General features: G+C 61.0%; 53 protein-coding genes, 1 tRNA gene and 1 pseudogene (2 of these 55 cut by a window edge). 28 read left to right on the plus strand and 27 right to left on the minus strand.

What is annotated here, in order from left to right; genetic code table 11:
• Positions 1–1,955, plus strand: the 3' portion of a protein-coding gene (gene htpG / locus ACILRC_RS03530; RefSeq protein WP_395667967.1) for a molecular chaperone HtpG. Its footprint begins 43 nt before the window's first position; 1,955 of the gene's 1,998 nt are visible here — the last part of the coding sequence; its start codon lies off the left edge, out of view; it ends in the stop codon at positions 1,953–1,955.
• A gap of 105 nt (positions 1,956–2,060) precedes the next feature.
• Here the strand turns inward: htpG and ACILRC_RS03535 are convergent, their stop codons facing one another.
• A complete protein-coding gene (locus tag ACILRC_RS03535; protein ID WP_395667968.1) occupies positions 2,061–3,200 on the minus strand; it encodes a M14-type cytosolic carboxypeptidase in 1,140 nt (379 codons plus the stop codon).
• Positions 3,197–4,720 carry a M48 family metalloprotease gene (locus ACILRC_RS03540; protein ID WP_395667969.1) on the minus strand — a complete coding sequence of 508 codons (1,524 nt, stop codon included), beginning with the start codon at positions 4,718–4,720 and terminating at the stop codon, positions 3,197–3,199. The genes ACILRC_RS03535 and ACILRC_RS03540 overlap by 4 nt, the downstream gene beginning before the upstream one ends.
• 83 nt (positions 4,721–4,803) lie before the next feature.
• Between ACILRC_RS03540 and dbpA the strand changes: the two genes are divergently transcribed.
• The 5 genes from dbpA to ACILRC_RS03565 all read left to right on the plus strand — a co-directional run bounded on the left by dbpA (position 4,804) and on the right by ACILRC_RS03565 (position 9,667).
• Positions 4,804–6,222 (plus strand): ATP-dependent RNA helicase DbpA, encoded by a 1,419-nt coding sequence (gene dbpA / locus ACILRC_RS03545; protein ID WP_395667970.1) that lies wholly within the window; start codon positions 4,804–4,806, stop codon positions 6,220–6,222.
• A 119-nt stretch (positions 6,223–6,341) separates the two neighbouring features.
• Positions 6,342–6,578, plus strand: coding sequence for a hypothetical protein (locus ACILRC_RS03550; RefSeq protein ID WP_395667971.1), 237 nt, complete (start codon positions 6,342–6,344; stop codon positions 6,576–6,578).
• Between the two features lie 169 nt (positions 6,579–6,747).
• Positions 6,748–7,620 carry an alpha/beta hydrolase gene (locus tag ACILRC_RS03555; RefSeq protein ID WP_395667972.1) on the plus strand — a complete coding sequence of 291 codons (873 nt, stop codon included), beginning with the start codon at positions 6,748–6,750 and terminating at the stop codon, positions 7,618–7,620.
• 93 nt (positions 7,621–7,713) lie between these two features.
• Complete coding sequence (locus ACILRC_RS03560; RefSeq protein ID WP_395667973.1) at positions 7,714–8,895, plus strand: alkane 1-monooxygenase; 1,182 nt, start codon at positions 7,714–7,716, stop codon at positions 8,893–8,895.
• Positions 8,896–9,028: 133 nt separating this feature from the next.
• Positions 9,029–9,667 (plus strand): hemolysin III family protein, encoded by a 639-nt coding sequence (locus ACILRC_RS03565; RefSeq protein ID WP_395667974.1) that lies wholly within the window; start codon positions 9,029–9,031, stop codon positions 9,665–9,667.
• Positions 9,668–9,745: 78 nt separating this feature from the next.
• Here ACILRC_RS03565 and icmF read toward each other — a convergent pair whose 3' ends face one another.
• A complete protein-coding gene (icmF, locus tag ACILRC_RS03570) occupies positions 9,746–13,108 on the minus strand; it encodes a fused isobutyryl-CoA mutase/GTPase IcmF (protein ID WP_395667975.1) in 3,363 nt (1,120 codons plus the stop codon).
• A 226-nt stretch (positions 13,109–13,334) separates the two neighbouring features.
• Between icmF and ACILRC_RS03575 the strand changes: the two are divergent.
• The 3 genes and pseudogenes from ACILRC_RS03575 to ACILRC_RS03585 all read left to right on the plus strand — a co-directional run.
• Positions 13,335–13,835, plus strand: a pseudogene (locus ACILRC_RS03575) (MBL fold metallo-hydrolase); the annotation flags it as partial.
• A 174-nt stretch (positions 13,836–14,009) separates the two neighbouring features.
• Positions 14,010–14,447, plus strand: coding sequence for a rhodanese-like domain-containing protein (locus ACILRC_RS03580; RefSeq protein ID WP_395668089.1), 438 nt, complete (start codon positions 14,010–14,012; stop codon positions 14,445–14,447).
• 8 nt (positions 14,448–14,455) lie between these two features.
• A complete protein-coding gene (locus ACILRC_RS03585) occupies positions 14,456–15,223 on the plus strand; it encodes a type III pantothenate kinase (RefSeq protein WP_395667976.1) in 768 nt (255 codons plus the stop codon).
• On the opposite strand, the gene ACILRC_RS03590 is transcribed toward ACILRC_RS03585, so the two are convergent.
• A complete protein-coding gene (locus ACILRC_RS03590; RefSeq protein WP_395667977.1) occupies positions 15,215–16,414 on the minus strand; it encodes a M20 aminoacylase family protein in 1,200 nt (399 codons plus the stop codon). The genes ACILRC_RS03585 and ACILRC_RS03590 overlap by 9 nt on opposite strands.
• A 172-nt stretch (positions 16,415–16,586) precedes the next feature.
• On the opposite strand from ACILRC_RS03590, the gene ACILRC_RS03595 reads away from it, so the two are divergent.
• Positions 16,587–18,641 (plus strand): molybdopterin-dependent oxidoreductase, encoded by a 2,055-nt coding sequence (locus tag ACILRC_RS03595; protein WP_395667978.1) that lies wholly within the window; start codon positions 16,587–16,589, stop codon positions 18,639–18,641.
• On the opposite strand, the gene ACILRC_RS03600 is transcribed toward ACILRC_RS03595, so the two are convergent.
• From ACILRC_RS03600 to ACILRC_RS03695, 20 genes are all read right to left on the minus strand, one after another.
• A complete protein-coding gene (locus ACILRC_RS03600) occupies positions 18,638–19,105 on the minus strand; it encodes a DUF2721 domain-containing protein (protein WP_395667979.1) in 468 nt (155 codons plus the stop codon). The genes ACILRC_RS03595 and ACILRC_RS03600 overlap by 4 nt on opposite strands.
• Positions 19,106–19,185: 80 nt before the next feature.
• Positions 19,186–19,262, minus strand: a tRNA-Met gene (locus tag ACILRC_RS03605).
• Between the two features lie 18 nt (positions 19,263–19,280).
• The gene (rplQ, locus tag ACILRC_RS03610) at positions 19,281–19,679 is read right to left on the minus strand and encodes a 50S ribosomal protein L17 (protein WP_395667980.1); all 399 of its coding nucleotides are present in this window, start codon (positions 19,677–19,679) and stop codon (positions 19,281–19,283) included.
• An 87-nt stretch (positions 19,680–19,766) separates the two neighbouring features.
• A complete protein-coding gene (locus ACILRC_RS03615) occupies positions 19,767–20,750 on the minus strand; it encodes a DNA-directed RNA polymerase subunit alpha (protein ID WP_395667981.1) in 984 nt (327 codons plus the stop codon).
• Between the two features lie 105 nt (positions 20,751–20,855).
• Positions 20,856–21,479, minus strand: a complete 624-nt coding sequence (gene rpsD, locus ACILRC_RS03620; protein WP_395667982.1) for a 30S ribosomal protein S4 — start codon at positions 21,477–21,479, stop codon at positions 20,856–20,858.
• Between the two features lie 83 nt (positions 21,480–21,562).
• On the minus strand, positions 21,563–21,967 hold the full coding sequence (gene rpsK / locus ACILRC_RS03625) for a 30S ribosomal protein S11 (protein ID WP_395667983.1): 405 nt from the start codon (positions 21,965–21,967) through the stop codon (positions 21,563–21,565).
• Between the two features lie 14 nt (positions 21,968–21,981).
• Complete coding sequence (gene rpsM / locus ACILRC_RS03630; protein WP_395667984.1) at positions 21,982–22,347, minus strand: 30S ribosomal protein S13; 366 nt, start codon at positions 22,345–22,347, stop codon at positions 21,982–21,984.
• 24 nt (positions 22,348–22,371) lie between these two features.
• On the minus strand, positions 22,372–22,485 hold the full coding sequence (rpmJ, locus tag ACILRC_RS03635; RefSeq protein WP_012348927.1) for a 50S ribosomal protein L36: 114 nt from the start codon (positions 22,483–22,485) through the stop codon (positions 22,372–22,374).
• 123 nt (positions 22,486–22,608) lie between these two features.
• Positions 22,609–23,916: a preprotein translocase subunit SecY gene (gene secY, locus ACILRC_RS03640; protein WP_395667985.1), complete on the minus strand. Its 1,308-nt coding sequence runs from the start codon at positions 23,914–23,916 to the stop codon at positions 22,609–22,611.
• A 29-nt stretch (positions 23,917–23,945) separates the two neighbouring features.
• The gene (rplO, locus tag ACILRC_RS03645) at positions 23,946–24,377 is read right to left on the minus strand and encodes a 50S ribosomal protein L15 (RefSeq protein WP_395667986.1); all 432 of its coding nucleotides are present in this window, start codon (positions 24,375–24,377) and stop codon (positions 23,946–23,948) included.
• A gap of 10 nt (positions 24,378–24,387) precedes the next feature.
• Entirely contained in the window at positions 24,388–24,570 is a 183-nt protein-coding gene (gene rpmD, locus ACILRC_RS03650; protein WP_395667987.1) for a 50S ribosomal protein L30, read from the minus strand.
• 10 nt (positions 24,571–24,580) lie between these two features.
• Positions 24,581–25,105, minus strand: a complete 525-nt coding sequence (gene rpsE, locus ACILRC_RS03655; RefSeq protein ID WP_395667988.1) for a 30S ribosomal protein S5 — start codon at positions 25,103–25,105, stop codon at positions 24,581–24,583.
• A 17-nt stretch (positions 25,106–25,122) separates the two neighbouring features.
• Positions 25,123–25,488 (minus strand): 50S ribosomal protein L18, encoded by a 366-nt coding sequence (rplR, locus tag ACILRC_RS03660; RefSeq protein WP_395667989.1) that lies wholly within the window; start codon positions 25,486–25,488, stop codon positions 25,123–25,125.
• Positions 25,489–25,499: 11 nt separating this feature from the next.
• The gene (rplF, locus tag ACILRC_RS03665) at positions 25,500–26,033 is read right to left on the minus strand and encodes a 50S ribosomal protein L6 (RefSeq protein ID WP_395667990.1); all 534 of its coding nucleotides are present in this window, start codon (positions 26,031–26,033) and stop codon (positions 25,500–25,502) included.
• 20 nt (positions 26,034–26,053) lie between these two features.
• Entirely contained in the window at positions 26,054–26,449 is a 396-nt protein-coding gene (gene rpsH, locus ACILRC_RS03670) for a 30S ribosomal protein S8 (protein ID WP_395667991.1), read from the minus strand.
• A gap of 18 nt (positions 26,450–26,467) precedes the next feature.
• The gene (gene rpsN / locus ACILRC_RS03675; protein ID WP_395667992.1) at positions 26,468–26,773 is read right to left on the minus strand and encodes a 30S ribosomal protein S14; all 306 of its coding nucleotides are present in this window, start codon (positions 26,771–26,773) and stop codon (positions 26,468–26,470) included.
• Positions 26,774–26,781: 8 nt separating this feature from the next.
• Positions 26,782–27,321 carry a 50S ribosomal protein L5 gene (gene rplE / locus ACILRC_RS03680; RefSeq protein ID WP_395667993.1) on the minus strand — a complete coding sequence of 180 codons (540 nt, stop codon included), beginning with the start codon at positions 27,319–27,321 and terminating at the stop codon, positions 26,782–26,784.
• A gap of 2 nt (positions 27,322–27,323) precedes the next feature.
• Entirely contained in the window at positions 27,324–27,644 is a 321-nt protein-coding gene (gene rplX / locus ACILRC_RS03685) for a 50S ribosomal protein L24 (protein WP_395667994.1), read from the minus strand.
• Between the two features lie 9 nt (positions 27,645–27,653).
• Complete coding sequence (gene rplN, locus ACILRC_RS03690) at positions 27,654–28,022, minus strand: 50S ribosomal protein L14 (protein ID WP_395668090.1); 369 nt, start codon at positions 28,020–28,022, stop codon at positions 27,654–27,656.
• A 199-nt stretch (positions 28,023–28,221) separates the two neighbouring features.
• The gene (locus ACILRC_RS03695; protein ID WP_395667995.1) at positions 28,222–29,829 is read right to left on the minus strand and encodes an FAD-dependent oxidoreductase; all 1,608 of its coding nucleotides are present in this window, start codon (positions 29,827–29,829) and stop codon (positions 28,222–28,224) included.
• Between the two features lie 165 nt (positions 29,830–29,994).
• Between ACILRC_RS03695 and glpK the strand changes: the two genes are divergently transcribed.
• A complete protein-coding gene (glpK, locus tag ACILRC_RS03700; protein WP_395667996.1) occupies positions 29,995–31,485 on the plus strand; it encodes a glycerol kinase GlpK in 1,491 nt (496 codons plus the stop codon).
• Between the two features lie 88 nt (positions 31,486–31,573).
• Positions 31,574–32,386, plus strand: a complete 813-nt coding sequence (gene proC / locus ACILRC_RS03705) for a pyrroline-5-carboxylate reductase (protein WP_395667997.1) — start codon at positions 31,574–31,576, stop codon at positions 32,384–32,386.
• 25 nt (positions 32,387–32,411) lie between these two features.
• Here the strand turns inward: proC and ACILRC_RS03710 are convergent, their stop codons facing one another.
• On the minus strand, positions 32,412–33,341 hold the full coding sequence (locus ACILRC_RS03710) for a LysR family transcriptional regulator (RefSeq protein WP_395667998.1): 930 nt from the start codon (positions 33,339–33,341) through the stop codon (positions 32,412–32,414).
• Positions 33,338–34,582, minus strand: coding sequence for a CaiB/BaiF CoA transferase family protein (locus ACILRC_RS03715; protein ID WP_395667999.1), 1,245 nt, complete (start codon positions 34,580–34,582; stop codon positions 33,338–33,340). Before ACILRC_RS03715 ends, ACILRC_RS03710 begins: the two co-directional genes overlap by 4 nt.
• Before the next feature lie 108 nt (positions 34,583–34,690).
• On the opposite strand from ACILRC_RS03715, the gene ACILRC_RS03720 reads away from it, so the two are divergent.
• The 16 genes from ACILRC_RS03720 (at position 34,691) to ACILRC_RS03795 (ending at position 55,043) form a co-directional block, all read left to right on the plus strand.
• The gene (locus tag ACILRC_RS03720; protein ID WP_395668000.1) at positions 34,691–36,928 is read left to right on the plus strand and encodes a malate synthase G; all 2,238 of its coding nucleotides are present in this window, start codon (positions 34,691–34,693) and stop codon (positions 36,926–36,928) included.
• 123 nt (positions 36,929–37,051) lie between these two features.
• Positions 37,052–39,766: an N-6 DNA methylase gene (locus tag ACILRC_RS03725; RefSeq protein ID WP_395668001.1), complete on the plus strand. Its 2,715-nt coding sequence runs from the start codon at positions 37,052–37,054 to the stop codon at positions 39,764–39,766.
• The gene (locus ACILRC_RS03730; RefSeq protein WP_395668002.1) at positions 39,759–40,955 is read left to right on the plus strand and encodes a restriction endonuclease subunit S; all 1,197 of its coding nucleotides are present in this window, start codon (positions 39,759–39,761) and stop codon (positions 40,953–40,955) included. Before ACILRC_RS03725 ends, ACILRC_RS03730 begins: the two co-directional genes overlap by 8 nt.
• 15 nt (positions 40,956–40,970) lie before the next feature.
• The gene (locus tag ACILRC_RS03735; RefSeq protein ID WP_395668003.1) at positions 40,971–41,543 is read left to right on the plus strand and encodes a DarT ssDNA thymidine ADP-ribosyltransferase family protein; all 573 of its coding nucleotides are present in this window, start codon (positions 40,971–40,973) and stop codon (positions 41,541–41,543) included.
• Positions 41,540–42,184: a DUF4433 domain-containing protein gene (locus tag ACILRC_RS03740; RefSeq protein ID WP_395668004.1), complete on the plus strand. Its 645-nt coding sequence runs from the start codon at positions 41,540–41,542 to the stop codon at positions 42,182–42,184. The genes ACILRC_RS03735 and ACILRC_RS03740 overlap by 4 nt, the downstream gene beginning before the upstream one ends.
• Positions 42,184–43,263 carry a macro domain-containing protein gene (locus ACILRC_RS03745; RefSeq protein WP_395668005.1) on the plus strand — a complete coding sequence of 360 codons (1,080 nt, stop codon included), beginning with the start codon at positions 42,184–42,186 and terminating at the stop codon, positions 43,261–43,263. Before ACILRC_RS03740 ends, ACILRC_RS03745 begins: the two co-directional genes overlap by 1 nt.
• Before the next feature lie 196 nt (positions 43,264–43,459).
• On the plus strand, positions 43,460–43,690 hold the full coding sequence (locus ACILRC_RS03750; RefSeq protein ID WP_395668006.1) for a hypothetical protein: 231 nt from the start codon (positions 43,460–43,462) through the stop codon (positions 43,688–43,690).
• Positions 43,687–46,953 carry a type I restriction endonuclease subunit R gene (locus ACILRC_RS03755; RefSeq protein ID WP_395668007.1) on the plus strand — a complete coding sequence of 1,089 codons (3,267 nt, stop codon included), beginning with the start codon at positions 43,687–43,689 and terminating at the stop codon, positions 46,951–46,953. The genes ACILRC_RS03750 and ACILRC_RS03755 overlap by 4 nt, the downstream gene beginning before the upstream one ends.
• Positions 46,954–47,661 carry a M48 family metallopeptidase gene (locus tag ACILRC_RS03760; protein ID WP_395668008.1) on the plus strand — a complete coding sequence of 236 codons (708 nt, stop codon included), beginning with the start codon at positions 46,954–46,956 and terminating at the stop codon, positions 47,659–47,661.
• 75 nt (positions 47,662–47,736) lie between these two features.
• Positions 47,737–49,230, plus strand: coding sequence for an AMP nucleosidase (locus ACILRC_RS03765; RefSeq protein WP_395668009.1), 1,494 nt, complete (start codon positions 47,737–47,739; stop codon positions 49,228–49,230).
• Positions 49,231–50,181, plus strand: a complete 951-nt coding sequence (locus ACILRC_RS03770; RefSeq protein ID WP_395668010.1) for an ATP-binding cassette domain-containing protein — start codon at positions 49,231–49,233, stop codon at positions 50,179–50,181.
• Positions 50,181–50,999: an ABC transporter permease gene (locus tag ACILRC_RS03775; protein WP_395668011.1), complete on the plus strand. Its 819-nt coding sequence runs from the start codon at positions 50,181–50,183 to the stop codon at positions 50,997–50,999. The genes ACILRC_RS03770 and ACILRC_RS03775 overlap by 1 nt, the downstream gene beginning before the upstream one ends.
• Before the next feature lie 119 nt (positions 51,000–51,118).
• The gene (locus ACILRC_RS03780) at positions 51,119–51,544 is read left to right on the plus strand and encodes an organic hydroperoxide resistance protein (RefSeq protein WP_395668012.1); all 426 of its coding nucleotides are present in this window, start codon (positions 51,119–51,121) and stop codon (positions 51,542–51,544) included.
• 93 nt (positions 51,545–51,637) lie between these two features.
• Positions 51,638–52,390 (plus strand): metallophosphoesterase family protein, encoded by a 753-nt coding sequence (locus ACILRC_RS03785; RefSeq protein ID WP_395668013.1) that lies wholly within the window; start codon positions 51,638–51,640, stop codon positions 52,388–52,390.
• Positions 52,387–53,901: a serine/threonine protein kinase gene (locus ACILRC_RS03790; protein WP_395668014.1), complete on the plus strand. Its 1,515-nt coding sequence runs from the start codon at positions 52,387–52,389 to the stop codon at positions 53,899–53,901. The genes ACILRC_RS03785 and ACILRC_RS03790 overlap by 4 nt, the downstream gene beginning before the upstream one ends.
• A gap of 113 nt (positions 53,902–54,014) precedes the next feature.
• On the plus strand, positions 54,015–55,043 hold the full coding sequence (locus tag ACILRC_RS03795; RefSeq protein WP_395668015.1) for a serine/threonine protein kinase: 1,029 nt from the start codon (positions 54,015–54,017) through the stop codon (positions 55,041–55,043).
• A 349-nt stretch (positions 55,044–55,392) separates the two neighbouring features.
• Here ACILRC_RS03795 and ACILRC_RS03800 read toward each other — a convergent pair whose 3' ends face one another.
• Positions 55,393–57,139: the 3' portion of a PKD domain-containing protein gene (locus ACILRC_RS03800; RefSeq protein ID WP_395668016.1), read on the minus strand. The gene runs 1,115 nt beyond the window's last position; only the last 1,747 of its 2,862 coding nucleotides appear in the window; its start codon lies beyond the right edge, outside the window — the gene reads right to left on this strand; its stop codon occupies positions 55,393–55,395.

The raw sequence follows: 57,139 nt of genomic DNA on the forward strand, positions 1-57,139 counted from the left end.
TGCTGCATCTGGTCACCCACTCGCTGTACTCCAACAAAGAGATTTTTCTGCGCGAGCTGATCTCCAACGCATCGGACGCTTGCGACAAGCTGCGCTTTGAAGCGATCAACGACAGCACGCTCTATGCTGGCGACACTGACCTTAAAGTCCGCGTTACGCTGGACCAAGACGCCAAGACCCTGACCATCACCGACAACGGCATCGGCCTGTCGCAGCAAGAAGCCATTGACAACTTGGGCACCATCGCCAAGAGCGGCACCAAAGACTTTGTGAGCAAGCTCAGCGGCGACCAAAAGGCCGACTCGCAGCTCATCGGCCAATTTGGCGTGGGCTTTTACTCGGGCTTCATCGTCGCCGACAAGATCACCGTGGAGTCGCGCCGCGCGGGCTTGCCGGCAAGTGAAGGCGTGCGCTGGGTGAGCGACGGCGGCGCCAGCGGCGGCGGAGCGTTCGAGGTGGAAACCATCGAGCGCGAGGCGCGCGGCACCAGCGTGATCTTGCACCTGCGCGACGACGCGCTGGACTACACCCAGACCTGGAAGGTCAAAGGCATCATCAACAAGTACTCGGATCACATCAGCCTGCCCATTCAGATGGAAAAGGAAGAATGGCAGGACGGCGCACTGATCAGCCCCAGCGACGAGGACGGCGGGCGCGAGCCCGGTGCCATGGTGAAAACCGGCGAGTGGGAAACCGTCAACAAAGCCAGCGCCATCTGGAGCCGTGCCAAAAAAGACATCACGCCCGAGCAGTACGAAGAGTTCTACAAGCAAATCAGCCACGACTTTCAGTCACCGCTGGCCCACACCCACAATCGGGTTGAGGGCAGCACCGAGTACACCCAGCTGCTCTACATCCCCAGCAAAGCGCCCATGGATTTGTGGAACCGCGACAAAAAGGGCGGCTTGAAGCTATACGTCAAGCGCGTGTTCATCATGGACGATGCCGAGGCGCTTTTGCCCACCTACCTGCGCTTTGTCAAAGGCGTGGTCGACAGCGCTGACCTGCCCCTCAACGTCAGCCGCGAACTGCTGCAAGAAAGCCGCGACGTCAAAGCCATCCGCGACGGCTGCACCAAGCGGGTGCTGGGCATGCTCGAAGACCTGTCCAAGCACGACAAGCCGCCAACAACCGACGGCATCGACGGCGTTTCTGATGTCCTGACCGCCGAAGAAAAAATCGAAGCCGAAAAGCAAGCGGGCAAATACAGCAAGTTCTACGCCGAGTTCGGTGCGGTGCTCAAGGAAGGTCTGGGCGAAGACTTTGCCAACAAGGACCGCATCGCCAAGCTGCTGCGCTTCGCCAGCAGCACCAGCGACGGTGTGACCGTGTCACTGGCCGACTACAAAGCGCGCATGAAAGAAGGCCAGGAGGCGATTTACTACATCACCGCCGACACCCTGGCCGCCGCCAAGAACAGCCCGCAGCTCGAGGTGTTCAAGAAAAAAGGCATTGAAGTGCTGTTGATGACCGACCGCGTCGACGAGTGGGCACTGAACTACCTGCACGACTTCGATGGCACGCCGCTGCAAAGCGTGGCCAAAGGCGCGGTGGATTTGGGCAAGCTCCAAGACGAGGCCGAGAAGAAGGCCGCCGAAGAAGCCGCCGAAGCCTTCAAACCACTGCTGGCCAAGCTCAAAGAAGCGCTCAAAGAGAAGGCCGAGGATGTACGCGTCACCACCCGCTTGGTGGACAGCCCGGCGTGTTTGGTGGTGCAAGACCACGGCATGAGCACCCAACTCGCCCGCATGCTCAAGCAGGCCGGGCAAAGCGCGCCTGACGTCAAGCCGGTGCTGGAGGTCAATGCCGAACACGCGCTGGTGAAAAAGCTCGACGGCTCGGTGCACTTCCACGACTTGGCGCACATCCTGTTCGACCAGGCGCTGCTGGCTGAAGGTGGCCTGCCCGAGGATCCGGCCGCGTATGTCAAACGGGTGAACGCGCTGCTGGTTTAAGCGGCGAGGCTGGTCATGGTGGCGCCAACTTGGGCGCGTCGGTGATGGACGCCCCATGTCGTTTCGCAGCGCGTCACAGCGCGGCGACTGACAACCCTGCGGTCGCTACAGCAACGCCAGCAGCGGCTGCAGCACGCTGGCGCCAAGCTTGCGAGAGCGCTCGCCGTTCCAACCCACGTGCGGGTCGGGCAGGTTGGCGTTGTCCTTGAAAGGCATCTCTACCGTGAATGCCAGGCAGGCGAACTGTTGCGCGACCCAATGGGTGGCTAGCCCCATATTGGCCTTGCCTGGAGCACCCACGCTGTAGTGGTGGGTGTCCTGAAAATCCGGGCACGCCGCTATCCAGGCGTTCTTGAACGTCGCCTCCAACTCGGCAATGCGCGGGCTGTAGCCGGGTGTGCCCTCCGAGCCGGCCACAAACACGTAGGGCAGGCCTTCGTCGCCGTGCACATCCAGGCTGACGTCCACGCCCACTTCCAGCATCTTTTGGCGTACCCAAAACACCTCGGGCGCGCCCTCCAAGGCAGGTGACTCCCATGCGCGGTTGAGGTCCGCACCCGCAGCGTTGGTGCGCAAGTTGCCACGCACTGCGCCATCTGGGTTCATGTTGGGCACCACATAGAAAACGCTTTGTTCGAGCAGCACACGGCTGACCGAATCGCTGGTGTCTAGCAGACGCTCCAGCAGCCCCTCCACAAACCACGCGGCCATGGTCTCACCTGGGTGCTGGCGGGCGATGACCCAGATTTTTTTGCGCTCCGCCAGCGGCACGCTGCCCTGCGCGTGGGTGACGCGCAGCACGGTGATGTCGCGGCCATCGAGGCTGGCGCCCAGGCGCTCAGGGGTGGTGTGGGGGGACGTCGATGCGGATGCCAGCAGGTCAAGGTGCTGCTCGTAGGAGTAAGGCTCAAAGTACGCAAGGTACAGAGCCTGCGTTGCCGGTGTGGTGCGCGCGGTCATGACCTGGCCATCAAACTGCGTGTCGATGCGAAACCAGTGCTGCCGATCGTAGCTGGCCACCACCTGGTAACCCTTGAATCCTGCAGGATAGCTGCACTGCCCCGCGTTCATGAAGCGCAAGGTCACCGGCACTCCGGCCGCACCGTGCAGGCAAAAGTGGAACCACTGCGCAAAGTCAGCCGCGTGGTCGCTGCGAATGCGCAATTGGATGTCGGCCGGGTCGGTCAGGCTCAGAACCTCAATGGCGCCTGAGTCAAACGCGCTGGAAATGTGCAAAAGGTTCATGGTGCAACAACCACTTTAACCAGTTGGCCCGGACGCAGCTCGCCCCCGCTGTAGACGCCGTTGATGAGGCGCAGTTGCTGCTCGGCTTGTGCCAAGGGCGAGCCTTTGGCCAGCGCTGCGAAGCCGCCTTGCGGCAAGGGCACGGTGCGCACCACCCAGGGTTTGGCGGCAGCGCGGTCGGCAGCGCTCAAAGTCCGAAACGTGCCTTCGGCCTCCCGCAGGCCGCTGCGCGCTGCCTGCAGGGAGCGGGCGTCTTTGGCCAAGGGCTGCATCAGGTAAACCCGACCCCCAGGACCAGTGACCACGGTGGCTTCGACGGATTGCATCTGACCTTGGGCGTTTTGGCGCAGGCCGGTAAAGCGTGTTGCGCTCAGTCCATTGAGCTGCGTGGCCTCGCTGCGCCCCTGGCTCGGTTTGAAGATGTTGCGAATTACATCGGCATGCGTGTTGCCAGCCTGGGGCGGCACGGTGCGCACCACCAATGCTGCATCTGCTGCAGTGTTGATCAGGCGCAGCTGATCAGTGCCGTTGTCGATACGCCAACCGGCAGGCGCCGTCATGGCAAAACCCAAACCGGGGTGGTAGAAGTTGCGCCCTCGGGTCAGCCCTTGCGCGGCAGACTCACCGAAGTCCATGCCGGCAATCGCCTTGAGGTAGCGCTCGCGCCCGGGATCGGCGTAATCGGCGGGGCTGTTTTTGTACTGCGCTGACAGCTGCGACATGATCTCCAAACGCTGGTCGTTAGAAGGGTGCGAAGCCAACCAGCCGCCTGAGCTGGGTGGTGGCCGACCCTCGGCCTTGGCCAAGTCCGCGGCGAAGCGCTCTTGGTCCTTGAGCACCCGAATCACGTTGACCATATTGCGGGGGTCGAAGCGGTTGCGGTAGAGGTACTCGGCGCCCAAACCATCGGCCTGCAACTCCTGCTCGCGCCCGTAGGACGCAATGTACCCAGCCGCCACGGTTTGGGACACTTGGTTGGCCGTCCGGCCAGCACCGGCAACTCCCTGGCTCTCCAAATATGCGCCCAGCACATTGGCCGCGAACACACCCAGGCTCGCGTTTTGTTGCGTGGTAGCGCGCTGTGCCCCGTGGCGGGCGGTGACGTGCCCGATCTCGTGTCCCAGCACGCCGGCCAAGTCGGCTTCGCTCTCCATGTAGGCCATGATGCCCCGGGTCACATACACATACCCGCCAGGCAACGCAAAGGCGTTGATCTCTGGGCTGTCGAGCACAGTGAAAACCCACTTGAGATGGCTACGGTGCGACTGCGCGGCAAGTCGCTGGCCCAGGGTGTTTACATACGCTTGCAGTTCCGCATTGGGGTAGGCGCCGTAGTCTTGAAGCACCTCCTGATGCGCCTTGCGACCGGCCGCAACTTCGGCCTCCTCGTCCATCACGGTGCGCTCGGCTTGGCCGGAAACGGGGTTGACCACCACACTACCGCAACCACTGAGCCCCAAGGTGCCCAAGATGGCCGCCAGGAGCACCGAAGCCAGCGCTAAGCGAAGTTTCAAACGCATGCTTTGTTCCTTGTACATCTGCTGCGGATGCGCAGCGCATTCTACGAAAGCCACCTGGTGCAGCCGCCGCCGATAATCCCGCGATGAGCCCCACCCCAAGCACGCCACCCGCACAGGCTAACGACTTCGAGACGCTTGCGCTAGCGCCGGCCATGTTGGCCAATCTGCACCAACTGGGCTACACCCGCATGACGCCCATCCAGTCGGCCAGCCTCCCACTGGCTTTGGCGGGCACCGACCTGATCGCACAGGCCCAAACCGGCAGCGGCAAGACCGCCGCCTTTGCCTTGGCACTGCTGGCTTCTATCAACCCGCGCTGGTTTGCCGTGCAGGCGCTGGTGCTGTGCCCTACCCGCGAGCTGGCCGACCAAGTGGCCGTCGAAATACGCCGCTTGGCCCGCGCCCAAGAGAACATCAAGGTGGTGACGCTTTGTGGCGGCGTCGCACTGCGCGGACAACGCGCTTCGCTGGAGAACGGCGCGCATGTGGTGGTGGGCACGCCGGGGCGCATCCAAGACCATTTGGCGCGGGGCCACCTGACGTTGGAGGGCCTCAAGACCCTGGTGCTCGACGAAGCCGACCGCATGCTCGACATGGGCTTTTTTGACGACATTGCCAATGTCGTCAGGCACGCGCCGGCCTCGCGCCAGACGCTGCTGTTTTCTGCCACCTACCCCGAAGGCATCGCCAAGCTGGCGCATCAATTCATGCGCACGCCGCAGCAGATCAAGGTAGCCTCGGCGCCGCAGAGTGGTACCGCCATCGAGCAGCGGTTCTACGAGGTTGAACCCAGCCAACGCCTGCCCGCCGTGGCGATGCTGCTGCTGCACTTTCGCCCGGTGAGCACGATTGCGTTTTGCAACACCAAGCAGCGCTGCAAAGACCTGGTCGCGTTGCTGCAGGCGCAAGGCTTGAGCGCGCTGGCCCTGTACGGCGAGCTGGAGCAACGCGAGCGCGACCTGGTGCTGGCGCAGTTTGCCAACCGCAGCTGCTCGGTGCTGGTGGCGACCGACGTGGCCTCGCGCGGGCTGGACATCGGCCAGTTGGAGGCGGTGATCAACGTGGACATCACGCCCGACCCCGAAGTCCATGTGCACCGCATCGGGCGCACCGGGCGGGCAGGCGCATCGGGCCTGGCACTCAGCCTGGCTTCCATGCAAGAGATGGGCGCGGTTGGCAAGATCGAGCAATTCCAAAAAAGCTCGTCGGTCTGGCATCCGCTAGACGAACTCACGCCCACCGGCAGCGGTCCTCTTTTTCCACCGATGGCTACGCTGCAAATTTTGGGTGGCCGCAAAGAGAAGATCCGACCCGGCGACGTGCTGGGCGCGCTCACCAGCGAGGACGGCGGACCGGCTTACACGCGCGACCAGATCGGCAAGATCGCGGTCACCGAATTCTGCACCTTTGTCGCCGTGGCCCGCGACCTGGCGCACGCCGCCTGCGACAAGCTCAACGCTGGCAAGGTCAAGGGCAAGAGCGTGCGGGTGCGGGTGGTGTAAGGCAAATTCCTACAAGCGTTCCAGCCGGATGCTGACTCCGGTTTTGCGATGCGCTGGCTAGAGTTCATCCACGCGCCAAACCATCCGATGGCGCACCGTTGAACCACCGGAGAAGCCCCATGAAACACGCCGCCCACGCACTCAATCCATTTAGCCTGATGATGGAGCCCGAAGTGGTTCTGCAAACCATGGAGCGCTCGCAACAATTGCGCGGCCTGCGCCGCCATCGGCTGCGCCCACTGGACAAGCCGCTGATTCCCCTGACCCAAGAAGCCCTGGCGGCCCGCGCTGCGTTCGATGCGGCCATCGACGCCGAAGACTTCGAGGCCCACGCCGAGTCGTACCTGCTGAATTGAGCCAGGTGCCCCACCAGGTCACGGGCCGTACCTCACTCCCCACCGTGCTGCGGGGGATACGGTTCGTTGAGCAGCAGGTCTGGCGCACCGCCCGCCCGCTGCGCCAGGCCGGGGCGCTACAGTTGCGCGTGCCAGATCGTCGCTGGCAAGCCGCCAAGGAAGCTCCCCCATGCACGCCCTGTATCGCGAGTTCGCAACCCAAGCGCAGTTCGATGCGCAATACAACCCCTCCATCGCCCTGAGCGACCCTGCTGCACCGGGCCGCGCGTTTGTACAGCGGGCCCAGCACGCGCGCGCAAACTACCGCTGCACACTGGACGTGCAGTTTGGACCCACGCGCGAAGAGACGCTCGACATTTTTCCCGCCGACGCGCCCAACGCCCCCGTCTTTGTTTTCATCCATGGCGGCTACTGGCGTGCGCTTTCCAGCAAGGAGTTCAGTTGGGTGGCCACCGGCTTGCAGGCGCTGGGCATCACCACCGTGGTGACCAACTACGCACTGTGCCCGCGCGTGACCATCGACGAGATCACCCGCCAGACCCGCGCCGCCCTGGCCTGGGTGCTGCGCAACATCCAACACCACGGCGGCGACCCCAGCCGCGTCGCCATTGGCGGCCATTCCGCTGGCGGCCATCTCACGGCGATGGCTTTGCAAACGGCGTGGGAGGCCGACTACGCGCTACCACAGGACCCGTTTGCGGGTGCCATTTTGCTCAGCGGCATCTACGACATTGAGCCGCTGCGCTACAGCTACTTGCAACCCCAAATTCAACTCGACGACCGCACGATTCGCCGCAACTCGCCTGCGTTTTCCGCACGGCCTTGCAGCACCCCGGTCTGGATCACCTGGGGCGGCGCCGAGACAACCGAGTTCGCCCGCCAATCCGCGCTGTTCGACTCAGCGTGGAAGGCGCAAGGCAACACCGCGCAACTGCAGGCGATTCCGGGGGCCGACCACTTCACCGTCATCGACGGCTTCATATCGAAAGACAGCGCTGTGTGCCAGTGGCTGGCCAACGCATTGCGCGCTGGACCGACCTAGCCGGGCAGACAGGCGACCGAGCGGGCTCGGCGCGCAGGTTCGATGCGGGTTAGCGGGCATTGACCCCCTCGTTTGATTGCCCACAATCGGGCCATGTCTTCCTCGCTTCAGCATCCAGCCACCGAGCCGCCGCCGGGCACCTACCGCGACCCCAAGCGCTACGCTTGGCTGTTCTCGCTGGGAGCGCCCTCTTCTGCCTTGGTTGGTCCCTTGCTGACGCTGTACACCGGCGACGCCCGGACCCTGTGGATCTCGGTGGTGTTCTTCTACGTCCTCTTGCCACTGGTCGACTGGGTGATGGGCGAAGACAGCAGCAACCCACCAGAGCGCGCGGTGCCGCAGCTGGAGGCCGACACCTACTACCGTTGGATCACCTACCTGTTGGTGCCGATTTTGTGGCTGTCCTTTGTGGTGTGTGCATGGTTTGTGGCACGCCACGACCTGCCGCTGCACGGCCTCGCAGCGATGGTGCTGACCTGCGGTTTTGTGGGTGGCTTTTGCATCAACCTCGGGCACGAGATGGGCCACAAAAACACAGCACTCGAGCGCTGGTTGGCCAAACTCATTTTGGCGCCCACGTGGTACGGCCACTTCACGATCGAACACAACCGCGGCCACCACCGCGACGTGGCCACGCCCGCAGACCCGGCATCGTCGCGCATGGGCGAGTCGATTTACCGCTTTGTGCTGCGCGAAATGCCCGGCGCGTTTCGCCGCGCCTGGACACTGGAATCCGACCGGCTGCGCCGGGACGGGTTATCAGTTTGGTCCTCGCGCAACGAGATCCTGCAGCCCGCTTTAGTGTCCGTCGCTTTGTGGGCTACCTTGATTCTGTGGCTGGGTGTGGAGGTGCTGCCGTTTTTGCTGATGGCCGCGTTCTGGGCCAACTTTCAACTCACCTCGGCCAACTACATCGAGCACTACGGCCTGCTGCGCGCGGAGCGCGCTCCTGGCAAGTACGAGGTGTGCCAGCCGCACCATTCCTGGAACAGCAACCACGCGTTTTCCAACTGGGCGCTATTTCATTTGCAGCGCCATTCCGACCACCACGCGCACCCGCTGCGGCGTTACCAGTCGCTGCGCAATTTTGCGAATGTTCCGCGCCTGCCCAGCGGCTATTTCGGCATGTTTTTGGTAGCCTATGTTCCGCCGCTGTGGCGCCGTGTGATGGACGAACGGCTGCTGGCCGTGGTGGGCCGCGACGCACGCCGCATCAACTTGGAACCCTCGCAGCGCGCGGCGCTCGTGCGGCGTTACGGACTGACCAACGCCTAATGAAGGCGTGAACGTGGCCTAACTTGCACACTCGCAGCCTGTGCCTGCCTGGGCCATATGGCAGGCGCATGCAGAGCCGCAAGTGCACGCCATTTCGGCAAACGTGTCACACAGCAGGCGCACAATCGGTCGCATGACCGATAGACACCAATCTCTGGGCGAGGAAATCGCCAACAGCGTGAGCCACGGCGTGGCCTTGCTGGCAGCCTTGGCGGCAGTGCCGTTTTTGATTGTGTCGGCCAGCAAACTCAGCGTGTCCAGCCTAGTGGGCGCCTGTGTGTTCGGCGCGACCATGCTGCTGCTGTACTTCACTTCCACCCTGTACCACGCGCTTCCGCCAGGCCGGGCCAAACGCGTTTTTTTGAAGCTTGACTACAGCGCGATCTACCTCTTTATCGCCGGCAGCTACACGCCCTTTGCCTTGGGTGCGTTGGGTGGCGCCTGGGGCTGGACGCTATTTGGTCTGGTATGGGGCTTGGCGGCTATCGGGGTGGCACTCAAGGCGTTTGACCGCTTGTCCCACCCGTGGGCATCGACGGGGCTGTATTTGGCGATGGGCTGGTTGGTACTGATTGCGGCAGTACCGATGCTCGAGCGCGTGCCCTTGCCCGGCCTGCTGTGGCTGGTCGCTGGTGGGTTGGCGTACACGCTGGGTGTGGTGTTCTTTGTGCTGGACCACAAAGTGCGTTACGCCCATGCGGTGTGGCACGCCTTCGTAGCCACTGGTACCGGCCTGCACTTTGTGGCGATCATGGGCTACGCCGGGGTGTGATGCGGCAGAGCATCCGGCTCACAGCGCAGCCGCAGCTCTCAGTGACACAGCGCTGACAGCTTGCGCCACAGCCAGCGACTACATATTGCGCCGGTACTGCCCGCCCACCTCGAACAGCGCGTTGGTGATCTGACCGAGTGAGCAGACCCGCACCGCGTCCATCAGCACCTCGAACACATTGCTGTCGTCCATCACCGCCTGCTGCAACGCCCGCAACATGGCGGGAGAATGCGCGGCGTGGCGAGCGTGAAAGGCTTGCAGGCGCTGGAGTTGGCTTTGCTTCTCGGCCTCGGTACTGCGGGCCAGCTCGAGCGTGTCAACCACCGGGTCACCGTGCGGGTTGCGGAAGGTGTTGACGCCGATGATGGGCAGCTCGCCGGTGTGCTTTTGCATCTCGTAGTGCATCGACTCGTCCTGGATTTTGCCGCGCTGGTAGCCAGTCTCCATCGCGCCCAGCACACCGCCACGGTCGGCAATTTTTTCAAACTCGGCCAGCACCGCTTCTTCTACCAACTCGGTGAGCTCTTCGATGATGAACGCGCCCTGGTTCGGGTTTTCGTTTTTGGCCAGGCCCCATTCGCGGTTGATGATGAGCTGGATGGCCATGGCGCGGCGCACCGAGTCTTCGGTGGGGGTGGTGATGGCCTCGTCAAAAGCGTTGGTGTGCAGGCTGTTGCAGTTGTCGTAGATGGCGATCAGCGCCTGCAGTGTGGTACGGATGTCGTTGAATTGGATCTCTTGCGCGTGCAGGCTGCGCCCGCTGGTCTGGATGTGGTACTTGAGCTTTTGGCTGCGCTCGTTGGCACCGTAGCGCTCCTTCATGGCCACTGCCCAGATGCGCCGCGCGACTCGGCCCATGACGGTGTATTCGGGGTCCATGCCGTTGCTAAAGAAAAAGCTCAGGTTGGGCGCAAAGTCATCAATGTGCATTCCGCGCGCCAAGTACGCCTCCACGAAGGTAAAGCCATTGGAGAGCGTGAACGCAAGCTGGCTGATAGGGTTAGCGCCCGCCTCGGCAATGTGGTAGCCGCTGATGCTCACGCTATAAAAGTTGCGCACGTCGTGGTGCACAAAGTACTGCGCAATATCGCCCATCACCTTGAGCGAGAACTCGGTGCTAAAAATGCAGGTGTTTTGGCCCTGGTCCTCCTTGAGGATGTCGGCTTGCACCGTGCCGCGAACATTGGCCAAGACCCAGGCTTTGATTTTGGCGGCCTCGGTGTCGCTGGGCTCGCGGCCATTGTCGCGCGTGAACTTGTCGATGTTCTGGTCGATCGCGGTGTTCATGAACATGGCCAAAATGGTGGGCGCCGGGCCGTTGATGGTCATGGACACGCTGGTGCTGGGGCTGCACAAATCAAAGCCTTCGTACAGCACCTTCATGTCGTCCAGGGTGGCGATCGACACGCCGCTGTTGCCCACCTTGCCGTAAATGTCTGGGCGCAGGCCGGGGTCGTTGCCGTACAGCGTGACCGAATCGAAGGCAGTGGACAGGCGCTTGGCCACCATGCCCGCCGACAACAGCTTGAAGCGCTTGTTGGTGCGAAAGGCATCGCCCTCGCCGGCAAACATGCGGGTGGGGTCTTCGCTCTCGCGCTTGAAGGCGAAGGTGCCTGCGGTGTAGGGAAAGCTGCCGGGCACGTTGTCGAGCATCAACCACGTCAGGATGTCGCCGTGGTCGTGGTAGCGAGGCAGCACGACTTTGCGGATGGTGGTGCCGCTCAAGGTCTTGCTGGTGAGCGAGGTGCGGATTTCCTTGTCGCGGATCTTCACCACGTACTCGTCGCCCGCGTAGGCCTGTTGCATCGCGGGCCAGTGGGCGAGCAGCTTGCGGGCATCGGCGTCAAGCCGCTCTTCGCGCCGCTGCGCCAAGTCGTTGGCGGCTTCGGCGGCGGGGGCACGCGCTGGCTTGTCCACGCGCAGCATGGCGGCGCTAGCGCGCAACTGCTGGATCTCGCGCGCCAGCTGGGCCTGGGTGCTGGCGCGCCGCTTGTAGCTACGAACTGTGTCGCTGATATCGGCCAAGTAGCGGCTGCGCGCTGCGGGCACCACCGGCGCCTGGTTGGAACTGCAGCGCACCGCCACCGGCGGCAGCGAGCCCGGCGCCGACACCGGCAAACCCAGTGCCTGCAAGCGAGCGCGCAAGGCCTGGTACAGGGAGGTCACGCCGTCGTCGTTGAAGCGCGCGGCCATGGTGCCAAACACCGGCATGGATTCGAGCGGCGTGGTCCAGGCCTCGCGGTTGCGCTGCACTTGTTTGGCCACATCGCGCAACGCATCAGCTGCGCCCTTGCGGTCAAACTTGTTGATCGCCACGAACTCAGCGAAATCCAGCATATCGATTTTTTCCAGCTGACTGGCCGCACCAAACTCGGGCGTCATCACATACATCGGCACATCGACCAAAGGCACGATCGCAGCGTCGCCCTGGCCAATGCCCGAGGTCTCCACCACCACCACATCGAAGCCTGCCGCTTTACAAGCAAGAATCGCATCGGGCAAGGCCGCCGAGATCTCGCTGCCGAACTCGCGGGTGGCCAGGCTGCGCATGAACACACGTTGGCCGCTGCCCTCTGCGGCACCCGCTGCCGACGGCTTCAGAGGTTGGGCGCCAGCGTCCAACGCGCGCGTGGGTGCCCACGGACCGATGGCGTTCATGCGGATGCGGTCACCTAACAAAGCACCGCCACTCTTGCGGCGTGAGGGGTCGATGGAAATGACCGCAATGCGCAGGCGGTCGCCTTGGTCCAGCCGCAGGCGACGGATCAGCTCGTCGGTCAACGATGACTTGCCCGCGCCACCAGTGCCGGTGATGCCCACCACGGGCACGCGTAAGGCACCGGCGCGCTCGCGCAATGTGTGCAGCAAACCGGCGTCGGCGCAGGACGTTTCGATGGCCGTGAGCAACTGCGCCAGTGCGCGCCAGCTGGCATCAGTGTGGCCCTGGATGGCAGCCAGGTCCTTGGGCGCGAAGCCGCTGATGTCTTGGTCGCAGCGCATCACCATCTCGCCGACCATGCCAGCCAGGCCCATCGATTGCCCGTCTTGGGGGCTGTAGATACGGGCCACGCCGTAGGCGTGCAAAGCGCTGATCTCGGAGGGAACGATCACCCCACCGCCACCGCCAAACACCTGGATATGCGCGCCGCCCCGCGCGCGTAAGGCATCCACCATGTACTTGAAATACTCCACATGCCCGCCCTGATAAGAGCTGATCGCAACGCCCTGCACATCCTCTTGCAAAGCAGCAGTCACCACCTCATCGACACTGCGGTTGTGCCCCAGATGGATCACCTCGGCACCCATGCCCTGCAGGATGCGGCGCATGATGTTGATCGACGCGTCGTGCCCGTCGAACAAGCTCGCTGCCGTGACAAAGCGCACCTTGTGGGTGGGGCGGTAGTTGGCCAGGGCCTTGGATTCTGCGGAAAGGTCGGTCATGGGCGCGGTCTCGGTGGTGGGGTGGGTCGTATGACGAAAGCTGTTGCGCGTTAGGGGCAGGGTTCGGCAGGAATCGGGCGGCAGAGATTGACGTTTACGTAAACGTCAACTTTAATCGATTTCGTTTTCAAGGAGGCTGTGCGACTTTTGCGCGACCCCTGCCGCACGATCCATTACAGTGCGGCTCTGCGCAGGTACGCCGCGCATCCCGACCCCAGACCACGCTATGCAGCCTATTCAGTTGTTCGACCCGGCCTCATGCACCTACACCTACTTGGTGTTTGATGAAGGCACGCGCGAAGCGGTGGTCATCGACCCGGTTGACCAGCACATCGAGCGCGACCTCGCGCTGTTGCGGCAGTACGGGCTGCGCTTGGTCTGGGCGATTGAAACCCATGCGCACGCCGACCACATCACCAGCGCCGCACTGCTGGCCGAGCACGCCGGAGCCCGCACCGCCGCTCCCAAGGACTGCGGCATCGGCACCGCCGCGCACCAGCTCAGTGATGGCGATACGCTGGCGTTTGGCGCGCAGCAGTTGCGCGCGCTGGCTACGCCCGGCCACACTGCGGGCAGCATGTGTTACGTCTGGGGCGACCATGTTTTTACGGGAGACACCTTGCTGATCAACGGCTGCGGTCGGACCGATTTCCAATCGGGCAGCGCGCACGCTTTGTTCCACAGCCTCAAGCAGGTGCTGTTTGCGCTGCCGGACCACACCACCGTCTGGCCGGGACACGATTACCACGGCCGCACCCACTCCAGCATCGGCTTCGAGAGGGCCCACAACGCGCGGGTGGCTGGCAAGACGTTGGCGGAGTTTGTGGCCACTATGGAGGGCTTGCAACTCCCCCGGCCTGCGCGGCTGGACGAGGCGGTGCCCGCCAACTTGCGCTCGGGCTTGCGCCACGATGCCGACGGAGCAAACGTACCGTCACAACAACCAGCGCAGGGCTACGCTGGGGACGTCAGTCCCGCCCTGGCCTATGCCTGGTGGCGGGCCGGCGAGGCTGTGCTGGTGGATGTGCGCACCGATGCCGAGCGCGAGTGGGTGGGTCTTGTACCTGGTGCGGTGGCCATCGCTTGGAAGCAGTGGCCGGGCATGGCCATGAATGCAGCCTTTGACAGCGCGCTGCAATCTGCGGTGCCGGCTGGACACAAAGTGCTGCTGCTATGCCGCAGCGGCGTGCGCTCGGTGGCAGCAGCCAAGCGGGCGACCGAGCTTGGGCTGCAGGCCTACAACATCCTTGAAGGCTTTGAGGGCGACCCCGACCACTTGGGGCACCGGGGCACCCAAGGTGGCTGGCGGCGAGCGGGTTTGCCCTGGCGGCAGGGCTGAGTGCGCACATGGCGTTTCTCGCGCTTGATATCGGCAACACCCGCTTGAAGTGGGCGCTGTACGCGCTAGCCCGCCCTGACGCGCCGCCGTTGGCGCAGGGCGCGGAGTTTTTGGAAAACATTGACAAGCTCGCGGAGGGTGCCTGGCGCGGTATGGAGCCGCCCAGCAGCGTGCTGGGCTGCGTGGTGGCTGGCGACACCGTGCGTCGGCGCGTGCAAGAGCAAATGGACGCCTGGGATGTAGTGCCACAGTGGGTCGTGGCCAGCGAGGCCGAGGCCGGTTTGCGCAACGGCTACGACCACCCGGCCCGGCTCGGTGCCGACCGCTGGGTGGCGATGATCGGCGCCTACCACCGCATGCGCTCCCAAGGCGATGCGCAGCCCATGGTAGTGGTGATGGTGGGCACCGCAGTGACCGTCGAAGCGGTGGACGCGTCGGGCAAGTTTCTGGGTGGTTTGATACTGCCGGGCCACGGCATCATGCTGCGGGCGCTGGAGTCAGGCACTGCCGGGCTGCACGTGCCTACTGGCGAGGTCAAGCCCTTTCCCACCAACACCAGCGATGCCCTCACCAGTGGTGGCACCTACGCCATCGCGGGCGCCGTGGAGTGCATGGTGCAGCATGTGCGGGCGCACTGTGCCACCGAGCCCAAATGCATCATGACCGGGGGCGCTGGATGGAAGATGGCCCCCAGCATGACCCGGCCCTTCGAGCTGGTGGACAACCTGATTTTTGACGGGCTGCTGCACATCGCGCAGCAGCGCGCACTAGGCTGACACCGCAGGCTTCAGCCAAGCTTGGGCCAGCTGCACCCAGTAAGTGGCGCCCAGCGGAATGAGGTCGTCGTTGAAGTCGTAGCTCGGGTTGTGCAGCATGCACGGGCCCGCGCCGTGGCCCAGGGCTCGGTGGCTGCCGTCGCCATTGCCCAAGAAGATGTAGCAACCTGGCTTGTGCATCAGCATGTAAGCAAAGTCTTCGGCACCCATGGTGGGCTCTTGCGGCAGCACCCGCGCGGGGCCCACGATAGACGCCATCACCTGGCGTGCAAACTCGGCCTCGCTCGCGGTGTTGATGGTGGGTGGGTAATTGCGCCGGAAATCGAAATCGCATTCCAGGCCAAAAGCTTGCGCGGTGTGCTGCGCCATCTCGCGCATGCGGGTTTCGATCATGTCCAGCAGCTCAAAAGTGAACGTGCGCACCGTTCCTTGCAACTCGCAGCTGTTGGGGATGACGTTGGTCGCCTCGCCCGCATGGACCATGGTGACCGAGATCACACCGGCGTCGATCGGCTTCATGTTGCGGCTGATGATGGTCTGAAACCCTTGCACCATCTGGCAGGCCACTGGCACCGGGTCGAGTGCGTTGTTCGGCATGGCGGCATGGCCGCCCTTGCCGCGCACGGTGATTTTGAACTCGTTGCTAGACGCCATCACCGGCCCGGCGCTCACCGCAAACTCCCCGTGCGCCAAGCCCGGCCAGTTGTGCAGGCCAAACACCGCATCCATCGGGAACTGGGTGAACAGCCCTTCTTTGATCATCTCGCGGGCACCGCCACCGCCCTCTTCGGCGGGCTGAAAGATCAAAACCACCGTGCCATCGAAGTTGCGGTGCTGGGCCAGATGGCGGGCCGCTGCCAGAAGCATGGCGGTGTGGCCGTCGTGTCCGCAGGCATGCATTTTCCCGGGGTGGCGGCTGGTGTGCGCGAAGGTGTTGTGCTCCTGCATGGGCAGGGCGTCCATATCGGCGCGCAAACCGATCGCGCGCCCCGACGTGCCACTGCGCACCACGCCCACCACACCGGTGGTGCCCAGGCCACGGTGGATGGGGATGCCCCATTCGGTCAGCTTCGCGGCCACCACATCAGCTGTGCGCGCCTCCTCGAAACACAGTTCCGGGTGGGCATGCAAGTCACGGCGGATGGCAGCAATGTCGGGTGCGCCCGCCACGATGGAGTCGATCAGTTTCATCGGCGCATTATGGCCGCCACCCCCACACAGCACCACACACACCTTACTCCCCGCCCAAGCGACCAGCACCGGCGCCCCATGCTCCCCGCGCTTTACAGGCGCAGCCCTTACCATTACGTGCATGACGCCTGCGAACCAACCTCCATCCGACAACCCCTGCAGCCCACCGCCCATGCGCGGCACCTTTGAAGTGCTGGGCGCCTGCCCCCATGACTGCCCTGACACCTGCTCCATGGTCACCACGGTGCAGGACGGGGTGGCCACTAAAGTGCACGGTAACCCGGCGCATTTCCACACCGGCGGCGCGCTGTGCACCAAGGTGTCGCGCTACACCGAGCGCACCTACCACCCCGAGCGCTTGCTCTTTCCGCAGCGCCGCGTCGGGCCCAAAGGCAGCGGGCGCTTCGAGCGCGTTAGCTGGGCGGAGGCGCTCGCCGACATCGCTAAACGCCTGGGTGCCATTGCGCAACACGACCCCGAGGCCATCCTGCCCTACAGCTACGCTGGCACTATGGGACTGGTACAGGGCGAGAGCATGGCGGCGCGTTTTTTCCACAGGCTTGGCGCCTCCCTGTTGGAGCGCACCGTGTGCTCATCCGCCGGTGGCGAGGGGCTGGTGCACACCTTGGGCGGCAAGGTTGGCAACCGGGTCGAGTTTTTTGCGGAGTCCAAGCTGATCTTGATTTGGGGCAGCAACTCTATTGCCAGCAACCTGCACTTCTGGCGGCATGTGCAGACGGCCAAACGCCATGGTGCGCGGCTGGTGTGCATCGACCCGCGGCGTACCGAGACCGCCGAAAAGTGCCACGTGCACATCGCGCTGCGACCTGGCACCGATGCGGCACTGGCGCTTTCGCTCATGCACGAGCTCATCCGCAACGACTGGCTGGACCACGCGTACATTGCCGAGCACACCCTCGGCTGGGACGCACTGCGGGCACGCGCCCTGGAGTGGCCGCCCGAGCGCGCCGCCGAGGTGTGCGGCATCGGCGTGCACGAAATTGTGGATCTGGCGCGCGAATACGGTCAGACCGCCCGCGCGGGGGAGCCCGTTGCCATCCGTATGAACTACGGACTGCAGCGCGTGCACGGCGGCGGCAACGCAGTGCGGGCCATTGCGTGCCTGCCTGCGCTGGTGGGCGCTTGGCGCCACCGCGCGGGTGGTGTGCTGCTGTCCGCGTCTGGCGCCGCACCGGTTAACAAGGCTGCGCTGCTGCGGCCGGATTTGCTGGCCGGCCGCACACCGCGCAGCATCAACATGAGCACCATCGGCGCTGACCTGCTGCGCCCCAGCAGCCCAGAGTTTGGCCCGCAGGTGCAGGCGCTGGTGGTTTACAACAGCAACCCGGTAGCAATCGCACCCGACTCCGGACAGGTGGTGCAGGGCTTTGCGCGGGAGGACCTGTTCACCGTGGTGCTGGAGCATTTCCAGACCGACACCGCCGATTACGCCGATTACCTTTTGCCGGCTACCACCCAACTCGAACACCTCGATGTGCATGCCAGCTACGGCCACACCGATGTACTGCTCAACCGCCCCAGCATCGCGCCCGTGGGCGAGGCCCGCAGCAACAGCCAGATTTTTCGCGACCTAGCCCGCCATATGGGTTTTGATGACGCCTGCTTTATTGATGACGACCTGACGCTGGCCCGCGCCGCATTCGCACCAAGCGTGCGCTTTGAGGAGCTGCTCGACAAGGGCTTCGCCAGCATCCGACTGCCCGACGCACCGTTTGCCAAGGGAGGTTTTCCCACCGCCTCGGGAAAATGTGAGTTTTTCAGCGCGCGCTTGCACGCGCTGGGACAGGACGGCGTACCCAACTACCTGCCAAACTACGAATTGCCCGATGTCAGCGGGCCCTACCCCTTGGCAATGATCTCGCCGCCCGCACGCAACTTCTTGAACAGCTCCTTTGTCAACGTGAAAAGCCTGCGCGACATCGAGGGCGAGCCCTTGCTGGAGCTGCACGCCCAAGACGCAGCGGCACGGGGCATAACGAGCGGCGACGTGGTGCGGGTCTTCAATGCGCGGGGCAGTTACCGCTGCGCTGCGCGGGTCAGCGCGCGGGCGCGGCCCGGTGTCGTCAACGGGCTGGGCGTGTGGTGGCGCAAGCTAGGGCTGGACGGCAATAACGTGAACGAGCTCACCAGCCAGCGTCTCACCGACATGGGTGGGGGGCCGACCTTTTATGACTGCGCGGTGCAGGTGGAGAAGTCCACGACTTAGTCAGGCCCAACGGACCGGGTTGGGTTTTTGCCGAAGTTCAGCAGGCGGGTAGCAATCAAAGTCTCGGCAAAAAAGCAACCGAGCGCCAGCATGAAACTCACGAGCGCGGCCAGGAAGCTGACGATGGATGCACGCAACATCGGAAGGTCCACGGTCTCACCCAAAAACAGCACCACAATGGTGGCTCCAATCAGAATCGCGCACAACGTGAGCAGGCCGATGCTGCTATTGGCCAGCAGGCCGCGGGTGCGCAACTCGCCGAGCTCCTTCCAAGCAACCGAGGGGTCGAAACCCGGCGCATTCTCTTTCATGCGCCCCTCCACCACACGCGCGCGGTCGATGATGCGCGCCAGCCGGTTGGCCACCACACCGATCATGCCGGCCACCGCAGTGAGCAAAAACACCGGGGCCACTGCGAGTTGAATTCCGTGGGAGATGACATCGGCGTCGGCTGGAAAAATCATGGGTGGTCCTTTGGGTTGCAAGAAACAAAAAAGCCCACGGGAAGGTGGGCTTTTTTCGTCCAAAAGGACGCACGGTAAGGTGGTTGCGCGAGAAGGATTTGAACCTCCGACCTTTGGGTTATGAGCCCAACGAGCTACCAGACTGCTCCATCGCGCGGCAAGCGGTGATTCTAACCTACTGGGCCTTCACTTCGGCAGTGTCAGGAGCGGTGTTTTCAGGGCGGTCGACCAACTCCACCAAGGCCATAGGTGCGTTGTCACCCACGCGAAAGCCCATCTTCAAGATGCGGGTGTAACCACCCGGGCGTGCCTTGAAGCGCGGGCCCAGTTCATTGAACAATTTAGTCACGCTGTCACGGTCGCGCAGACGGTCGAAGGCCAAACGGCGGTTGGCCACGGTGGCGTCTTTGGCCAGCGTGATCATGGGTTCCACTACCCGGCGCAACTCCTTGGCCTTGGGCACGGTTGTCTTAATGACTTCGTGCGCGATGAGCGAGTTCATCATGTTGCGAAGCATCGCCAAGCGATGCGATGTGGTGCGATTGAGTTTTCGCAGTCCGTGTCCGTGGCGCATAGTTTTCCTTCAGTATGTTATGGGTCAGCCGTACCAGGTACTGACCGCGGCGCACGCCCTTCAAGAAGGGCAGTTTAATTTTTCGTATCAACGCTTCTCGAGCGCTGCGGGCGGCCAGCTCTCAAGCTTCATGCCCAAGGTGAGTCCGCGCGAAGCCAAGACTTCCTTGATTTCGTTCAAGGACTTGCGGCCTAGATTTGGTGTCTTGAGCAATTCGTTTTCGGTTCGCTGAATGAGGTCACCAATGTAGTAAATGTTCTCGGCTTTGAGGCAGTTCGCAGAGCGCACTGTCAACTCCAGCTCGTCCACCGGACGCAGCAAAATGGGGTCGAACTGCGAGCTCTGGCGCGTAGGCGTCGGGAACATGGGTTCGCTGCCTTCGAGCTGTGCAAACACCACCAATTGCTCCACCAAAATCTTGGCGGAAGCCCGCACTGCGTCTTCTGCGGTGACTGCACCGTTGGTTTCAATTTCGACCACCAGCTTGTCGAGGTCGGTGCGCTGCTCCACGCGCGCACTTTCCACGGTGTAGCTGACGCGGCGCACCGGCGAGAAAGACGCATCCAACACAATGCGACCGATCGACTTATTAGGCTCATCACCGTGGCGGCGCATGGAGCCGGGAACATAGCCACGTCCTTTTTCCACCTTGATCTGCATATCCAACTTGCCACCATGCGACAGGTTCGCAATCACGTGGCCCGGGTTGATCACCTCCACATCGTGTGGGGTCTGGATGTCAGCCGCGGTCACAACACCTTCTGCGTCTTTGCGCAGGCTCAACGTGACTTCCTCGCGGTTGTGCAACTTGAAGACCACGCCCTTGAGGTTGAGCAAGATGTTGACGACGTCTTCTTGCACGCCGTCAATCGACGAGTACTCGTGGAGCACGCCAGCAATGGTCACTTCGGTGGCCGCAAAGCCTGGCATGGACGACAACAGAACGCGGCGCAATGCGTTACCCAAGGTGTGGCCGTAACCACGCTCGAACGGCTCGAGGGTCACCTTGGCCCGGTTGGGACCCAGTTGGTCGACACTGATGGACTTGGGCTTTAGCAAACTGTTTTGCATGCAAACTTCCTCTCAATACCCCCGACTCGTTACGTCAGTAAGGCTGGTGAAGCACCTTGGCGTCAGTGCCCTGACGCCAAGGAACGATTACAAAGGCGCTAAGGATTAGCGCGAATACAACTCAACGATCAACGATTCGTTGATGTCTGCCCCAAACTGGTCACGGTCAGGGACGCCCTTGAAGGTGCCCTCGGCCTTGTCCGCATGCACTTCCACCCAAGAAGGCATACCCACCTGGGCCGCCAGCTGCAGTGCTTCCACCACACGGTTTTGCTTTTTGGACTTCTCACGCAGAGCTACCACATCACCGGCCTTGACCATGTAGGACGGGATGTTGACTGCGCTGCCATTGACCGTGACCGCCTTGTGCGACACCAATTGACGCGCCTCAGCGCGGGTAGAGCCAAAGCCCATGCGGTACACCACATTGTCCAGACGCGACTCCAACAAGAACAGCAGGTTTGCACCGGTGTTGCCTTTGCGGCGGTCCGCCTCTTCAAAATAACGCCGGAACTGACGCTCCAGCACGCCATACATGCGCTTGACTTTTTGCTTCTCGCGCAACTGCAGCCCGTAATCCGAGGTGCGGGCGCCCGAGGTGCGGCCATGTTGGCCAGGCTTAGAGTCGAACTTGGCCTTATCTCCAATAGCGCGGCGAGCGCTCTTGAGAAACAGGTCCGTGCCTTCACGGCGAGATAATTTGGCCTTGGGGCCGAGGTAGCGTGCCACTTGAACTTCCTTTTATGTCATCTGCCGCACCACGGGTGCGGGAGCTGCGGGCCAAAAACCAGCAGCGGTGGGCTTGTTGAAAACTAGATACGGCGGCGCTTTTGGGGACGGCAACCGTTGTGTGGAACCGGGGTGACATCCGCGATCAAGTTGATACGAATGCCTAGCGCTGCAAGAGCGCGCACAGAGGACTCGCGGCCAGGGCCGGGGCCTTTGATTTCGACATCCAAATTCTTGATGCCTTGCTCCAGCGCTGCTCGGCCCGCGACTTCGGAAGCCACCTGCGCTGCAAAAGGAGTCGACTTGCGCGAGCCCTTGAAGCCTTGTCCGCCTGACGACGCCCATGACAACGCATTGCCTTGGCGGTCGGTGATCGTGATGATGGTGTTGTTGAACGAGGCATGCACATGCGCAATGCCGTCCGCTACATTCTTGCGGACTTTCTTGCGAACACGTTGTGCAGCAGTGTTGGAAGGTGCTTTTGCCATGGTGGGTTATCCCATTATTTCTTCAAAGATGCAGCAGCCTTGCGCGGGCCTTTGCGGGTGCGTGCGTTGGTGCGGGTGCGCTGGCCACGCATGGGCAACCCACGGCGGTGGCGAAAACCACGGTAGCACCCGATGTCCATCAAACGCTTGATGTTCATGGTAGTTTCACGGCGCAAGTCACCCTCGATGGTGAACTGGGCAATTTGGTCGCGGATTTTTTCCAAGTCGCCATCGGTCAAATCCTTGACCTTCTTGGAATATGCGATGCCACATGCCTCGCAAATCTTGCGAGCGCGCGCACGGCCAATTCCAAAAATCGCGGTCAACCCGATTTCAGAATGCTGTTGCGGCGGAATGTTGATGCCTGCGATACGTGCCATTTTCGTCCTCTAAAACTCTTGCGATTAACCTTGACGCTGCTTGTGGCGTGGGTCGGTGCAAATAACACGCACCACGCCCTTGCGCCGAATGATCTTGCAGTTGCGGCAAATTTTCTTGACCGAAGCCGAAACTTTCATAGCTCTCTCCTAAAAACATCTCAACCAGTTACGGCATTCCAGGTACCCGAACACCACATGCCTACCTGCGCCCACATGGGCCTTATCGCACCAACTTAACCAAGCCCCTGCTATGCCAAAACATCAGGGATTGAAGTTCGCCTTCTTCAGCAAAGATTCGTACTGTTGCGACATCAAATAATTCTGAACCTGCGCCATGAAATCCATGGTCACCACCACAATAATTAGCAAGGACGTTCCACCAAAATAGAACGGCACGTTGTACTTCAAGATCAGAAATTCCGGCAGCAAACAAACAAACGTGATGTAAATTGCACCAGCCATCGTCAGGCGCAACAAAATCCGATCAATGTACTTCGCGGTCTGGTCGCCAGGACGAATGCCTGGGATGAAGGCACCGCTTTTCTTCAGGTTGTCTGCTGTGTCACGGCTGTTGAAGACCAAGGCCGTGTAGAAGAAGCAGAAGAACACAATGGCGGCAGCATAAAACATCACATAGACCGGTTGTCCGGGGCTAAGCATGCCAGCAATGTCCTTGAGCCAGTTCATCGACTCACCTGCGCTGAACCAGTTGGCAACTGTGGCGGGCAACAAGATGATCGACGACGCAAAGATCGGCGGAATCACCCCAGCCATATTGAGCTTCAAGGGCAAGTGGGACGACTGGCCGCCATACACCTTATTGCCCACCTGGCGCCGTGCGTAATTCACCAATATCTTGCGTTGGCCGCGCTCAACGAACACCACAAAGTAGGTTACCGCTACAACCAGCACCACCACCAACATGGACACGATGATGCTCATTGCCCCCGTGCGCACCAACTCAAGCAAGCCGCCAATTGCGCTGGGCAAGCCCGCTGCAATGCCACCAAAAATCAAAATCGAAATACCGTTACCCAAGCCGCGCTCTGTGATTTGCTCACCCAACCACATGAGGAACATAGTCCCGGCCGTCAAGGTAACCACCGCAGTGAACCGGAAACCAAATCCTGGCGAGATAACCAATCCCGCCGACGACTCCAGCGCTACAGCGATACCAAGCGACTGGAACAGGGCCAAGCCCAAGGTCCCGTAGCGGGTGTACTGAGTGATCTTCCTACGCCCCGCTTCGCCTTCCTTCTTGAGCTGCTCGAACGTCGGCACGACGTAGGTCAGCAACTGCATGATGATGGACGCCGAGATGTACGGCATGATTCCGAGCGCGAACACGGTGAAACGCGACAAGGCCCCACCTGAAAACATATTGAACAAACTCAATATGCCCCCGGCTTGGCTCTTGAAGAGCTGCTGCAATTGCGCAGGATCGATTCCAGGCACCGGAATATGCGCACCAATGCGGTACACGACCAAGGCCAGCAACAAAAAGACCAAGCGGCGGCCGAGATCCCCGCTCTTGCCGGTCTTTGCTGTTGGTGCTGCGCTACTTGCCACGTGAGTCTTTCCTGAAGAAAACGCGCTGCTTACTCAACCCGGCCGCCAGCAGCTTCAATGGCTGCTTTGGCCCGGGCTGTCGCACCAATTCCGCTGAGATTGACCGCACGCGAGATCGCGCCGGTATGAATCACTTTGACCACTTTGGCAATTTCACCCACTAAACCAGACTGCTTAAGCACCACCAAATTCACATCAGACAGGCCCAACGCATCTAGCGATGTCAAGGTCACTTCAGCATTGAACTTCAGCAAGTGGGACTTGAAACCGCGCTTAGGCAGCCGGCGGTGCATGGGCATTTGACCGCCCTCAAAGCCCACCTTGTGGTAGCCACCAGCACGCGACTTTTGGCCTTTGTGACCGCGGCCTGCGGTCTTGCCCAGGCCCGAACCAATGCCGCGCCCGACGCGACGCTTGGCGTGCTTGGCACCGGCGGCTGGCTTGATGTCGTTGAGTTCCATCACAAACCTCTTAGAGCACTTTGACCAGGTAGCTGATCTTGTTAATCATTCCGCGCACAGCGGGCGTGTCTTGCAGCTCGCGTTGGCTTCCCATTTTGCGAAGGCCCAGGCCACGTACCGTGTCGCGGTGGGACTGCTTGCAGCCAATCGGGCTGCGCACCAACTGAACTTTGACAGTTGCTTGTGTTGTCATCGTGCGCCCCTTAAGCGAAGATTTCTTCCACCGTCTTGCCGCGCTTGGCGGCAACTTCGGCGGGTGTGGTCGAGACGGACAAAGCATCCAGAGTCGCTCGCACCATGTTGTACGGGTTGGTCGAGCCGTGGCTCTTGGCGACGATGTCGGTAATACCGAGCACTTCAAACACCGCGCGCATCGGTCCGCCTGCAATGATGCCGGTACCCTTGGGCGCCGGTGCCATCATCACGCTGGCAGCACCGTGGTGGCCCATCACTTGGTGATGGATGGTGCCATTCTTCAAAGAAACCTTGAGCATATTGCGGCGGGCTTCTTCCATCGCCTTCTGCACTGCAGCTGGCACTTCTTTGGACTTACCCTTGCCCATGCCGATACGTCCGTCACCATCGCCCACCACGGTGAGCGCCGCGAATCCGAGGATTCGACCGCCCTTAACTACTTTGGTCACGCGGTTGATGGCGATCATTTTTTCGCGCAGACCGTCTTCGGGGCCCTCGGCCTTACCTTGCATTTTTGCTTGAACTTTAGCCATAGTGATTTCCGATCTGCTTAGAACTGCAAGCCAGCTTCGCGCGCCGCATCCGCCAGCGCTTTGACACGACCGTGGTACGCAAAACCTGCACGGTCAAACGCAACTTTTTCGACGCCAGCTGCCCGCGCCTTTTCGGCAACGCGCTTGCCAACCAGCTGAGCTGCAGCCACGTTGCCACCCTTGCCGGCGGCACCCAAGGTCTTGCGCATCTCCGCTTCTGCGGTCGATGCCGACACAATCACCTTGGCGCCGTCGCCGGAGATCACGCTGGCGTAGATGTGCAGGTTGGTGCGATTGACCGTCAAACGGGCTACGCCCTGGGCGGCAATACGGATGCGCGTTTGGCGCGCCCTGCGAAGACGTTGCTCTTTCTTGGTCAACATAATGCAGATCCTTATTTCTTCTTGGTTTCTTTGATCGTGATCTTTTCGTCCGCGTAACGGATTCCCTTGCCTTTGTATGGCTCGGGCGGGCGAACAGAACGGATCTCGGCGGCAACTTGGCCAACACGTTGGCGGTCAGCGCCTTTGATCAAGATTTCAGTGGGCGTCGGGGTTGCCACGGTGATACCAGCAGGCATATCGATGTTGACAGGATGCGAGTACCCCACAGCCAAATTCAACTTCGCTCCGGTAGCTTGGGCCTTGTAACCCACGCCGACCAAGCTGAGCTTTTTCTCGAAGCCCTTGGACACACCGATGACCATGTTGTTGACTAACTGGCGCATCGTGCCGGACATGGCATCCGCTTCACGCGATGCATTGGCGGGCACAAAGCTAAGCTTGCCGGCATCGCTAGTCACTGTGACCAACTGGCTTTGGGCCAAATTCAACACACCACCAGCGCCTTTGACGCTAATTTGGTCTGCCTTGACAGATACATCAACACCAGCCGGAATATGGACAGGTAATTTACCTACGCGGGACATGAACTATTCTCCTTGCAGGCTTAAGCAACGTAGCACAGCACTTCGCCACCGACACCGGAAGCGCGCGCCTTGCGATCGGTCATCACACCCTTGGGCGTAGTCACGATTGCCACTCCCAAACCGTTTTGAACCTGGGGAATCACACTGCTACCACGGTACACACGCAGTCCAGGGCGGCTTACGCGTTCGATGCGCTCGATCACTGGGCGACCGGCGTAATACTTCAGGGCGATCGAAAGTTCGGATTTACCGCCTTCGGTGGTCACCTTGAAGCCATCAATATAGCCCTCATCCTTGAGCACCTGCGCAATCGCGACCTTCACTTTGGAAGACGGAACCGACACGGTTTTTTTGGCCACCATTTGCGCATTGCGAATGCGGGTCAGCAGGTCGGCAATGGGATCACTCATACTCATATTTGATTCTCCTGCCGCTTACCAACTGGCTTTAACGACACCGGGAATTTCCCCGGCGAACGCCATTTCGCGGATCTTTGCGCGCGCCAACCCGAAATGCTGAAAGGTACCGCGCGGCCGACCGGTGATGGAGCAGCGGTTGCGCTGGCGGGTAGGGTTTGCATTGCGCGGCAGCTTTTGCAATCCGAGCCGCGCAGCAGCGCGCTCGTCTTCGGTGCGCTTGAAATCAGAAGCTACCGACTTCAGTTCCGCATATTTCTTTGCGTACTTGGCAGCCAACTTGTCACGTTTGAGCTCGCGCTCGATTAAAGCCATCTTAGCCACTGGTCACCTCAATTCTTGAAGGGGAAGCGAAAGCCAGCCAAAAGCGCCTTGGCTTCTTCGTCTGATTTTGCGGTCGTGGTGATACTGATGTTGAGACCACGCAAGGCGTCCACCTTGTCGTACTCAATCTCAGGGAAAATGATTTGCTCTTTCACGCCGATGTTGTAGTTTCCGCGGCCATCGAACGCGCGACCGGAGATACCACGGAAGTCCCGCACGCGGGGCAGCGCCACCGTCACGAAGCGATCCAAGAACTCGTACATCTGCACACCACGCAGGGTGACCATGCAGCCAATAGCTTGGCCTTCACGAATCTTAAATCCGGCAATCGCTTTCTTGGACTTCGTGACCACGGGCTTTTGACCCGCAATCTTGGTCAGGTCAGCGACCGCGTTATCCATCACCTTCTTGTCGGCGACCGCTTCACTCACACCCATGTTGAGGGTGATTTTTGTCAGACGCGGCACCTGCATGGGCGACTTGTAGCCAAACTTGGCCGTCAACTCCGGGGCCACCTTGTCGCGGTAATGCTCTTGAAAACGTGCCATGGTCATGCCGCCTTGATTTCTTCGCCGCTGGACTTGTAAACGCGAACGCGCTTACCGTCGGCCAACAATTTGATACCCACGCGATCCGCCTTGCCAGTTGCTACATTGAAGATAGCAACGTTGGACTGGTGGATAGGCATGGTCTTTTGAACGATACCGCCTGCCACACCCTTCATCGGGTTGGGCTTGGTGTGCTTTTTGACTACATTGACGCCCTCCACAACCACGTGAGCGTCGTCAGTACGCAAAGAGATTTTTCCGCGCTTGCCCTTGTCGCGGCCCGCGATCACGATGACTTCATCGCCTTTTTTAATCTTGTTCATGGCTTGTCCTTACAAAACTTCTGGCGCCAAGGACACGATCTTCATGAACCTCTCAGTGCGCAACTCGCGCGTGACTGGTCCAAAAATGCGGGTGCCAATGGGCTCCAGCTTGGCATTTAGGAGCACCGCGGCGTTGCCGTCGAACTTCACCAAAGAACCGTCGCTGCGACGGATGCCCTTAGCAGTGCGCACCACCACAGCGCTGTAAACCTCGCCTTTTTTGACGCGGCCGCGCGGAGCAGCTTCTTTAATGCTTACTTTAATGATGTCGCCGACGCTAGCGTAGCGACGCTTCGATCCGCCCAGCACCTTGATGCACAGCACGGATTTGGCGCCGGTGTTGTCGGCGACTTCCAGTCGAGATTCAGTTTGGATCATTTCTTTATTCCCAACTTGCACCTGATGCGCCATTCGCGAGCACACGGTGGGTGTGCCACAGAAAACGCCTCAAGCCAGTCTTGGGCCCGTTGCTCGCCGTGCAAACCACTTGCACGCCGCTCAATTGGGCTGAGTCTTCAAGCTTTATTCAAGCGAAGCCCATCATTATGCACGGAATTTGGCCGACCGTCCAGATTTTTTATGGCACCAGGAAATACTGTTCGGCCAACACCTTGAACGCCTGGGTCTGCGGGTCCAGCCTGGTCTCTTGCTGCAGGATCGCCGCGACGCGGTCTGCCAAGCCCAAGGCAGCACGCGCGTCCAAAAACAACAAGCGGGAGCGGCGCGCAAGCATGTCCTCTACCGTCACTGCGTACTCATAGCGGGCGGCAAAACGCACCATGGCCTCACTCAAGCCGTCGCACAGCACCGAAGTGGCGCCCGGCAAGGCTGCTACCTGGGGGGCTTCCACGCCATACGAATGCAGGCCCGGCGGTGCGCTGATCGACACCGGCGCGTCGTGGCCCGAGCCGCCACTGCCCACCAAATGCAGGTGTCCCGTGCGCGACGCCACCCCCGTGACAACCAGGCCGTGGGCCACGCAGGTAGACAGCACATCCTCGGCCATCGCCCGGTAGGTGGTCCACTTGCCGCCGGTCACAGTCACCAGGCCACTTCGACTGACCAACACGGTGTGCTCCCGACTGATGGCCTTGGTCGCTTCGACGCTATCGCTTTGCGGCTTCACCAAGGGGCGCAGGCCCACCCAGATGCTGCGGACATCCGCGCGGCATGGTGGGCGACGCAGGTAACGGGCCGATTCACCCAAGATAAAGGCCACTTCCTCGTCGAAGGCCAGGGGCTCTCGGTCCAGGTCCATGCGGGGGGTGTCGGTGGTACCCAAAATCACTTTGCCCAGCCAGGGCACCGCAAACAAGACCCGGCCGTCCGAGGTTTTGGGCACCATCAAAGCGGTGTCCGAACCCAAAAAATCTCGGTCCACCACCAAATGCGCGCCTTGACTCGGGGCCACCATCGGCTTGACAGGGGCGCCGCCAAGGGCCTGATGCGCTGGACTATCGTGTGTCCGCAAAGCGTCCACCCAGACCCCGGCGGCATTGACCACGCACTGCGCCCGCACCCGGTAGCTTGTGCCGGTCAGCGTGTCCACGCATTGCACCCCCGCGACCTGGCCAGCCTCATACAGCAAGCCGTCAGCACGGCAGTAGTTGACCAACAAGGCGCCGTGCAGCGCGGCGGTGCGGGCCAAGGCCAGCGCAAGCCGGGCGTCGTTGAATTGGCCATCCCAGTACTTGATTCCGCCCTTCAAGCCCTCGGGCCGCACCGAGGGCAGCAAGGCCTGGGTGCGGGTCTTGCCGATCAGCTCAGTGCGCCCCAGTCCAGCCTTGCCCGCAAGCAAGTCATACGCCGCCAAGCCCGCCCCGTAAAACGGGATCTCCCACCAGTGGTACGAGGGAATGACAAACGCCAGCGGCTGGGCCAAGTAAGGCGCGTTGTGCAAAAGCGTGGTGCGCTCGTGCAGCGCCTCACGAACTAAGCCGATGTTGCCCTGGGCAAGGTAACGCACGCCACCGTGCACCAGCTTGGTGGCACGCGACGACGTGCCTTTGGCAAAGTCATGCGACTCCACCAGCACCACCCGCAGGCCGCGCGCCGCAGCGTCCAGTGCCACCCCTAAACCAGTAGCGCCGCCGCCGACCACTGCGATATCGACCACCTGCTCCTGGGCCAAACGGGCCAGCAGCTCGGCGCGCGGGGTGGGCATCGCGGGGGTGGCTGGTGGCATGGTCAAAAACCGATCGGTGCGCGAGTGTTGGTGGTGCCGCACTTTCAGACCCTTTCGGATCCGTTTCGCTGGGGGCTGACGGCACCCCAGCTTGAACTTCCCGGGCGTGCAGGAAACCGCAAGAAGGCCTAAGGTAAATTAGACCACCGAACTCCGGGGACACCGATGACCTACCTGCTCGCACTCGACCAAGGCACTTCCAGCGCCCGCAGCATTCTGTTTGACGAACACGGTCACACCGTGTCCAGCGCGCAGAAGGAGCTGACGCAGATCTACCCCCAGCCCGGCTGGGTGGAGCACGATGCACAAGAGATTTGGCGCATCCAGCTCGCCACCGCGCAAGAGGCGCTGGCCAAGGTGGGCGTGGCCGCGCGCGAGGTGCGCGCCATCGGCATCACCAACCAACGCGAAACCACGGTGGTCTGGAACCGCAAGACCGGTCTGCCTATCCACAACGCCATCGTTTGGCAGGACCGGCGCGGCGAGCCCGCGTGCGCTGCGCTGCGCGCGCGTGACCTGGCCGACACCATTCGGGCCAAAACCGGCTTGCTGGTGGACGCCTACTTTTCCGCCACCAAGCTGCAGTGGCTGCTCGATACCGTGCCAGGCGCGCGCGAACTGGCATCGCGCGGCGAGCTGGCCTTTGGAACCATCGACAGCTGGCTCATCTGGCAGCTCACCGGGGGTGAAGTGCATGCCACCGATGTGAGCAACGCGTCGCGCACCATGCTGTTCAATGTGCACACCAACCAGTGGGATGCTGAGTTGCTCGCTGCACTGGACATCCCCACCAGCCTGCTGCCCGCCGTGCAGCCCTCAGCCTCGCTGTTTGGCACGCTGCAACCCGTGCTCTTGGGCCACCCTATCGCCATTGGCGGCGTCGCTGGTGACCAGCAAAGCGCCTTGTTTGGCCAAGCCTGCTTTGCGCCGGGCATGGCCAAGAACACCTACGGAACCGGCTGCTTCATGCTGATGCACACCGGAACGCGCTTTGAGACCTCGGGCAACGGCCTGATCACCACCAGCGCAGCGCAAACCACGCCAACACCGGAGTTCGCGCTGGAGGGCAGCGTGTTTGTTGGCGGAGCGGTCGTGCAGTGGCTGCGCGACGGCCTGCACGCGATCGAGGCCAGTCACCAGGTGCAGACCCTCGCGCAAAGCGTGCCCGACGCGGGCGGTGTGATGGTGGTGCCAGCCTTCACCGGCTTGGGCGCGCCGTATTGGAAGCCAGATGCCCGCGGCACGATCACCGGCCTGACGCGCGGCACCACCTTGGCACATATCGCCCGCGCGGCGCTGGACAGCATTGCCTTCCAAAGCGCGGCGCTGTTGCTGGCCATGGCGCGCGACGCAGCCCAGGGCGGGGGGGCGCCGTTGACCGAACTGCGGGTGGACGGTGGCGCCTGCGTTAACGATTTGCTGATGCAAATTCAGGCCGATCTGCTGGGCATTGCAGTGGTGCGACCTGCTGTCACCGAAACCACGGCGCTGGGAGCGGCCTACCTCGCAGGACTCACGACCGGGGTGTACAAAAGCACGGGCGAGCTGTCCGCCCTGTGGCGCGCGGAGCGCCGCTTCGAGCCCTCCATTTCGCGCGACCAAGCAGCACAGCGCATGGCGCACTGGGAGCATGCGGTGCGCCAAACCGTCCTGTGATGGGCAGTATTTCAGGCGACTGGGTGAGCAGCACGCCACACGAGCTGCAAACGCAGTAGGTCAAGCGCTTGGCGCAAAGGACAACATCATGAGCGAACACATTGCATTTATCGGCGGCGGCAACATGGCCAGCGCCCTCATTGGCGGGCTGCTGCGGCAGGGATTTCCCCGCAGCGGCCTGACGGTGGTCGAACCGTTTGAGTCGGCCCGCAACGCGCTGCGCAGCAGCCTGGGCCTGGACGCGCTGGAGCACGCCAACGCCACGCTCGGGCAGGCGGGCATGGTGATCTGGGCGGTCAAACCCCAGGTATTCAAAGAGGCGGCCGCGGCCGCGCAGCCTTACACCACAGGCGCGCTGCACCTCAGCGTGGCAGCAGGCATACGCAGCGAGACCATTGCGCAATGGCTGGGCAATGAGCGCGTCATCCGCAGCATGCCCAACACGCCGGCCTTGATCGGCAAAGGCATTACCGCGCTGTGCGCCCGCCCCGCCGTCACGCCCGCAGACCGCGCCTGGGCCGAGCGGGTGATTGGCACCACCGGCGAATTTTTGTGGCTAGACCATGAAGACCAGCTCGACGCCGTCACCGCACTCTCGGGCTCGGGCCCGGCCTACATGTTCTATTTCATGGAGGCCATGATTGCGGCCGGTGTGCAAATGGGCTTGGACCCAGCACACGCCCACCGGCTGGCGGTGGCCACCTGCCTGGGCGCAGGCGAACTGGCGCGGGCTTCTACCGATGCCCCCGAAGTACTGCGCCAACGCGTCACCTCCAAGGGCGGCACCACCTATGCCGCCATCACCTCCATGGAGCGCAGCCAGGTCAAAGACCACTTCATCGCCGCCATACACGCCGCACGCGAGCGGGCCCACACACTGGGCCTGGAGTTTGGCGCATAGGCTCCAGCCGCGCCAGCCACACCCGCTAGCTTGCGGCCGGCACCTTCCAAAACTCGGGCGAACCGAAGTGCTGCTTGAGGTGTTCAATCCACAGCCGCACGCGCAGCGGTAAGTGCTTGCGCTGCGGGAACACCGCATAGATGCCGTTGGGCGGGGCCGCATAGTCTTCTAGCAAGGGCACCAGCCGGCCCGCTGCGATGTCGGCCTCCACCTCCCAGGTGCTGCGCCAGGCGATGCCGTAGCCAGCCAAACACCAGTCGTGCAGCACCTGGCCGTCAGAGCAGTCCAGCGGCCCGGCAGGTTTGAGGTAGGTGACCCCGGTCGCATCGCCGGGTTGACTGCGAAACGCCCAGCCACGGGTTTGTGAGGCATCGCTGGAGAGGGTGAGGCAGCTCAGGCGCAGCAAGTCGGCCGGTGTTTGCGGCGTGCCATGGCGTGCCAAAAACGCCGGTGCCGCCACGCACAGGCGACGGTTGTCGGCCATGCGCACACTCACCAAGGACGAGTCCGGCATGTCGCCCACCCGCACCGCGCAGTCAAAGCCCTCGGCGGCCAGGTCCACCACGCGGTCGCTCAGGTTGAGCGAGATCGTGACCTCCGGGTGCAGCGCCTGAAACTGCGGCACCAGCGGGGCCACATGGCGCCGTCCAAAACCCGCTGGCGCGGTGGTGCGCAGGTGGCCGCTGGCTTTGATGCCACCGGCGCTCACGCTGGCCTCGGCATTGGCGAGGTCGGCCAAGATGCGCTGGCAGTCCTCCAAAAACGCACTGCCCTCGTGGGTGAGCGTGATGCGCCGCGTGGTGCGCAACAGCAGCTTCACGCCCAAGCGCTCTTCCAATGCATCCAGCCTGCGACCCATGATGGCGGGTGCTACGCCCTCGGCATGGGCGGCGGCGGTCAGGCTGCCGCGCTGGGCAATCGACACAAAGGACTCCAGTTGCTTGAGCTTGCTCATGGGGTGGGTGCGGCATTGGGCGCAGCCACCTCGAACGCCGCAGAGCGCAGGATGCCGTCCTTGCGCATGGCAGTGATTTCCTCGTCCGCGTAACCCAGGCCGCGAACGATTTCCATGCCATGCTCATCGAGCTTGGGCGGGTTGTGGCGCAAGCCCAGGCGCTGGCCGTCAAGCATGAGCGGCAACAAGGGCACGGTGGTGGGCCGGCCATCGGGCAGCTCCATCGGGGCCAGGCCGCCGGTTTGCTGCAGGTGCGGGTCGTCAAACAAATGCTGCGGATCGGTGATCGGCGCAAAGGGCAAACCATGGGCCTCGAAGACCGCGGTCAGTTCCTGTGCACTGTGTTGCGCCAGCCTTTCCCGCAGCAGCGGGATGAGCCAGCTGCGGGCGCGCACGCGGTCGTTGTTGGTGGCGGTGCGGGGATCAGCGGCTAGGTCGGCGTAAGCAAAGGCCTTGCAAAACACGCCCCACTGCGTGTCGCCCACCACGGCCAAGAAAATCTGCGCCTGGTCTTTGACTGCAAACACGTCGTAAATGCCCCAGGGCGAAATGCGTTCGGGCATGGGCGCGGCGGGCTTGCCGGTGACGGCGAACTGCAGCATGTGCTGGGCCACCAGAAAAATGTTGTTCTCAAACAGCGCCGACTGCACCTCTTGTCCTTTGCCGGTGTGCTGGCGCTGCATCAGCGCGGCCATGGCACCAATTGCACCGAACATGCCACCCATGATGTCGTTGACGCTGCTGCCCGCGCGCAGCGGGTCGCCCGGGCGCCCGGTCATATAGGCCAGACCACCCATCATTTGCACCACCTCGTCGAGCGCGGTGCGGTGGTCGTACGGCCCAGGCAAAAAGCCTTTGTGGCTGACGTAGATCAGGCGCTCGTCCAAGCCGCGCAGCGATGCGTAATCGAGGCCAAGCTTTTGCATCGTTTCGGTCTTGAAGTTCTCGCTCACGATGTCGGCGGTGGCGATCAGCCTCAGCACCACCTCGCGGCCTTTGAGGCTTTGCAGGTTGATAGCCAAGCTTTTCTTGTTGCGGTTGAACAGCGGATAAAACCCCGCGCCGCTGCCCAGCAGCTTGCGGGTGCTGTCCCCAGCCAACGGCTCCACCTTGATAACCTCGGCGCCCAAATCGGCCAGTACCATGCCGCAGGTGGGGCCCATCACCATGTGGGTGAACTCGACAACGCGGATGCCGGCGAGGGGCAAGGACGGGGCGGACAAGGGGACGTTTGCTTGCATGGATACCGCATTTCTAGTCACAAATCGAGTGATATTTTTCCATATAGTGGCGCTTTAAGTATCGAATACAGTGCCAAGTTCGGTTCGATTTTTTACAAGAGGCGTCCCATGTCAGCTCCTTCCACCCCCCGCACCCAAGTCCACCGCCTTCATGTGGCCAGTGTGTTGTTCACCTTCATCCAAGACAAAGTGCTGCCCGGAACGGGCATTGCGCCCGAGGTTTTCTGGAAGGGCTTTGACGCCATCGTGGCCGACCTGGCGCCCAAAAACATCGCCCTGCTGGCCGAGCGCGACCGCCTGCAAACCGCACTGGACGCTTGGCACCGAGCCCACCCCGGCCCCATTGCCGACATGCCTGCCTACAAAGCCATGCTGGAAGAAATCGGCTACCTGGTACCCAGCCCCAAGAAGGTCAAGGTGAGCACTGCCAACGTGGACACTGAGCTGGCCAAACAAGCCGGGCCACAGCTGGTGGTGCCCATTCTGAACGCCCGCTACGCCCTCAACGCCGCCAACGCCCGCTGGGGCTCGCTGTACGACGCGCTGTACGGCACCGACGTCATCTCGGAAGAAAAAGGCTGTGAAAAGGCCGGTAAAAAAGGCGGCTACAACCCCAAGCGCGGCAAGAAGGTCATTGCGTACGCGCGCCATGTGCTGGACCGCACCGCGCCTCTCAAGAAGGGCTCGCATGTGGGCTCCACCGGCTACCGCGTCAAGGACGGCCAGTTGGTGGTCTCGCTCAAGGAGGGCGGCACCTCCAAACTGCAAGACAACACCCAGTTCATCGGCTACACGGGCGATGCCAAAGCGCCCAGCTCGGTCTTGTTGCAGCACCACGGGCTGCATCTTGATGTGCAAATCGACCGCAGCACACCCATTGGCAAAACCGATGCCGCTGGCGTGAGCGACTTGGTGGTCGAAGCCGCTTTGTCCACCATCCTCGATCTCGAAGATTCGGTGGCCGTGGTGGACGCCGAGGACAAGGTGCTGGCCTACAGCAACTGGCTGGGCATACTGCAAGGCACGCTGGTGGAGCGATTCGAGAAAGGCGGCAAGGCGCTGACGCGCGGCCTCAACCCGGACCGCATCTACACAGCGGCCAGCGGCAAAGGCACCGTCCGGCTGCACGGCCGCAGTCTCATGTTCCTGCGCAACGTGGGCCACCTGATGACCAACCCGGCGGTGCTCTACACGGCCGCCGATGGCACGCAGCAAGAAATCCCCGAGGGCATTCTGGACGCCATGGTGACCACCACCATCGCCCTGCACGATCTGCAGCGCACCAAGAAAGACGCTGACAAGGGCCTGGTGCGCAACTCGCGCAAGGGCTCGGTCTATATCGTCAAGCCCAAGATGCACGGCCCCGCCGAAGTGGCGTTTGCTGCCGAGCTGTTTGGCCGGGTAGAGAAGGTGCTGGGGCTGCCGGAGAGCACCGTCAAGCTCGGCATCATGGACGAGGAGCGCCGCACCAGCGTCAACCTGAAGGCCTGCATTGCCGCAGCCGCCAGCCGCGTGGCCTTCATCAACACCGGCTTTTTGGACCGCACCGGCGACGAGATGCACACCTCCATGCACGCGGGTCCCATGGTGCGCAAGGGCGACATGAAGACCAGCGCCTGGATTGCCGCTTACGAAAAGAACAACGTGCTGGTCGGCCTAAGCTGCGGCCTGCGCGGCAAGGCGCAAATCGGCAAAGGCATGTGGGCCATGCCCGATTTGATGAAGGCCATGCTGCAACAAAAAATCGGCCACCCACTGGCCGGTGCCAACACCGCCTGGGTGCCCAGCCCCACCGGCGCGACACTGCATGCTTTGCACTACCACCAGGTGCTGGTGGCCGACATCCAGAAAGACCTGGAAAAAACCAACTACGAAAAGGTGCGCGACACGCTGCTCACCGGCTTGCTGACCATTCCTGTGACCACCACGCCCAACTGGTCTGCCGCCGAGAAGCAGCAAGAGCTGGACAACAACGCCCAGGGCATTCTGGGCTATGTGGTGCGCTGGGTCGACCAGGGCGTGGGCTGCTCCAAGGTGCCCGATATCCACAACGTGGGCCTGATGGAAGACCGCGCCACCTTGCGCATCAGCAGCCAGCACATGGCCAACTGGTTGTTGCACGGCGTGGCGACGAAGGCGCAGGTTTCTGAAACCTTTGAGCGCATGGCTGCCGTGGTGGACAAGCAAAATGCGGGCGACAAGCTTTACAAAAACATGGCGGGCAACTTCGGAACCTCCAAAGCCTACAAGGCGGCCACCGATCTGGTGTTCAAGGGCCTGGAGCAGCCCAGCGGCTACACCGAGCCGCTGTTGCATGCTTGGCGTTTGCAAGTGAAAGCGGCTTGAACCCCATGCCCCTAACGCCTGACCACCCTGGCTTCCTCTAGTTAAAACGGCACCTTCGAGTGCCGTTTTTCTTTGGCGCGATTCAGCAAATTGCTCTTGTCGGAGTTGCTACTATCGCCCACCATGTTGCCCACCACGTCGCCCGCCAAACTGACCCTTAGCCGCCTCGAATACCTGTTGCTGACCGCCTGCGATGCGCTGCGCGGCAACATGGACGCCAGCGAGTACAAGGAGTACATCTTTGGCATGCTATTTCTCAAACGCGCCAGCGACCTGTTTGACGAGCGCCGCGAGCAAATCAAGGCTGAAGGCAAAGCCGCCGGACTCAGCAGCGCCGACATCGCGCTCAACCTGGAAGACAAAGACCAGTACGCCGGCAAGTATTTCTTTGTGCCAGAGCGCGCCCGCTGGAGTACGCCATGGTCAGAGCACACCACGGACCCGAACGGCAACCCAAAAACCATTCAACACCCGGCCCTCAAGCACCTCAAAACCAACGTTGGCTCCATGCTCAACAAGGCTTTAGAGGCCTTGGAAGAAGACAACGCCGAAGCCCTGCAAGACGTACTCAAAGGCACCATCAATTTCAACCGCAAGATAGGCCAGACCACCCTGGACGACGACACGCTGGCCGACTTCATTCAGAACTTCGACAAGATTCCGCTCAAAGACAGCGACTTCGAGTTCCCTGACCTGCTGGGCGCAGCCTATGAATGGCTCATCAAGTACTTTGCCGACTCTGCGGGCAAAAAAGCCGGCGAGTTTTACACCCCCGCCGAAGTGGTGCGCATTTGCGTGGAAATCTGCGACCCCGAAGACGGCATGCGCGTGTACGACCCAACCGTTGGCTCCGGCGGCATGCTGATTCAGGTGCGCGATTACGTCCGTGAAAAGGGACAAGACGCCTCCAACGTGCGCCTGTTCGGCCAGGAAAAAATGGGCACCACCTGGTCGATTTGCAAAATGAACATGCTGCTGCACGGCATTCCCGACGCCGACATTCGCCAGCAAGACACCCTGCGCGAGCCCCAGCACAAAGACGAGACCAACCAACTGCGCCGCTTTGACCGCGTGCTGGCCAACCCACCGTTCAGCCAGAACTACATCAAGAAAGACATGCAGTTTCCTGGCCGCTTCCCAGTGTGGATGCCCGAAAAAGGAAAAAAGGCCGACCTCATGTTTGTGCAACACATGCTGGCGGTGCTGAAAAACGATGGCCGCCTGGCCACCGTCATGCCCCACGGCGTGCTGTTTCGCGGTGGCGAAGAGCGTGAGGCGCGCAAACACTTTATTGACAACGGCTATTTAGAAGCCGTCATCGGCCTGCCGGGCAACCTGTTCTATGGCACCGGTATTCCGGCCTGCATCGTGGTGCTCAACAAAGACAAAGCCGCGCAGCGCAGCCAAGTGCTGTTCATCAACGCAGACCGCGAATACCGCGAAGGCAAGGCCCAAAACCACCTGCGCGCCGAAGACATTGACAAGATCGTCCACGCATACCGCGCGGGGCAAGACATACCCGCCTATGCCAGGCGCGTGCCGGTGGCCGAAATCCAAGCAGAAGACTACAACTGCAACATCCGCCGCTACGTGGACAACGCGCCACCCCCTGAACCGCACGACGTGCGTGCCCACCTGCATGGCGGTGTGCCCCTGGCCGAAGTGGACACCCTCGCCCACTTCTGGCACAACTACCCCGGCTTGCGCGAGAGCTGCTTCACCGTCCGCACCCCACCAAACCCCGCTAGCCCCTCACCAAACCCCGCTAGCCCCTCACCAAACCCCGTTCGCCCCTCACCAAACCCCGTTCGCCCCCCACCAAACCCCGTTGGCTCCCTACTAAACCCCGTTCGCCCTGAGCCTGTCGAAGGGCCGGCCCCCGTCCCATACGCCGATTTCACCCAAGCCCTGCAAAGCCAGCGCGCCATCGCAGAGCACGTGGCCCAGCACCCCGGCGTGCTAGAGCGCCAAGCCCAGTTCATGCGGCAGCTCGGCGCGTGGTGGCAACAGCACCTGCCTATCGTGGAAGCCCTGGCCCCCGACGCCACCAACCAACACGCCACCGACCGCAACGTGTACGCCGTGCGCGCCGCCCTGCTAGACGGAATCGAGCGCGTGTTGGTGGGCCAGTCTCTGCTTACCCGCTACCAGGTGCGCGGCGCGTTTGCCAACTTCTACCAAACCCTGGCGTCCGACCTCAAATCCATCGCCGCCAGCGGCTGGGGCCCCGAGCTGATACCGGACGACGACATTCTGCAAAGCCAGTTCCCCCAGGTGCTGGCCGAGCTAGAGACCCAGCACGCCCGCCTGGCTGAACTGCAAGCCCTGTTTACCGCCGCCAGCGAAGAAGACTTTGAAGACACCGAAGACACGGGCGTGCTGCCAGCCGACGAGGTGAAGTCGCTCAAGGCCGCACTCAAAGACGCCAAGGGCATGGCCAAGGCGGCCAAGCGCGACCCCGGTCTGGGCGACTGGCAAGCGTTTGCCAAAGAGGCAGTTCGCATCGAAGCACAGCTCCAACGCCACAAAGCACTGGAAGACGAAGCCAAAACCCTCAAAGCCCACATCAAAAGCACCACCGAGAAGCGCGACGCATTGGTGGAGCAAGCCCGCAAAAAAATCAGCGCCGATGAGGCTCGCGTCATCATCATCCAGCGCCTCGGCCAAGTGTTGATGAGTAACTTCCAACACTACCTGCGCGCCGATCAACGGGCTTGTGTGGCTGCCATTGAAAACCTGTGGCGCAAATACGCAGTGACGGCCAAGCAGATTGAGGCGCAGCGGGATGCGGCGGCGGCGGCGTTGCAGGGGTTTTTGGTGGAGTTGGGGTATGAGTGAGGAAGTGTCTCCAGTTCGCTTGGGGGACGTACTGATCGAGTTGCCAAAGTCGATCTTGCCCGCTGCTGCTGCCACGAGTAGCGGCGCTTATCCATTTTTTTGCTCTAGCTCGACACCGAAGCGCACCAACACATGGCAATGTGATCGCGAGGCCATATTGATGGGAACTGGCGGCGTTGCATCTGTTCACTTAGGCAAAGAGAAGTTCGCATACTCCACCGACACGTGGGCATTCAGAGTTCGTGACCAAAATCTGTTGCTACAGGAGTTTGTTTTCCGCGCACTTGAACTTAGTCTTTCAAAAATTGACTATGTGGGTTTTGAAGGTTCAGGGTTAAGGCATTTACGCAAAGACTTCATCCGCAGTTTCATGCTGTTAGCGCCGGATACAGAGAAACAAACAGCGATCTGTCGGGTACTCTCGACCATCGACACCGCCATCGAACAAACCGAAGCGCTGATCGAGAAATACCAGCACATCAAAGCCGGCCTGATGCACGACCTCTTCACCCGTGGCGTGCTCCCCAACGGCCAACTTCGCCCACCCCGCGAACATGCGCCCGAGCTGTACCAGGAAACGGCGATTGGGTGGATTCCGAGGGAGTGGCAGTATGAGCTACTAGATAACTTGGCGCATCGGGGCAGCGGCCACACGCCAAACAAAGACCACCCCGAGTATTGGAATGGCGGCATCAAATGGGTGTCGCTGGCGGACTCCAAGAAGTTGGACCAACTCTACATTTCAGACACGGAGCTTGAAGTTAGCCACAAAGGCATCCTGAATTCATCCGCAGTGTTGCACCCAGCAGGCATCGTGGTGCTGTCGCGTGATGCAGGCGTTGGCAAAAGCGCCATCACCACCGAGTCCATGGCGGTTAGTCAACACTTCATGTGCTGGAAGTGCGACCAGAAGATGGACAACCACTTCCTGTATTACTGGCTGCAGTTCAACAAGCGCACGTTTGAGAACATCGCCATGGGCAGCACCATCCTGACCATTGGCTTGGCGTACTTCAAACGCTTGAAGATCGCTTGCCCAGTCGAGCTAGCTGAACAACAAGCGATTGCCAAAAAGCTCAAATCCGCAGACACCCGCATATTTGCATTGCGTGACCACTTGGCAAAACTGCGCCAACAAAAACTTGGCCTCATGCAAGACCTGCTCACAGGCAAGGTCTCAGTTCAATAGCATATTGGGGAGCGTATGGCGGATTACAAAAACAAGAAGCTCATCTATCACTTGACAGCACTCAAGAACATCCCATCCATCCTTGAGAAAGGGCTTCTGCCCCGGAATCAGCTGACGGGTTTCCAAGACGTTGCGGACAAAGAGATCCTTCATAAACGGCAGGGCTTGGTGTTGGAGGGGTATGTCCCGTTTCACTGGTTCGTAAACAACCCTTTCGATGGAATTGTTCAGAAAACCCACAAGGACACCCCATTCGCACTCATTGCCGCGAAGCGTGAGCTTGCTGCCAAGAAGAACTGGAAAATTCTTCCTCGCCACCCGTTGGCCAGCGGTGAAATGGAACTGCTCGATTACGCTGAGGGTTTTGAGGCAATCGATTGGCAGAAGATGAATCAACGCGATTACCGTGACCCGGTTTGCAAGAGCGTATGCATGGCCGAGTGCCTTGCACCCAGCACAGTGCCAGTTTCTCAGTTCTTTGCTATCTATGTCCGCGACACAACGATTGAACGAAAAGTCCGTACGTGGGCCAATCGCCTGGGAGTAGCCGTTAGGGTTGACGTAAATGAGAACATGTTTCTTAAATGATTTACAAGAACCTCAACCCCGAAAAAGCGCTGATCTGGCGAATCATCCATCGCGACAATTTACCGTGGGTGCTGCAGCATGGACTGCACTGCGGCAATAGTGCACTGCGGGCACCTAACTGGGTGAGCATTGGTAATGCGGAACTGATTGACAAGCGCGCACGCCACGCTGTGCCTATGCCACCGGGCGGGCTGCTGAACGACTATGTACCCTTTTACTTCACGCCTTTCTCGGTGATGATGCGCAACATCCGCTCGGGGCGCGGCGGTGTGCAACAACGGCAGAACGACGAGATCCTGATTTTGGTGTCCAGCCTGCACCATGTGGCCAAGCTGGGGCTGCCGTTCTTGTTTACCGATATGCACGCCTTTTACCGCTGGGCGACCTATTACGATGACCTGGCCCATCTGGGCAAGGTGGACTGGAAGCTCTTGCAGGCGCGGGATTTCAAGCGCGACGAAAACGACCCCGCCAAGTTTGAGCGCTATCAGGCCGAGGCGCTGGTTCATCGGCATTGCCCCGTATCGGGGTTGATCGGTATTGTTTGCCATTCAGAAACCTGCAAAATGCAGGCTCAGGCGCAAGTGGCGGCCCAAGGGCTCAACTTGCCAGTTCATGGACGTCCGGATTGGTATTTCTGATGCTCAATTTCACAACAGGTAACTTGCTGGAGGCACGTGCGCAGGCGCTCGTGAACACAGTGAACACCGTCGGCGTGATGGGCAAAGGCATCGCGCTGATGTTCAAAGACCGCTTTGCCGACAACTATCGGCTCTACGCGGCCGCGTGCAAAGCACACCAGGTGCGTACCGGCCATATGTTTGTCACCCAACCCGCTGAACTGGACGGCCCGCGCTGGATTGTGAATTTCCCGACCAAGCACCACTGGCGCTCACCGTCCAAACTCGAGTGGGTGACTGAGGGCCTACAAGACCTGCGCAAGTTCCTCATCGACAACAAGGTTCAGTCCATCGCTATTCCCCCCTTGGGCGCGGGCAATGGTGGATTGGAATGGGAGGCAGTGAAGCTCGAGATTCAGCGCGCATTGGGCGATCTGACCGATATCCACATCACCGTGTTTGAGCCCACCAAGGAATACCAGAACGTAGCCAAGCGCTCTGGCGTTGAAAAGCTAACGGCGCCGCGCGCGCTGATTGCGGAGCTAGTGCGCCGGTACTGGGTTCTGGGGATGGAGTGCAGTTTGCTGGAAGTCCAAAAGCTGGCCTGGTTTCTGGAACGTTCTATTGAGCGGCTCAACCTAGGTAAAAGCCCTTTGAACTTAAAGTTTGAAGCCAACAAGTTTGGGCCGTATGCACCGGACTTGAACCATTTGCTCAACAGCTTAGACGGCAGCTATCTGCGTAGTGAAAAGCGTATTGCCGATTCAACCCCGCTCGATGTGGTTTGGTTCAACGACAGTCGCAAGGATTTGGTACAGGGCTATCTGCGCAGCGAAGCCAAGGCTTACATGGAGGCACTTGAGCAAACAACCGAGTTGATTGACGGCTTTGAATCCCCGTTTGGCATGGAGCTGCTGTCCACAGTGGACTGGCTGCTAAGCCGGGAAGGCGTGGCTCCTACAGTGGAGGCCGTGCGTGTGGGTCTGAGCTCATGGCGACATGAAGGCGGTGCCGCACGCAAGTCCAAGCTTTTTAATGACCGCGCGATTGGAATTGCACTGGAGCGATTGGCCCAAGTCGGACCTTCGTGCGTGGCATAAAGTGACCGCACTCCAAGTCGACGTTCGGTGGCGACCCGAGGGCTCACCGATCAACTGCACATACGACAAGTCCTTTCGCGGGCAACGTGATGCGGTACTGGCTGACGCGGTAGCCCACGTCGACCGCAACTACCGGACGCAGACAACCATAAAGCATCCAGCCCAAGCTGAAAGTACCCGGTTTTGGAATTTCTCCTTGGCTGACATTGAGGCTGCGCTCAAGCTAGCGGTGGGAAGTTGCCCAATGCTGGATGAAGCTCATGTTTTTGTGGACATTGGGTTTAGCTCAATCCAAATAAGGACAGCTGGCGAAAAGTGTAAAGCTTTGAAATCACTAGCGCACGGTGGCTCTTTCATGATTTCAGTGCCAGCACATCAATTGGCTAAAGCGCCACTGCTAAAAGAACAAGCAAACGCTTTGCCATGAGCGAATACAGCGAGGTAGAGCTCCCCTTTTTGCAGCAACTCGCCGCCCAAGGCTGGACGGTGGTGGACCAGGGCTGCGCCACCATCCCCCAAGACCCGGCCGTCAGCCTGCGCACATCGTTTCGCGAATGGCTGCTGCCCGGTGTGTTTGATGCGGCAGTGCGTCGCATCAACACCTTGCCCGATGGCAAGCACTGGCTCACCGACCGCCAGCTCGACGACCTGCGCGGCCAGCTGCTGCGCCAACCCAACCGCACCCTGCTGGAAGCCAACGAGGCCATTCAGGCGCTGCTGTTCAAAGCCCAAGTGGATGTGAACGAGGTCACGGGCGAGGCCGACCCGGTGGTGCAGCTGATTGACTTTGCGCACCCCGAGAACAACTCCTTCCATGCCATCAACCAGTTCCGCATTGACACGCCTGGGTGTGTAAAGGCGTTCATCATCCCGGACATTGTGTTGCTGGTGAACGGCATTCCACTGTGCGTGGTGGAGTGCAAAAAGGGCTCGGAAACCTGTGCCAACCCCATGGCCGAGGCCTTTGTGCAGCTGCAGCGCTACATGAACAAGCGCGCCGACACGGCAGCCGCAGGTCTGCGCGAAGGCGAACCCCGGCTGTTCCATAGCAACCTGCTGCTGATTCGCTCTAGCGGGCTGGAGGCAGACTACGGCACCATCACCAGTGGCGAAGAGCATTTTTACGACTGGAAGACGCTCTACCCGCACGACGATTCAGCCCTGCAAGGCATGAGCGCGCAGCAGCGGCTGGTAGCGGGCATGCTCACCCGGCACAACCTGCTGCACATACTGCGCACCAGCACCATCTGTATGGACACCGACAGCGGGCCTCGCATCAAGGTGGTGTGCCGCTACCAGCAATACCGCGCTGCGGCCAAAATTTTGCAGCGCTTGCGCACGGGGGCCAGTAGTGCGGAGCGCAGCGGCGTGGTGTGGCACACGCAGGGCTCAGGCAAGTCGCTGACCATGGTGTTTCTGGCCCGCATGCTGCGCGCCAGCAGCGACCTCAACGACTACAAAATTGTGCTGGTAAACGACCGGCAAGACCTGGAAGCGCAGTTGGGCGAAACCGCCACGCTAATAGGCGCGCGAGTGAACGTGATTGAAACCCGTGCCGAGCTGCGCCGCCAACTGGGCACAGACAGCTCGGACGTGAACATGGTGATGGTGCACAAGTTTCAGGAACGCAAAGAAGCACTGACCAACACGGTGGCCGAGGCGCTAGGAACTTACTTGGCCATACCCGCCGGGCAGACGTTTGGTGTGGTCAACACTTCCGAGCGCATCATTTTGATGATTGACGAGGCGCACCGAACGCAAGGGTCTGACTTGGGCGACAACTTGTTCGAGGCCTTCCCCAATGCCACGCGCATAGCCTTTACTGGCACGCCGCTGATTACCGAACGGCATGGCGGGCGAAAAACGCATAAGCGCTTTGGCGAATACATCGATACGTACCGGCTGATGGATGCGGTCAATGACGAAGTGACGCTGCAAATCTTGTACGAAGGCAAAACGGCCGACACGGCGCTGAATGAAAAGCATGCTTTCGACGAAGCGTTTGAAGACCTGTTCAAAGAGCGCAGTGCCGAGGACTTGCTGGCCATTAAGAAAAAATACGGTGCCACGGGTGACTTGCTAGAGGCGGAGAACCGAATCAATGCGATCGCCAAGGACTTGGTGAACCACTATGTGGACAACATCTTGCCCAATGGCTTCAAGGCGCAGGTGGTGTGCCACTCCAAGCTGGCATGCATTCGCTACCAAAACGGTATTCGCAACGCACTGACTGAACGCATTGCCGCCGAGGAGCAAAAGGCAACGCCAGACACTGCGCTGCTTGCGCAGTTGAAATTCCTCAAAACGGCGGTGGTGATTTCGTCCGACGGCACCAATGAAGCGGCCTTTGTGACGCAAGCGCGCAAAGAGGCTGCCCGCTTGAACGCCACCAACAACTTCTGCAAAGCATTCAACCAAGAGGACCCGGATGCCGCCGGCACCGGCATTGCGTTTTTGATCGTGTGCGACATGCTGCTCACAGGCTTTGATGCGCCGATTGAACAGGTGATGTACATCGACAAAAAGCTGCGCGAGCACACGCTTTTGCAAGCCATTGCCCGAACCAACCGCGTAGCACGCGGAAAGCAGCGTGGCTACATCGTTGACTACATAGGCCTTGCCAACCACTTGACCGACGCACTCACGATTTACGCCGCAAGCGACGAGATGCAAGAGTTGCACAGCGGTTTGCAAAACATCAGCTCTGAGCTGCCGGTATTGGACGAGCGCTACCAGCGGTTGCTGCAACACTTTGATGCATTGGGCGTCAAAAACATCAGGCGTTTTGTCAACGGCGAGTCCCCCGGCTTGGCCGCAGACGCGGAGGTCGTGCACGCCGCTGTGACGGCTTTAAAAAACGAACGACACCGAGCGGATTTTGGTGTGTACCTGAAGAAGTTTTTGATGAGCATGGATGTGGTGATGCCGCATGCTTCGGCCCAGGCGTTTCGGGTACCGGCCAAGCGGTTCGGCTACATCTTGGCGGTAGCAAAAGAACGGTACAAAGACACTAGCCTGAGCCTGGGTAATGCGGGCGAGAAGGTAAAAGCCTTGATCAATATGCACTTGATCAGTCTGGGAATAAACCCGAAGGTGGAGCCGGTAGAGCTACTGGCGTCCGATTTCATGGAAAAGCTGGCCGCACATGCAGGCGACAACGTGGCGGCCAAAGCCAGTGAAATGGAGCATGCCATTCGCAAACATTGCACAGTGCACCACGACGAGGACCCGGCGTTCTTCAAGAGCCTGTCGGCCAAGGTCGATGCACTGATCGAGAAGCACCATGAGCAATGGGACTTGTTAGCGGAAAAACTGACCGAACTGCGCACACACGCCATCGCCGGGCGCACCCACGCAGGCGCTGGCATGGAGCGAGAGGCAAGCACGTTTTACGATCACATCGTGCAAATTGGATTTGCTGACGGAGTAGTTTCTGAAACGGACCAAGCCGCTTTGGAGAAACTGGTACGGGAGCTTGTGGGTTTGCTGCAAGAGACATTGGGCGGTCTCGACTTCTGGCTCAACGCGGACCAACAAAAGCGCTTGCGAGGTGCAATAAAAACAGAAATCGCGAAAGCGAACATTGAGGGGCTCAAAGCCCGCCGTGAACGTGTGACGCTAGAGATCATGAAACTAGCAAAAAACCGACACAGCCTTTTGCTAGCCGCCAGCCAACACAGAGGACCCTGAATGCAGGTTCGCCGAGTTCAAGATATCGAGTACCAACTGCTGGCCGGTGCAGAACGGAAAACCACTGACATCGTCATTGAACGCGATGGCGTGGTGCGTGTGCGTCCTCCCAAAAAGATGACGCCTGAGCAGGTGGATGAAACCGTGCTTTCCAAGCGAATGTGGATTTACCGCAACCTGGCCGAGTGGCACGACCTAAACGCCACCAAAGTGGTGCGCGAATGGGTGAATGGGGAGTCATTTTTATACCTGGGCAGCAGCTACCGATTGACTTTGGTAGATGCGCAACTTGAGGCGCTCAAGCTCAAGGATGGGCGTTTTCAGTTGCTGCGCTCCGTCATGGAAACCGAGGGACCTGCGGGTGCACAGCGGGCGTTTGAGCAGTTCTACAAAGACCATGGCCAGTCGCGCATTGCACGGCGAGTGGCTGATCTTGCGCCAAAGGTTGGGGTCGTGGCTGGGGCAGTGCAGATCAAGGACTTGGGCTTTCGGTGGGCAAATTGCACATCGGAGGGGAGCCTTCACTTCCATTGGAAGTGCTTGATGGCCCCTTTGACGGTGATCGACTACATCGTGGTACACGAGCTGTGCCACCTGCGCCACCGCGATCACTCTGAAGCGTTTTGGAACGAGATCGACAAGGTCTTACCAAACTACCGCGAACGCAAGGAATGGCTGCGGCAGCGTGGCGCGCATCTTGCGCTCTAACTGCACCCACCAACAATCCCACCGCGATGCGGCAGCGCGCAATAAGCCGTCATGCGCCGTAGGCACAATAGCCGCATGCCAAACCAACCACCCTTTATCGCCCCCCAACGCTTCACCGACCCCGCGCTCGCACTGGCCCAGGTGGGCCGGATTTATGACGCTGGCATTGCGCACCTGCGCCACTGCATGCAGCAGTTTGTCGCAGGCCACGACACTACCGAACGCGTGCGCGCCTTCTACCCGATGGTGCGCATCCACACCGACACCGTGTCGCGCGTTATCACACCCGACACCGCACGCCTGAGCTTTGGCTTTGTGGCCGGGCCGGGCCGCTTCGAGACCACACTCACCCGCCCCGATCTGTACCACGGCTACTACCTAGAGCAGTTCCGTTTGCTGATGGAGAACCATGGCGTAGAACTGGAGATTTGCACCAGCGCGCAACCGATTCCAGTGCACTTTTCGTTTGCCGAACACGACCACGTAGAGGGCAGCCTGGGTGCGGAGCGGCGCGCCCGCATGCGCGATGTATTCGACCTGCCCGACCTGGCCGCCATGGACGACGGCATTGCCAACGGCACCTACGAGCCGCAGCCTGGTGAGGCCTTGCCTTTGGCGCTGTTTACCGCACCGCGCATGGACTATTCGCTGCACCGGTTGCGCCACTACACCGGCACAGCGCCAGAGCACTTTCAGAACTTCGTGCTGTTTACCAACTACCAGTTCTACATCGACGAGTTCATCGCCTACGGCCACGCCGCCATGGCCGATCCCGACAGTGAATACACCGCCTTTGTGGAACCCGGCAACGTCATCACACGCCGCGTGGGGCTCGCCGCAGAGGCGGTGGATGGACTTGGAAAGCCTCCCCCGCGATTGCCGCAAATGTCTGGGTACCACCTGGTGCGCGCCGACAAAGCGGGCATCACCATGGTCAACATCGGCGTGGGGCCGGCCAACGCCAAAAACATCACCGACCACATCGCCGTGCTGCGGCCGCACGCCTGGATCATGCTGGGCCACTGCGCGGGTCTGCGCAACAGCCAGCAGCTGGGCGACTATGTGCTGGCGCACGGCTATGTGCGTGAAGACCATGTGCTCGACGAAGAGCTGCCGCTGTGGGTGCCCATCCCAGCGCTGGCCGAGATTCAGGTGGCGCTAGAGCGGGCGGTGGCCGATGTGACGCAAATTCAAGGCCCCGCGCTCAAGAGCATCATGCGCACCGGCACCGTGGCCAGCACCGACAACCGCAACTGGGAGCTGCTGCCCAACAACCAGCCCCAGCGCCGCTTCAGCCAAAGCCGCGCGGTGGCGCTGGACATGGAAAGCGCCACCATCGCCGCCAATGGTTTTCGGTTTCGCGTGCCCTACGGCACCTTGCTGTGCGTGAGCGACAAGCCGCTGCACGGCGAGATCAAGCTGCCCGGCATGGCCAACCACTTTTACCGCGAGCGGGTGGACCAGCATTTGCGCATCGGCATCCGCGCTGTCGAGCTGTTGCGCGCGCGCGGCCCCGACCAGCTGCACAGCCGCAAGCTGCGCAGCTTTGCCGAAGTGGCGTTTCAATAAGTGGCAACCCAATCGGTGGTGCAAGCCGTGGAAGCAGCAATATTCCAAGTCAACAACCTGGTCAAACGCTACGGCGACACCACGGTTGTCAACGACCTGTCCTTTGCCATTGCACCGGGCGAATGCCTGGGCGTGATTGGCCCCAACGGCGCGGGCAAAACCACCACCATCCGCATGTGCCTGGGCCTGAGCGTTCCCGATGGCGGCAGCATCACCGCAATGGGTCTGCAAATGCCCTCCGATGCGCTGGCCATCAAAGCGCAGCTGGGGGTGGTGGGGCAGATGGATACGCTGGACCCCGATTTCAGCTGCGAAGAAAACCTGCTGGTTTATGGCCGCTATTTCGGCATGAAGGACCGGGACATCCGCCAGCGCATCCCATCGCTGCTGGAGTTTGCCTCGCTCACCGCCAAAGCCAAGGCCAAGCCCGGCGAGTTGTCCGGCGGCATGAAGCGGCGTCTGAGCTTGGCGCGCGCCTTGGTCAACGACCCCAAGCTGCTCTTGCTGGACGAACCCACCACCGGCCTGGATCCGCAAGCGCGCCACCTGATGTGGGAGCGGCTGCAGCTGCTGTTGCAACAGGGCAAATCGATTTTGCTCACCACCCACTTCATGGACGAGGCCGAGCGCCTGTGCACGCGCCTCTTGGTACTCGACCACGGCAAAAAGATTGCCGAGGGCAGGCCGCGCGATCTGATCGCCCAGCACCTGGAGCCCGATGTGGTGGAAGTGTTTGGCCTGGGCGCGCTGGCGCTGGCGCAGGGACCGCTGCGCAGCCTCGCCGCGCGCACCGAGGTCAGCGGCGAAACGGTTTTCTTCTACACCCGCGACGCCGGTGCGCTGCTGCAGGCGCTGCAGGCCCATCCGCAGTTGCGCACCCTGCACCGGCCAGCCAACCTGGAAGACTTGTTTTTGAAACTCACTGGCCGCCAGATCCGGGAGGACGCGTAATGCAGCACAGCACCCCTTCGGTTTGGCGCGCACCGGAGTTGAGCCTGCGCTTTTGGCCGGTGTTCATGCGCAACCTCTTGGTCTGGCGCAAGCTGGCCATTCCCAGTTTGGTGGGCAACATTGCCGAGCCGCTGATGTGGCTGGTGGCCTTCGGTTACGGCATGGGCGCGCTGGTGGGCCAGATCACGGTGGCCACACCCGAGGGCGCGGTGGCCGTTCCCTACATCTTGTTCCTGGCCAGCGGCTCCATTTGCATGAGTGCCATGCAAGCCGCGTCGTTTGAAGCGCTGTACTCGGCGTTCTCGCGCATGCATGTGCAAAAAACCTGGGACGGCATCATGAATGCGCCCGTGGGCCTGGACGACATCGTGTTGGCTGAAATGCTGTGGGCCGCGTTCAAGGCGCTGTTTACCGTTACCGCCATTTTGGGCGTCATGCTGGCCTTGGGCATTTCGCACTCCCCAAAGTTGTTGGTGGCGTGGCCTATCCTGTTTCTGGTGGGGATCACTTTCAGCTGCATGGCGCTGGTGTTCAACGCGCTGGCCAAAGGTTACGACTTCTTCACCTATTACTTCACGCTGTTTCTCACGCCGGTCATGTTTTTGAGCGGCGTGTTCTTTCCGCTAGAGCAGTTGCCCGAGCCGGTGCGCCGGGTCTCCGAGTGGCTGCCGCTGTCCAGCGCGGTGGCCCTGGTGCGTCCGCTGTTCATGGACCTGTGGCCCCAGGAGGCCGGAAGGCATCTGGCGGTGCTGGTGGTGTACGCTGGTGTGTCGTTTTGGCTGGCACTGGCGCTCACCCGCAAACGGTTTCAGAAGTGATTGCAGGAGTGATTTGGCAAGTGACGCCATCCGTACATTCTTAGCCAGACGCCCCGCCAAGCCCTGGCCACTTTTTCCCCACCGCCTGCCCGCTCAGGCATTTTTAGAAAGACCGCACCATGAACAAGATTGAAAAAGTTCTGTACCAAGCCCACGCCACCTCCACCGGCGGGCGCGATGGAACCAGCCGCACGCCCGACGGCCTGCTCGACGTCAAACTGGTTCCACCCAAAGAGATGGGCGGCGCCGGCGGCGGCGTCAACCCGGAGCAGCTTTTTGCAGCGGGCTACAGCGCCTGCTTTATCGGCGCCATGAAGTTTGTAGCAGGTCAGCAAAAGATCGCGCTGCCCGCCGACACCCGCATCGACGCCACCGTGGGCATCGGCGCCATTCCCCAAGGTTTTGGCATCGAGGTGCAACTGGCCGTGACCGTGCCCGGCATGGAGCGCGCTGCAGCGCAGGCCATCGTCGACAAGGCGCACCAGGTGTGCCCTTACTCGAATGCGACCCGGGGCAATATCGAAGTCACCATCACCGTCGTGTAAACACGCGGATAGCCACACCGGGTTTGCAAACCCGGTGTCAGCAAGTTGCGGCACGATCGTGGTCCCCGGTTCCACCACAGGCAAGGAGATGCGATGCGACTGGCCCTGATGTCGGACATCCACAGCAATTTGCAAGCGCTCGAAGCATGCCTGCGCCACGCCCGCGCGCAACAGGCCCAGCGTCTGGGCTTTCTGGGCGATCTGGTGGGCTATGGCGGCAACCCGGCGCAAGTCGTGGACCGCATCATGCTGCTCACCGAAGAAGGCGCATTTGCCATCAAGGGCAACCATGACGCCATGGCGGTGCGCCCACCCACCCAGGCGACCACCGTGGGTGACACCAGCGCGCTGTGGACCCACCAGCAGCTCAGCGCCCAGCAGCGCGATTGGCTCGACAGCCTGCCTCTGACCCACCACCTGGAGAAGCTGCTGCTGGTGCATGCCAGCCTGAACCAGCCGGAGCAGTGGCGCTACGTCACCGACGAACGATCAGCCGGTGCCAGCCTGGACGCAGCGGCCGCCTGGCCCGGCGTGCGCTACGTGCTGGGCGGCCATGTGCACGAGCAAACGCTGTACTACCGCGGTGCCACCCAGGGCTTGATGAAGTTTGCCCCGCAAGCCGGCATAGCGATTGCCGTGCCTGCGCACCGGCATTGGCTGGGCACGGTGGGATCGGTGGGTCAACCGCGTGATGGCAAGTCCGAGGCGATGTACGCGCTGGTCGACACCGAGCGTGCGCAATTGACCTTCCACCGCGTGCCCTATGACCATCCGGCGGCGGCCCGGGCGATTGTGCAAGCCGGGCTGCCCGCCCAATTTGCCACTCGGCTGGAGGTGGGACGATGAAACTTCTCGAACCTGGCACCGACCTCGACGGTTTCACCATCGAAGACTGCATCCACGCCGGTGGCATGGCGCACATCTACCAGGTGCGCTACGCCGACGACCGGCGAACGAGCAGTTTTCCCATGGCCATGAAGATTCCGCGCATGACCGCAGGCGACGGCGCAGAAAACATCGTGAGCTTTGAGATTGAATGCCAAATCATGCAGGCCATCGCCGGGCCGCACTTCCCGCGCTTTGTGGCCGCGGGCGACCTGGAACGCATTCCTTACCTGGTGATGGAATATGTGCGCGGCCACACGCTGCAGCACTGGCTGGACCGCGAGCAGCCCGCGTCCATCGACGAAGTGGCCCGATTGGGTGCGGCCATGGCCCAGGCAGCACACGCGCTGCACCAGCAAAACGCGGTGCACCTGGACCTCAAACCCGCCAACGTGCTGGTGCGCGACGATGGCAGCGCGGTGCTGCTGGACTTTGGCCTGTCGTGCCACGCACACCACCCCGACCTGCTGGCCGAGCAGTTACGCAAGGCGGTGGGCTCGCCCGCCTGGATTGCGCCCGAGCAGGTGGTGGGCGTGCGCGGCGACCCGCGCAGCGACATTTTTGCCATCGGCGTGATGCTCTACCAGTTGTGCACCGGCGCGCTGCCGTTTGGTGAGCCGCAGTCCACCGCCGGGCTGCGCCAGCGCCTGTGGGTGGACCCGGTGCCCCCTCGCAAACTGCGCCCCGAGGTACCGGCCTGGTTGCAAGAAGTGGTGCTGCGTTGCCTGGAGCCGGTGGCGGCGCAACGCTACCCGTCGGCGGCGCACTTGGCGTTTGATCTGAGCCACCCCACGCAAGTACACATCACCACACGCGGCAACAAACTCACCGGCACCCCATTTCGCACCCACTTCAAACGTTGGATCCGCGCCGCGGGCATGCAGTACGCGCCCAGCCCCATGCCGGTGCAGCAAATCAGCGAGGTGCCCATCGTGCTGGTGGCCGTACCCTACAAGGATGTGAGCGATGCCACGCTCTACTCCCTGCGCGAGGCGGCAGCGCGCTCACTGGGCACCCGGCCCGGCGCACGGCTGGCCTGCGTGACCGTGATTTCCAGCGGGCTGACCAGTGCCTCCGACGAAGAGAAGAGCGAGACCACGGTGCACCGGCGCTACCTCAGCACCTTGCACCAATGGGCCCAGCCGCTGGAACAACCGGGCTTGCAGATTTCCTGTCACGTGCTGGAGTCGGGCGACCCGGCGCATGCGCTGCTGGAGTACGCGCGCGGCAACAACGTCAGCGTCATCGTTATGGGCGCTGCCACACACGGCCTGAAAACCCAGCGCTTTGTGGCCACGGTGCCCATCAAGGTGGCGATGGACGCGCCCTGCACCGTGGTGCTGGTCAAGCAAGCGCTGCCGTTTGCGCTGCTCGCCGAGGGCGACGCGCCCCGCGCCGCCCGCACTGGCTACTCGGACTCGGATTCCGAGGGCGCTTCGCAGTTGGGCGACGACCTGGGCCCCTTGGGCTGAGCTGCGTCACCAGCGCCAGCCGGCACCCACAGGCGCCAGAGGCGACAATCGCAGCCCCTTGGCTCGCCCAAGCCCTTGGTTAGCCCGAACGTCGGGCCCGCACGAAAGACCGCATGGCCCATGCCTTTGAAACCCTCACGCCCGATGTGGTGCTCGACGCACTCGAGGGCGTGGGCCTGCGCGGCGATGGCCGGCTCACTGCGTTGTCCAGCTACGAGAACCGCGTCTACCAAGTGCAACTGGAAGACGGCAGCGCGGTGGTCGCCAAGTTCTACCGCCCCGAGCGCTGGAGCGACGCGCAAATTTTGGAAGAGCACGCTTTTGCCGCCGAGCTGATGGCCTTCGAGGTGCCCGCCATCGGGCCGCTGGTGCTGGGCGGCCAGACCTTGCACCACTTTGGCGGCTTCGCCTTCAGCGTGAGTCCGCGCCGTGGCGGGCGCGCACCCGAGCTGGACGACGGCGAGGTGCTGGAGTGGATTGGCCGCTTTCTGGCGCGCATCCACACCGTAGGCGCCCGGCAGGATTTTGTACACCGCCCCACCTTGGACCTGGAGAACTTTGCCATCGAACCGATGCAGTGGCTGCTGGCGCACGACATGGTGCCGCTGGATGTGCAGTCCGCCTGGACGCGTGGCGTGGAAGCGGCCATTGCGGCGATGTCCAAATACAGCACGCTGTCGGCCGCGCCCAAGGGCCAGGCCAGCGGCACGCCTGGCATTCGCTTGCTGCGCCTGCACGGCGACTGCCACCCCGGCAACATCTTGTGGACCCCGGCGGATGCCGCCCCGGCCACCGGCCCCGGCCCGCACTTTGTGGACCTGGACGACGCCCGCATGGGCCCGGCAGTGCAAGACCTGTGGATGCTGCTCAGCGGCGACCGCCAACAACGCACCCGCCAACTCGGCGCGCTGGTGGACGGTTACGAGCAGTTCCGCGAATTTGACCGCGCCGAGCTGGCACTCATCGAGCCGCTGCGCACCCTGCGCCTCATCCATTACAGCGCCTGGCTGGCCCGGCGCTGGAGCGACCCCACCTTCCCCGCCAACTTTCCGTGGTTTGGCAGCAGCGACTACTGGCAAGGCCAGGTGCAAATGCTGGAAGAACAGCTCGAAGCGATGCAAGAGGAGCCGCTGGTGGTGTAGGGACTGTTTTCGCGCGTCGATTGACAGCGGGAGGGAGCGCGAGGCCGAGTTCGAGCACAGCTTGATTCGTGAACGAACTATGGAGGGGTTGAAATCAGCACGGGCGCGAGGCAAGAGCGGTGGACGAGAAAGTTGCGAGGCAAAGAGTTGGCCATGGCCACAACCCTTATGGCCAGTTAACCTTGCAAACTACGGACTTCTGGAATTTAGATTGGTACGGAGATTGGGGGCAGGTCACGACCGCGACAACTATGTTGCCGAGGTTGCCAAGCAATTCAACGTCCACCGATGCACGCTCAACGGGCGGGCGAAAAAGGCGCAAAAAAGCACCCGCGAGGGGTGCTTTTTGTCATGGTGTGACCGAAACAGAGACGGAATCAAAAGTACCGGGTGAGTATCCATCCACCAATGCACCTGTCCCGATTCGCAAATAGAAGGTTCTACCAACAATCGAAGTGGGCAATGTGACTGTTTTTGTCGTCACTGTTTTTGTTGTATCCGCAAATGAAATAGACCGCTCTATTTTGGCCGTACTTCCTTCGACCGTGAGCCTGTAATCCATGTATGCCGAAGTTGAACCAGTGACTGAAGTGAGTATTCGAGTTGCTGAATCTACTCCATTGAATGATGAACCACTTCCATAAAGATAAAAACTATCAGAATAATTTGTATCGCCAATTTGTATGAAGTGTCCGTTAGCGGTATCAATTAGTTCCATGTGGGTATCTCTGCCGACAGCAGAACCGACAAATCTACCTTCTACAACAATCTTTGAACCGCCGAATGTAACCTTGCTTTGTGTCGTTGCATATGAGCCCCCACCAAATGTGACCTCTGTTCCAGAGTATTGAATACCGCCGGCACCAGATATGGTATTCCACTTTGTCGCATCCAATGACGCGCCATTGAATGAATCGGTGAACTGGAGGACAGTAGGTGGTGTAGCTGGAGCAATTACAACAGCCTGACTAGTTGTGGACGCAATACCTTTTTCATTCGTTACAGTGAGTTCAACGATATAGGTTCCCTGCGTTTTGTATGTATGGAATTGATTGGCCATTGAACCTATACTTCCATCACCGAACTTCCAAGCGTAGGACTGAATCGGGCCATTTGGCGCGCTGCTTACGTTTACCGAGAAAGTCATAATTTCGCCGACTTTGGGAGATGCTGGACTGGAAACAATTGATATCCCTGAAGCAGAAGATGGAACGGACGCCACAATAGTTTTTGCCTCAACAAATCTGCCAGTAGCGCCATACAGGGCACAGGTAAGCCCTACCATGCCAGCGCGACTAAAATAAAATGGACCCAATGTTTGCGGCGATGAAGTATTAACGCGAATTGCTAAAGGACTCGAACTTGTGTGGTTTGAATACGGAGCATAGCAACGCAATGTCCCACCGAACGCACCCGACCCATTTAGACTTAAGGCTATATTCAAGCTAACTACGCCACCTTCAATGGTCGTACTCATTGCCATGTGATTTGCAAGATACGAATCGGTTGCCTCACTATCAATTCTACCCAAATAGTAGCGAACCTCCCGATAGACATCAGGTATTGAGTAAGAGTTACTATCGACTATTACAGCATTATAGATACTCTGAACATAATCCCATCGAGAATTCAGGCCTCGCAGTTCATAATCAGAAGTTTTTCCTACTTCATAAATCAAGTCAAACCAATCTTTCGCAGTGACAACCCCATCATCATACTTATAACTTAAGCCGTATTTCCCAAAAAATCCTCGAATGTCACTACCAAAAAGCAAGCGTTCCTCTATAAACAGTTGTGTCATTAATGCTTCGCTTTGCTGCCCACTGTACTTCATTGCTATGTTAACGCCACTCGCTGCAACCAGCACATTCGCAGCCTCTTTCGAGACGCCGTCAATCACAGCTTTACTACATCCCCATCCTACTGTTGCACTGGTTTCTCCGATGCATTTTTCCGCAATGCCAAACATTGTGTCGCCAGTGTTTTTGGTAAAGTCCGATAAAAAACTCTGAATTCCCTTTGTCGGAGGCGTTGATTGCTCATTGGCAAGGTTATATGCATCAAACCCAAGCTTAATCATTGAGCGAGCAGACGCC

Origin of the sequence: Rhodoferax sp. (genome assembly GCF_044236835.1) — a bacterium.
Taxonomy (GTDB): domain Bacteria; phylum Pseudomonadota; class Gammaproteobacteria; order Burkholderiales; family Burkholderiaceae_C; genus Allorhodoferax.

What these genes read in the sequence shown, in the direction of transcription:
- ACILRC_RS03535 (WP_395667968.1), bottom strand. Translation starts at nt 3,200, where the DNA reads ATGAACCTTTTGCACATTTCCAGCGCGTTTGACTCAGGCGCCATTGAG.
- ACILRC_RS03540 (WP_395667969.1), bottom strand. Translation starts at nt 4,720, where the DNA reads ATGCGTTTGAAACTTCGCTTAGCGCTGGCTTCGGTGCTCCTGGCGGCC.
- dbpA (WP_395667970.1), top strand. Translation starts at nt 4,804, where the DNA reads ATGAGCCCCACCCCAAGCACGCCACCCGCACAGGCTAACGACTTCGAG.
- ACILRC_RS03550 (WP_395667971.1), top strand. Translation starts at nt 6,342, where the DNA reads ATGAAACACGCCGCCCACGCACTCAATCCATTTAGCCTGATGATGGAG.
- ACILRC_RS03555 (WP_395667972.1), top strand. Translation starts at nt 6,748, where the DNA reads ATGCACGCCCTGTATCGCGAGTTCGCAACCCAAGCGCAGTTCGATGCG.
- ACILRC_RS03560 (WP_395667973.1), top strand. Translation starts at nt 7,714, where the DNA reads ATGTCTTCCTCGCTTCAGCATCCAGCCACCGAGCCGCCGCCGGGCACC.
- ACILRC_RS03565 (WP_395667974.1), top strand. Translation starts at nt 9,029, where the DNA reads ATGACCGATAGACACCAATCTCTGGGCGAGGAAATCGCCAACAGCGTG.
- icmF (WP_395667975.1), bottom strand. Translation starts at nt 13,108, where the DNA reads ATGACCGACCTTTCCGCAGAATCCAAGGCCCTGGCCAACTACCGCCCC.
- ACILRC_RS03585 (WP_395667976.1), top strand. Translation starts at nt 14,456, where the DNA reads ATGGCGTTTCTCGCGCTTGATATCGGCAACACCCGCTTGAAGTGGGCG.
- ACILRC_RS03590 (WP_395667977.1), bottom strand. Translation starts at nt 16,414, where the DNA reads ATGAAACTGATCGACTCCATCGTGGCGGGCGCACCCGACATTGCTGCC.
- ACILRC_RS03595 (WP_395667978.1), top strand. Translation starts at nt 16,587, where the DNA reads ATGCGCGGCACCTTTGAAGTGCTGGGCGCCTGCCCCCATGACTGCCCT.
- ACILRC_RS03600 (WP_395667979.1), bottom strand. Translation starts at nt 19,105, where the DNA reads ATGATTTTTCCAGCCGACGCCGATGTCATCTCCCACGGAATTCAACTC.
- rplQ (WP_395667980.1), bottom strand. Translation starts at nt 19,679, where the DNA reads ATGCGCCACGGACACGGACTGCGAAAACTCAATCGCACCACATCGCAT.
- ACILRC_RS03615 (WP_395667981.1), bottom strand. Translation starts at nt 20,750, where the DNA reads ATGCAAAACAGTTTGCTAAAGCCCAAGTCCATCAGTGTCGACCAACTG.
- rpsK (WP_395667983.1), bottom strand. Translation starts at nt 21,967, where the DNA reads ATGGCAAAAGCACCTTCCAACACTGCTGCACAACGTGTTCGCAAGAAA.
- rpsM (WP_395667984.1), bottom strand. Translation starts at nt 22,347, where the DNA reads ATGGCACGTATCGCAGGCATCAACATTCCGCCGCAACAGCATTCTGAA.
- rpmJ (WP_012348927.1), bottom strand. Translation starts at nt 22,485, where the DNA reads ATGAAAGTTTCGGCTTCGGTCAAGAAAATTTGCCGCAACTGCAAGATC.
- rplO (WP_395667986.1), bottom strand. Translation starts at nt 24,377, where the DNA reads ATGGAACTCAACGACATCAAGCCAGCCGCCGGTGCCAAGCACGCCAAG.
- rpmD (WP_395667987.1), bottom strand. Translation starts at nt 24,570, where the DNA reads ATGACAACACAAGCAACTGTCAAAGTTCAGTTGGTGCGCAGCCCGATT.
- rpsE (WP_395667988.1), bottom strand. Translation starts at nt 25,105, where the DNA reads ATGGCTAAAGTTCAAGCAAAAATGCAAGGTAAGGCCGAGGGCCCCGAA.
- rplR (WP_395667989.1), bottom strand. Translation starts at nt 25,488, where the DNA reads ATGTTGACCAAGAAAGAGCAACGTCTTCGCAGGGCGCGCCAAACGCGC.
- rplF (WP_395667990.1), bottom strand. Translation starts at nt 26,033, where the DNA reads ATGTCCCGCGTAGGTAAATTACCTGTCCATATTCCGGCTGGTGTTGAT.
- rpsH (WP_395667991.1), bottom strand. Translation starts at nt 26,449, where the DNA reads ATGAGTATGAGTGATCCCATTGCCGACCTGCTGACCCGCATTCGCAAT.
- rplE (WP_395667993.1), bottom strand. Translation starts at nt 27,321, where the DNA reads ATGGCACGTTTTCAAGAGCATTACCGCGACAAGGTGGCCCCGGAGTTG.
- rplX (WP_395667994.1), bottom strand. Translation starts at nt 27,644, where the DNA reads ATGAACAAGATTAAAAAAGGCGATGAAGTCATCGTGATCGCGGGCCGC.
- rplN (WP_395668090.1), bottom strand. Translation starts at nt 28,022, where the DNA reads ATGATCCAAACTGAATCTCGACTGGAAGTCGCCGACAACACCGGCGCC.
- ACILRC_RS03695 (WP_395667995.1), bottom strand. Translation starts at nt 29,829, where the DNA reads ATGCCACCAGCCACCCCCGCGATGCCCACCCCGCGCGCCGAGCTGCTG.
- glpK (WP_395667996.1), top strand. Translation starts at nt 29,995, where the DNA reads ATGACCTACCTGCTCGCACTCGACCAAGGCACTTCCAGCGCCCGCAGC.
- proC (WP_395667997.1), top strand. Translation starts at nt 31,574, where the DNA reads ATGAGCGAACACATTGCATTTATCGGCGGCGGCAACATGGCCAGCGCC.
- ACILRC_RS03710 (WP_395667998.1), bottom strand. Translation starts at nt 33,341, where the DNA reads ATGAGCAAGCTCAAGCAACTGGAGTCCTTTGTGTCGATTGCCCAGCGC.
- ACILRC_RS03715 (WP_395667999.1), bottom strand. Translation starts at nt 34,582, where the DNA reads ATGCAAGCAAACGTCCCCTTGTCCGCCCCGTCCTTGCCCCTCGCCGGC.
- ACILRC_RS03720 (WP_395668000.1), top strand. Translation starts at nt 34,691, where the DNA reads ATGTCAGCTCCTTCCACCCCCCGCACCCAAGTCCACCGCCTTCATGTG.
- ACILRC_RS03725 (WP_395668001.1), top strand. Translation starts at nt 37,052, where the DNA reads ATGTTGCCCACCACGTCGCCCGCCAAACTGACCCTTAGCCGCCTCGAA.
- ACILRC_RS03730 (WP_395668002.1), top strand. Translation starts at nt 39,759, where the DNA reads ATGAGTGAGGAAGTGTCTCCAGTTCGCTTGGGGGACGTACTGATCGAG.
- ACILRC_RS03735 (WP_395668003.1), top strand. Translation starts at nt 40,971, where the DNA reads ATGGCGGATTACAAAAACAAGAAGCTCATCTATCACTTGACAGCACTC.
- ACILRC_RS03740 (WP_395668004.1), top strand. Translation starts at nt 41,540, where the DNA reads ATGATTTACAAGAACCTCAACCCCGAAAAAGCGCTGATCTGGCGAATC.
- ACILRC_RS03745 (WP_395668005.1), top strand. Translation starts at nt 42,184, where the DNA reads ATGCTCAATTTCACAACAGGTAACTTGCTGGAGGCACGTGCGCAGGCG.
- ACILRC_RS03755 (WP_395668007.1), top strand. Translation starts at nt 43,687, where the DNA reads ATGAGCGAATACAGCGAGGTAGAGCTCCCCTTTTTGCAGCAACTCGCC.
- ACILRC_RS03760 (WP_395668008.1), top strand. Translation starts at nt 46,954, where the DNA reads ATGCAGGTTCGCCGAGTTCAAGATATCGAGTACCAACTGCTGGCCGGT.
- ACILRC_RS03765 (WP_395668009.1), top strand. Translation starts at nt 47,737, where the DNA reads ATGCCAAACCAACCACCCTTTATCGCCCCCCAACGCTTCACCGACCCC.
- ACILRC_RS03775 (WP_395668011.1), top strand. Translation starts at nt 50,181, where the DNA reads ATGCAGCACAGCACCCCTTCGGTTTGGCGCGCACCGGAGTTGAGCCTG.
- ACILRC_RS03780 (WP_395668012.1), top strand. Translation starts at nt 51,119, where the DNA reads ATGAACAAGATTGAAAAAGTTCTGTACCAAGCCCACGCCACCTCCACC.
- ACILRC_RS03785 (WP_395668013.1), top strand. Translation starts at nt 51,638, where the DNA reads ATGCGACTGGCCCTGATGTCGGACATCCACAGCAATTTGCAAGCGCTC.
- ACILRC_RS03790 (WP_395668014.1), top strand. Translation starts at nt 52,387, where the DNA reads ATGAAACTTCTCGAACCTGGCACCGACCTCGACGGTTTCACCATCGAA.
- ACILRC_RS03795 (WP_395668015.1), top strand. Translation starts at nt 54,015, where the DNA reads ATGGCCCATGCCTTTGAAACCCTCACGCCCGATGTGGTGCTCGACGCA.